This is a genomic window from Actinosynnema sp. NPDC020468 (assembly GCF_040642015.1).
In the GTDB taxonomy this organism is placed as follows: Bacteria; Actinomycetota; Actinomycetes; order Mycobacteriales; family Pseudonocardiaceae; genus Actinosynnema.
The window spans coordinates 1-44,231 of record NZ_JBFAEO010000062.1 but is presented as its reverse complement, the minus strand read 5'-3'; the positions used below and the strand labels follow the sequence as shown (position 1 = coordinate 44,231).

At 71.9% G+C, this 44,231-nt stretch carries 39 protein-coding genes; 21 read left to right on the top strand and 18 right to left on the bottom strand.

The annotated features are described in order from the left end of the window. Nucleotides 1-50: 50 nt before the first annotated feature. The 4 genes from AB0G50_RS31910 to AB0G50_RS31895 form a co-directional block, all read right to left on the bottom strand. A complete protein-coding gene (locus AB0G50_RS31910; RefSeq protein ID WP_360116271.1) occupies nucleotides 51-1,070 on the bottom strand; it encodes an LLM class flavin-dependent oxidoreductase in 1,020 nt (339 codons plus the stop codon). Then, nucleotides 1,067-2,344, bottom strand: coding sequence for an LLM class flavin-dependent oxidoreductase (locus AB0G50_RS31905; protein WP_360116268.1), 1,278 nt, complete (start codon nucleotides 2,342-2,344; stop codon nucleotides 1,067-1,069). Before AB0G50_RS31905 ends, AB0G50_RS31910 begins: the two co-directional genes overlap by 4 nt. 13 nt (nucleotides 2,345-2,357) lie before the next feature. Next, nucleotides 2,358-3,425, bottom strand: a complete 1,068-nt coding sequence (locus AB0G50_RS31900; RefSeq protein WP_360116265.1) for an LLM class flavin-dependent oxidoreductase — start codon at nucleotides 3,423-3,425, stop codon at nucleotides 2,358-2,360. An 88-nt stretch (nucleotides 3,426-3,513) separates the two neighbouring features. Next, entirely contained in the window at nucleotides 3,514-4,584 is a 1,071-nt protein-coding gene (locus AB0G50_RS31895) for an FAD-dependent oxidoreductase (protein ID WP_360116262.1), read from the bottom strand. Nucleotides 4,585-4,671: 87 nt separating this feature from the next. On the opposite strand from AB0G50_RS31895, the gene AB0G50_RS31890 reads away from it, so the two are divergent. The 4 genes from AB0G50_RS31890 (at nucleotide 4,672) to AB0G50_RS31875 (ending at nucleotide 8,164) form a co-directional block, all read left to right on the top strand. Beyond that, complete coding sequence (locus tag AB0G50_RS31890; protein ID WP_360116259.1) at nucleotides 4,672-5,778, top strand: MsnO8 family LLM class oxidoreductase; 1,107 nt, start codon at nucleotides 4,672-4,674, stop codon at nucleotides 5,776-5,778. A 178-nt stretch (nucleotides 5,779-5,956) separates the two neighbouring features. After that, nucleotides 5,957-6,391, top strand: a complete 435-nt coding sequence (locus AB0G50_RS31885) for a DoxX family protein (RefSeq protein WP_360116256.1) — start codon at nucleotides 5,957-5,959, stop codon at nucleotides 6,389-6,391. A gap of 74 nt (nucleotides 6,392-6,465) precedes the next feature. Continuing rightward, nucleotides 6,466-6,888: a YciI family protein gene (locus AB0G50_RS31880; RefSeq protein WP_360116253.1), complete on the top strand. Its 423-nt coding sequence runs from the start codon at nucleotides 6,466-6,468 to the stop codon at nucleotides 6,886-6,888. 46 nt (nucleotides 6,889-6,934) lie between these two features. Beyond that, complete coding sequence (locus tag AB0G50_RS31875; protein ID WP_360116250.1) at nucleotides 6,935-8,164, top strand: RNA polymerase sigma factor; 1,230 nt, start codon at nucleotides 6,935-6,937, stop codon at nucleotides 8,162-8,164. Here the strand turns inward: AB0G50_RS31875 and AB0G50_RS31870 are convergent. From AB0G50_RS31870 to AB0G50_RS31850, 5 genes are read right to left on the bottom strand one after another with little or no spacing between them, the layout of a single operon-like run. Then, a complete protein-coding gene (locus AB0G50_RS31870; RefSeq protein ID WP_360116247.1) occupies nucleotides 8,138-8,605 on the bottom strand; it encodes an SRPBCC family protein in 468 nt (155 codons plus the stop codon). The two genes, AB0G50_RS31875 and AB0G50_RS31870, sit on opposite strands and share 27 nt — an antisense overlap. Beyond that, nucleotides 8,602-8,910 (bottom strand): metalloregulator ArsR/SmtB family transcription factor, encoded by a 309-nt coding sequence (locus AB0G50_RS31865; protein WP_360116244.1) that lies wholly within the window; start codon nucleotides 8,908-8,910, stop codon nucleotides 8,602-8,604. Before AB0G50_RS31865 ends, AB0G50_RS31870 begins: the two co-directional genes overlap by 4 nt. Nucleotides 8,911-8,959: 49 nt before the next feature. Further along, the gene (locus AB0G50_RS31860) at nucleotides 8,960-9,604 is read right to left on the bottom strand and encodes a dihydrofolate reductase family protein (protein ID WP_360116241.1); all 645 of its coding nucleotides are present in this window, start codon (nucleotides 9,602-9,604) and stop codon (nucleotides 8,960-8,962) included. A gap of 17 nt (nucleotides 9,605-9,621) precedes the next feature. Beyond that, nucleotides 9,622-9,987, bottom strand: coding sequence for a CrcB family protein (locus tag AB0G50_RS31855; protein WP_360116238.1), 366 nt, complete (start codon nucleotides 9,985-9,987; stop codon nucleotides 9,622-9,624). Then, entirely contained in the window at nucleotides 9,984-10,418 is a 435-nt protein-coding gene (locus tag AB0G50_RS31850) for a CrcB family protein (RefSeq protein ID WP_360116235.1), read from the bottom strand. The genes AB0G50_RS31855 and AB0G50_RS31850 overlap by 4 nt, the downstream gene beginning before the upstream one ends. A gap of 117 nt (nucleotides 10,419-10,535) precedes the next feature. Between AB0G50_RS31850 and AB0G50_RS31845 the strand changes: the two genes are divergently transcribed. Continuing rightward, nucleotides 10,536-11,480, top strand: coding sequence for a ribose-phosphate pyrophosphokinase (locus tag AB0G50_RS31845; RefSeq protein ID WP_360116232.1), 945 nt, complete (start codon nucleotides 10,536-10,538; stop codon nucleotides 11,478-11,480). A gap of 54 nt (nucleotides 11,481-11,534) precedes the next feature. Continuing rightward, a complete protein-coding gene (locus AB0G50_RS31840) occupies nucleotides 11,535-12,110 on the top strand; it encodes a DinB family protein (RefSeq protein WP_360116229.1) in 576 nt (191 codons plus the stop codon). Here the strand turns inward: AB0G50_RS31840 and AB0G50_RS31835 are convergent. Next, nucleotides 12,107-12,757 (bottom strand): helix-turn-helix transcriptional regulator, encoded by a 651-nt coding sequence (locus tag AB0G50_RS31835; RefSeq protein ID WP_360116226.1) that lies wholly within the window; start codon nucleotides 12,755-12,757, stop codon nucleotides 12,107-12,109. The two genes, AB0G50_RS31840 and AB0G50_RS31835, sit on opposite strands and share 4 nt — an antisense overlap. Before the next feature lie 71 nt (nucleotides 12,758-12,828). Between AB0G50_RS31835 and AB0G50_RS31830 the strand changes: the two genes are divergently transcribed. Continuing rightward, nucleotides 12,829-13,587, top strand: a complete 759-nt coding sequence (locus AB0G50_RS31830) for an NAD(P)H-binding protein (protein WP_360116223.1) — start codon at nucleotides 12,829-12,831, stop codon at nucleotides 13,585-13,587. A 54-nt stretch (nucleotides 13,588-13,641) separates the two neighbouring features. After that, nucleotides 13,642-14,190 carry a DUF6328 family protein gene (locus AB0G50_RS31825; RefSeq protein ID WP_360116220.1) on the top strand — a complete coding sequence of 183 codons (549 nt, stop codon included), beginning with the start codon at nucleotides 13,642-13,644 and terminating at the stop codon, nucleotides 14,188-14,190. On the opposite strand, the gene AB0G50_RS31820 is transcribed toward AB0G50_RS31825, so the two are convergent. Then, nucleotides 14,116-16,737: an AAA family ATPase gene (locus AB0G50_RS31820; RefSeq protein WP_360116217.1), complete on the bottom strand. Its 2,622-nt coding sequence runs from the start codon at nucleotides 16,735-16,737 to the stop codon at nucleotides 14,116-14,118. The two genes, AB0G50_RS31825 and AB0G50_RS31820, sit on opposite strands and share 75 nt — an antisense overlap. 384 nt (nucleotides 16,738-17,121) lie before the next feature. On the opposite strand from AB0G50_RS31820, the gene AB0G50_RS31815 reads away from it, so the two are divergent. Further along, complete coding sequence (locus AB0G50_RS31815; RefSeq protein WP_360116214.1) at nucleotides 17,122-18,180, top strand: MFS transporter; 1,059 nt, start codon at nucleotides 17,122-17,124, stop codon at nucleotides 18,178-18,180. On the opposite strand, the gene AB0G50_RS31810 is transcribed toward AB0G50_RS31815, so the two are convergent. Further along, entirely contained in the window at nucleotides 18,177-19,454 is a 1,278-nt protein-coding gene (locus AB0G50_RS31810) for an isocitrate lyase/phosphoenolpyruvate mutase family protein (RefSeq protein ID WP_360116211.1), read from the bottom strand. The genes AB0G50_RS31815 and AB0G50_RS31810 overlap by 4 nt on opposite strands. Before the next feature lie 66 nt (nucleotides 19,455-19,520). Between AB0G50_RS31810 and AB0G50_RS31805 the strand changes: the two genes are divergently transcribed. Beyond that, on the top strand, nucleotides 19,521-20,195 hold the full coding sequence (locus AB0G50_RS31805) for a helix-turn-helix domain-containing protein (RefSeq protein WP_360116208.1): 675 nt from the start codon (nucleotides 19,521-19,523) through the stop codon (nucleotides 20,193-20,195). A gap of 354 nt (nucleotides 20,196-20,549) precedes the next feature. On the opposite strand, the gene AB0G50_RS31800 is transcribed toward AB0G50_RS31805, so the two are convergent. Together AB0G50_RS31800 and AB0G50_RS31795 are read right to left on the bottom strand one after the other, a co-directional pair. Next, entirely contained in the window at nucleotides 20,550-21,299 is a 750-nt protein-coding gene (locus tag AB0G50_RS31800) for a protein phosphatase 2C domain-containing protein (protein WP_360116205.1), read from the bottom strand. A 55-nt stretch (nucleotides 21,300-21,354) separates the two neighbouring features. After that, a complete protein-coding gene (locus AB0G50_RS31795; protein ID WP_360116202.1) occupies nucleotides 21,355-22,413 on the bottom strand; it encodes an ROK family transcriptional regulator in 1,059 nt (352 codons plus the stop codon). 47 nt (nucleotides 22,414-22,460) lie between these two features. Here AB0G50_RS31795 and AB0G50_RS31790 point away from each other — a divergent pair, with 47 nt between their 5' ends. Beyond that, the gene (locus AB0G50_RS31790) at nucleotides 22,461-23,468 is read left to right on the top strand and encodes a Gfo/Idh/MocA family oxidoreductase (protein WP_360116199.1); all 1,008 of its coding nucleotides are present in this window, start codon (nucleotides 22,461-22,463) and stop codon (nucleotides 23,466-23,468) included. Then, nucleotides 23,465-23,923 (top strand): heme-degrading domain-containing protein, encoded by a 459-nt coding sequence (locus AB0G50_RS31785; RefSeq protein WP_360116196.1) that lies wholly within the window; start codon nucleotides 23,465-23,467, stop codon nucleotides 23,921-23,923. The genes AB0G50_RS31790 and AB0G50_RS31785 overlap by 4 nt, the downstream gene beginning before the upstream one ends. Nucleotides 23,924-24,807: 884 nt before the next feature. On the opposite strand, the gene AB0G50_RS31780 is transcribed toward AB0G50_RS31785, so the two are convergent. Continuing rightward, nucleotides 24,808-25,911 (bottom strand): serine hydrolase domain-containing protein, encoded by a 1,104-nt coding sequence (locus tag AB0G50_RS31780; RefSeq protein ID WP_360116193.1) that lies wholly within the window; start codon nucleotides 25,909-25,911, stop codon nucleotides 24,808-24,810. 256 nt (nucleotides 25,912-26,167) lie between these two features. On the opposite strand from AB0G50_RS31780, the gene AB0G50_RS31775 reads away from it, so the two are divergent. Then, nucleotides 26,168-27,832, top strand: a complete 1,665-nt coding sequence (locus AB0G50_RS31775) for a glycosyl hydrolase family 18 protein (RefSeq protein WP_360116190.1) — start codon at nucleotides 26,168-26,170, stop codon at nucleotides 27,830-27,832. 106 nt (nucleotides 27,833-27,938) lie between these two features. Here AB0G50_RS31775 and AB0G50_RS31770 read toward each other — a convergent pair whose 3' ends face one another. Further along, on the bottom strand, nucleotides 27,939-30,119 hold the full coding sequence (locus AB0G50_RS31770; protein WP_360116187.1) for an ATP-dependent RecD-like DNA helicase: 2,181 nt from the start codon (nucleotides 30,117-30,119) through the stop codon (nucleotides 27,939-27,941). Nucleotides 30,120-30,228: 109 nt separating this feature from the next. Here AB0G50_RS31770 and AB0G50_RS31765 point away from each other — a divergent pair, with 109 nt between their 5' ends. The 3 genes from AB0G50_RS31765 to AB0G50_RS31755 all read left to right on the top strand — a co-directional run bounded on the left by AB0G50_RS31765 (nucleotide 30,229) and on the right by AB0G50_RS31755 (nucleotide 33,288). Continuing rightward, nucleotides 30,229-30,897: a response regulator transcription factor gene (locus AB0G50_RS31765; protein WP_360116184.1), complete on the top strand. Its 669-nt coding sequence runs from the start codon at nucleotides 30,229-30,231 to the stop codon at nucleotides 30,895-30,897. Between the two features lie 56 nt (nucleotides 30,898-30,953). Then, nucleotides 30,954-31,868: an ATP-binding protein gene (locus AB0G50_RS31760; protein ID WP_360116274.1), complete on the top strand. Its 915-nt coding sequence runs from the start codon at nucleotides 30,954-30,956 to the stop codon at nucleotides 31,866-31,868. Between the two features lie 79 nt (nucleotides 31,869-31,947). After that, entirely contained in the window at nucleotides 31,948-33,288 is a 1,341-nt protein-coding gene (locus AB0G50_RS31755) for a DUF4173 domain-containing protein (protein ID WP_360116181.1), read from the top strand. Here AB0G50_RS31755 and AB0G50_RS31750 read toward each other — a convergent pair. Then, the gene (locus tag AB0G50_RS31750) at nucleotides 33,263-34,108 is read right to left on the bottom strand and encodes an alpha/beta fold hydrolase (RefSeq protein WP_360116178.1); all 846 of its coding nucleotides are present in this window, start codon (nucleotides 34,106-34,108) and stop codon (nucleotides 33,263-33,265) included. The two genes, AB0G50_RS31755 and AB0G50_RS31750, sit on opposite strands and share 26 nt — an antisense overlap. Nucleotides 34,109-35,259: 1,151 nt before the next feature. Between AB0G50_RS31750 and AB0G50_RS31745 the strand changes: the two genes are divergently transcribed. The 3 genes from AB0G50_RS31745 (at nucleotide 35,260) to AB0G50_RS31735 (ending at nucleotide 37,655) form a co-directional block, all read left to right on the top strand. Beyond that, nucleotides 35,260-36,390, top strand: coding sequence for a mechanosensitive ion channel domain-containing protein (locus AB0G50_RS31745; RefSeq protein ID WP_360116175.1), 1,131 nt, complete (start codon nucleotides 35,260-35,262; stop codon nucleotides 36,388-36,390). A gap of 80 nt (nucleotides 36,391-36,470) precedes the next feature. Further along, nucleotides 36,471-36,866 (top strand): hypothetical protein, encoded by a 396-nt coding sequence (locus AB0G50_RS31740; RefSeq protein WP_360116172.1) that lies wholly within the window; start codon nucleotides 36,471-36,473, stop codon nucleotides 36,864-36,866. A gap of 48 nt (nucleotides 36,867-36,914) precedes the next feature. Continuing rightward, the gene (locus AB0G50_RS31735; protein WP_360116169.1) at nucleotides 36,915-37,655 is read left to right on the top strand and encodes a putative protein N(5)-glutamine methyltransferase; all 741 of its coding nucleotides are present in this window, start codon (nucleotides 36,915-36,917) and stop codon (nucleotides 37,653-37,655) included. 58 nt (nucleotides 37,656-37,713) lie between these two features. On the opposite strand, the gene AB0G50_RS31730 is transcribed toward AB0G50_RS31735, so the two are convergent. Further along, nucleotides 37,714-40,959, bottom strand: a complete 3,246-nt coding sequence (locus AB0G50_RS31730; RefSeq protein ID WP_360116166.1) for a S8 family serine peptidase — start codon at nucleotides 40,957-40,959, stop codon at nucleotides 37,714-37,716. A gap of 256 nt (nucleotides 40,960-41,215) precedes the next feature. Here AB0G50_RS31730 and AB0G50_RS31725 point away from each other — a divergent pair, with 256 nt between their 5' ends. Further along, nucleotides 41,216-42,037: a hypothetical protein gene (locus AB0G50_RS31725; RefSeq protein ID WP_360116163.1), complete on the top strand. Its 822-nt coding sequence runs from the start codon at nucleotides 41,216-41,218 to the stop codon at nucleotides 42,035-42,037. 399 nt (nucleotides 42,038-42,436) lie between these two features. Then, nucleotides 42,437-44,092 (top strand): FAD-binding dehydrogenase, encoded by a 1,656-nt coding sequence (locus AB0G50_RS31720; RefSeq protein ID WP_360116160.1) that lies wholly within the window; start codon nucleotides 42,437-42,439, stop codon nucleotides 44,090-44,092. Nucleotides 44,093-44,231: the final 139 nt, after the last annotated feature.

The following is a 44,231-nucleotide window of genomic DNA, read 5'->3' as shown; positions in this document are numbered from 1 at the left end:
CGTGAAGAGGTCGCTCGAGGTGGATGTGTGACCACCCGCCGCGCCGGCGGTCACCAGACGGGGTCCGGGATCGTCTTGTCCAGCACGGGCGCGACCTCGGCCCGGAACAGCTCCAGGTTGGCCCGGTGCTGCCCGGGCGTCAGGCCGTCCGCGTCGGCCGCGAGGTGCATGACCGTGTGGCCGAAGCTCGCGTGGTACCGCTCGACCTTCTCGACCACCTGCGCCGGACTGCCGATGAGCGCGGAGCTGCGCTCGACGAAGTCCTCCAGCGTGGTGAACACCGGCTCCAGACCCAGGCTCGACTGGAGCGCCAGGCGCTTGTCGAAGATCGGCCGGAACACCTCCAGCGCCTCCTGCGAGGTCTTCGCGACGTAGAAGCCCGCCGTGCCCGCGCCCACCACCGGATCGCCGGGGTGGCCGTAGTGCGCCCACCGCTCGCGGTAGTGCTCGATCAGCTCCGCGTACGGGTCGATCGGGTTGGTCACGTTGGCCGAGAACAGCGGGTCGCCCCACTTCGCGGCCACCTCGACGGACTCCCGGCTGGTGGCGCTGCCGTGCCACACCCGGATCGGCCGCTGGTAGGGCCGCGGCCAGGTCTCCGCGTCGACCAGCGGCGGCCGGTACTTGCCCGACCAGGTGACCCGGTCCTCCCGCCACAGCCTGCGGAACAGCTCGTAGCCCTCGATGTTGCGGTCCCACTGGTCTTCCGGCGTCACGTGGAACAGCTCGCGCTGCGCGGCGCCGTTGCCCTTGCCGATCATCAGGTCGAGCCGGCCGTTCGACAGGTGGTCGAGCGTCGAGTAGTCCTCGAACGCCCGCACCGGGTCGAGCAGGCTCAGCGTGGTGACGGCGGTGTAGAGCCGGATCCGCTCGGTCCGCGCCGCGATGTGGCTCAGGATCACCGGCGGGGACGAGGAGATGAACGGCCGCTCGTGCCGCTCGCCCACCGCGAACCCGTCGTAGCCCAACTCCTCGGCCAGCACGGCGTTCGCGACCACCTCGTGCAGCCGCGCGTGCGTCGTGTCCGCCGGACCCGTGTGCGTGATCAGGGTCATCAGCAGGTACTTCACGACAGGCCCAGGTGCTCTCGCAGGGTGGTGCCCTCGTACTCGGACCGGAACACGCCGCGGTCCTGGAGGATCGGCACGACGGTGTCGGCGAACTCGTCGAAACCGCCCGGCGTCACGTGCGGCACGAGGATGAACCCGTCGCTCGCGTCGGCCTGCACGAGGTCGTTGATCGACGTGGCGATGGTGGTCGCCGAGCCGATGAACGTCTGCCGCGCGGTCTTCTCGATGATCAGCTCGCGGATCGAGAGCTTCTTGGCCTCGGCCAGCTCGCGGTACTCCCGCGCCACCTCGAGGGGGTCGCGGTGATGGCGGACGCTGGCCCGGCCCTGGGAGATGTGGCCCGAGTCGTCCACCAGCGGGTCGATCTCGGGCAGGGGGCCGTCCGGGTCGTAGGAGGACAGGTCGCGGTTCCACAGCTGTTCCAGGAACTTGATCGCGGTCTGGCCGCTGACCTGCTGCCGACGCACCTCGTGCGCCTTCTCCTGCGCGTCGGAGTCGTTGTCCCCCAGCACGAAGCTCGCCGCGGGCAGCACCTTGAGCTGGTCGCGCTCGCGGCCGTACTTGGGCAGCCGGCGCTTGACGTCCTCGTAGAACGCCTTGCCCGCCTCCAGCGTCGAGTGCCGGCTGAAGATCGCGTCGGCCTTGGACGCGGCGAACTCCCGGCCGCCGTCGGAGTCGCCCGCCTGGAGGATCACCGGACGACCCTGCGGCGAGCGGGGCAGCGCGAAGCGACCCTCGATGTCGAAGTGGTCGTCGCGGTAGGAGAACTCGCCGTTCTCCTGCCACGAGTCGAACAGCACGGTGGCGGCCTCGAGGAAGTGCTCGGCGCGCTCGTAGCGCTGGTCCGCGGGCAGGAAGCCGCCGCGGCGGAAGTTCTCGCCGGTGAAGGCGTCCCACGAGGTCACCACGTTCCACGCGGCGCGGCCCGCGGAGAGGTGGTCCAGGGTGGCGAACTGCCGTGCCACGTCGAAGGGTTCGTTGAACGTGGAGTTGATCGTGCCGGCCAGCCCGAGCCGGTCGGTGACCGCGGCGAGCGCCGCCAGCACGGTGAACGTGTCGGGGCGGCCGACCACGTCCAGGTCGTAGATCCTGCCGCCCTGCTCGCGCAGCCGCAGGCCCTCGGCGAGGAAGAAGAAGTCGAACTTGGCCCGCTCGGCGGTTTTCGCGAAGTGCGCGAACGAGGAGAACTCGATGTGGCTGCCCGCCTGGGGGTCGCTCCACACCGTCGTGTTGTTCACGCCGGGGAAGTGCGCGGCGAGGTGGATCTGCTTCATCTCGGCGGTCCTCTCAGGCCGTGGCGTAGCGGTTGGCGGGACGCGGCAGGCCGAGCAGCCCGCGCAGGGTCGACTCCTCGTAGGAGGTGCGGAACAGGCCGCGGCGCCGGAGTTCGGGCACCAGGCCGTCGACCACGCCGGTCAGGTCCTCGGGCAGCGAGCCGGGACGCAGCCGGAAGCCGCTCACGCCCGCCTCGTGCCACTCGGCCAGCAGGTCGGCGAGGTCGGTCGGCGAGCCGACGAACACGTGCGCGTCGGAGGTGAGCTCGGCCTGCTCGTCCAGGCGCGCCTTGCGGTCCGCGTCGAAGAACACCACCAGGTCGGCGAACCGGTGCACGTCCGGCGCCTTCGCGGCGACGTCGCGGATGTCGTCGACACCGCGCGGGGTGAAGAACAGCACGTCGGCGACGCGGTTCGCGAGGTCGTAGACCGGGTCGGCGTGCCCGAGCACGGTGACCAGCGGCTGCCCCTGCGGCGGGCGCGGCGTGATCGACGGTCCCTTGACGCTGAAGAACCGGCCCTCGAAGTCGATGTAGTGCAGCTTGTCCCGGTCGATGAACCGGCCGGTCGCGGCGTCGCGGATCTCCGCGTCGTCCTCCCAGCTGTCCCACAGCCGGCGCAGCACCTCGGTGTAGTCGCCGGCCTCCTCCAGGAGGTCGACGGCCAACTGGTCGGACGCGGTGATCGGGCCCTCGGGGAAGGTGCGGCGGCCGAAGTGGCGCGCGTCCTCCGGGCGGAAGGACACCCGGACCCGGACGCCCGCGCGGCCCTCGCTCACGTAGTCCAGCGTCGCCAGGGACTTGGACAGGTGGAACGGCTCGGTGTGCGTCGCGATCGCGGTCGGGACCAGTCCGATGCGCGAGGTCAGCGGCGCGACCCTGGCCGCGACCTGGACCGCGTCCAGCCGGCCCTCCGGACCCAGGCTGTCCTCCAGCGTCACGAAGTCGAGCAGACCGCGTTCGGCCTCCTTGACGAGGTCCACCCAGTGACCGGCCGTGAACCGCGCGTCCCCGTCGTGCGGCGCGGCCGGGTGCCAACCCGAACCCTCCAGCGCCACCGCGAGGTGCAGACCAGATCCCATGTCGTCGCGCCCCTTTCGTTGCCCCAACTCACCGGATTCTGCGTCAGGGCAAGGGTGCGTCGGGGTGACGACCACACCGTGGGAAGAATCAGGCCCGTTCGGCGATCCCGGGAATATCCAGCCGGAAGCGCGGATCCGGGCGGGTGCCCGAGGTGACCAGGTCGGCCAGCACCCGGCCGACCGCGGGCACGAACTTGAAGCCGTGCCCGGAGAAACCGGCCGCGACGGTCAGCGGTCCGACCCGGTCCAGCACGAAGTCGCTGTTCGGCGTGGTGGTGTAGGTGCAGCTGATCGGGGTGGCGTCGTCCGGGTCGAGGCCGGGCAGCCACTCGCGGACGTACTCGCGCAGCCGGGCGAACCGGGTGGGCTCGGCCCGGAAGTCCCGTTCGTCCGGGTCGACCTCCGGGCCGTCGCCGTGCGTGCCGACCTTGATCCCCTCGCCCGGGGTGGCCAGGCCGTAGACGCCGTTCGGGCGGTGGTGGATGAACGACGGCCAGTCCTCGCCGCCGTCGCGCGCGCGGAAGTGGGCGGGCTGCTCCTGGGTGATCCGCAGCGGTGGCAACGGGACCAGGCCGTCGAGCAGCTTCCGGCTCCACGCGCCGACCGCGACCACGGCCCGCCGCGCGGTGACCGGACCGTCGTCGGTGTGCGCGGTGACGCCGGCGCCGACCTCGATCCGCCGCACCCGCGCGCCGTGCCGGACGGTGGCGCCGTGGTGGCGGGCCGCTTCCTGGAGTTTCGTCACGGCCGCGTCGGCGTGCACCCGACCCGAGCGCGGGTGGAAGAACACCTCGTGGTCGAACCGCAGGCCGGGCCACCGCTCCGCCGCCTCTTCGAGGGGCAGCAGCCGACCCGGGCTGCCGGCCGCGGCCAGCGCCTCGGCCAGCCCGGTCACGTCGCCGTGGTCGACGCCGCCGGTTTCCGTCAGCACATCGCCCAGCTCGTGCCACAGCCCGAGCGCCTCCTGGGCGAACCGGGTGTAGAGCGGATCCCGGTACACCAGGCGGAAGATCCGCGAGGCGCCGTGGGACGCGCCGAACACGTGGCCGGGCTCGAACCGCTCCAGCAGCAGCACGTCCACCCCGCGCGCGGCGAGCTGCCAGGCCGCGGCGGAGCCCATGGCACCGCCGCCGATCACGACCACGTCGACATCCGTCACCTGCGGCAGGATTGTTGCGCACCTTGGGGTTTGTCCACGGATCCCACATTCCGGACCGACGTGGAACGGTGCCGTACCGTCGGCTCCGTGACTACCCCGCTGTCCGTGCTGGACCTGTCGCCGGTGGTGTCCGGAGGCACCGCGGCGGAATCGCTGCGCAACTCCGTGGACCTCGCGCGACGGACGGAGTCGTTCGGGTACAAGAGGTTCTGGGTCGCCGAGCACCACCTGGTGCCCGGCGTCGCGTCGTCCGCGCCGTCGGTGCTGATCGCGCTGATCGCGGCGGCCACGTCCACCATCAGGGTCGGCTCGGGCGCCGTCCTGCTGGGCTACTACTCACCGCTGTCGGTCGCCGAGCAGTACGGCACGATCGCCGCGCTGCACCCCGACCGCGTCGACCTCGGACTCGGCCGGTCCGGGTTCGTCAAGATCCGCGACCTGATCTCGAAGCTGACCTCCGCGCCCGCCGACACGACGCCCGCGAAGGTCGTGGACGGGCTGCTGATCCCGCCGAAGCCGAAGTTCGCCTTCGGCGGCCCGCACTTCGTCGACCGGTTCGAGGCGCAGCAGGAACTGCTCGGCGCGCGCGAGGGCGTGGACTACGACGCGCAGGTGGTCGAGGTGCTCGACTTCCTGGAGGGCACGAAGGAGGGCTTCGACTCGGTGGTCGCGCACGGCGCGCCGCTGGAGGTGTGGGTCCTCGGGTCCAGTGCCGGCGACAGCGCGGCGGCGGCGGGGCGGCTCGGGTTGCCGTTCACCGCGAACTACCACGTGAGCCCGTCGACGGTGCTGGAGGCGGTCGGCGCGTACCGGGAGGCGTTCGTGCCGTCCGCGCGCCGGGACCGGCCGTGGGTCGCGGTGTCGGCGGACGTGGTGGTCGCGCCGACCACCGAGCAGGCGCGGGAGTTGGCCTCGCCGTACGGGCAGTGGGTGCTGAGCATCCGCAACGGCGGTGGCGCGGCCGAGTTCGGCACGCCCGCCGAGGCCGCCGCGTTCGAGTGGACCGACGAGCAGCGGGAGATCGTCAAGGACCGGGTCGACACCCAGTTCGTCGGCACGCCGGACGAGGTGGTCGAGCGGCTGCACGCGCTGCGCCGGGCCGCCGGTGCGGACGAGTTGATCGTCACCACCATCACGCACGACCACGCGGACCGGGTCCGGTCCTACGAACTGCTGGCCGACGCCTGGCGCTGAGCCCCGGGTCGACCGACCCCTCCACCCTCCGGGGTGGAGGGGTTTTTCGCGTTCACGGCCCGCTGACCAGCGCGTTCACCGCGGCCGGAAAAGATCTGGGAAAAAGTTCGGCACCCGTGTCGATCCGGTGTCGCCCCGTTCGTCGCCCCAGCGAAACCGGAACCGAGGAGGGGACCTCATGACCGAGACCTTGGAGCACGTCGGGATCCGCGCCGTCGAGCGCGGGAACGTCCGGAACGACCTGGTGCTGGCCGGGTTCCGGGTGGTGGTGTCGTTCCTGTTCGGCTGTCACGGGTTGCAGGGGTTCGGGTACCTGGGCGGGATCGACGGTCAGGGCGGCGCGGTGCCGTTCGGGTCGTTCCCCGGCTGGTGGGGGAGCGTGATCCAGCTGGTCGGCGCGGTGCTGGTGGCCGCGGGCGTGGCGACGCGGGTCGCCGCCACGATCATGTCCGGCTCGATGGCGTTCGCGTACTTCGTCGTGCACCAGCCCACCGCGCTGCTGCCGGTGCACAACCTGGGTGAACCCGCCGCGCTCTACTGCTGGGCGTTCCTGCTGATCGCGGTCGTCGGACCGGGGTCGTTCACGCTGCGGCGCGCGCTCCGGCGCGGTTGATTCCACTCGGCACACCTCAGGACATCAGGATGGACCCGGGCGAGTTCGCCCACCGAACCGGAAGAGGGACAGTCATGCGCTTCATGGTCATCGTCAAGGCCAACGAGGAGTCCGAAGCGGGCACGCCGCCGGACGTGGAGATGCTCACCGAGATGGGCAAGTTCAACGAGGAGCTGGTCAACGCGGGCGTGCTGCTGGCCGCCGAGGGGCTGGCCGCCAGCTCCCAGGGCGCGCGGGTGTACTTCTCGGGCGACAAGCGCACCGTCGTGGACGGTCCGTTCACCGAGACCAAGGAGTTGATCGCCGGGTTCTGGCTGCTGGAGCTGCGGTCGTTGGAGGAGGCGGTGGAGTGGGTCAAGCGGGTGCCCAACACGGGCGGCGGCGACTCGCACATCGAGATCCGCCGGGTCGCGTCGCTCGAGGACTTCGGCGACAACCTCACCCCCGAGGTGCGCGAGCAGGAGGAGGAGCTGCGCCGCCGCACGGCCCAGCAGTAGCCCCCCGCTTGCCGGCGCGCGTCGGGAGCTGATTCGATCCCTGGTCGTGTCAGCTCCCGATGCGCGTCGTGCCGTGGAAGCCGTGTGGCGGATCGAGTCCGCCCGGCTGATCGCGGGGTTGGCCCGCACCGTGCGGGACCTCGGTCTCGCCGAGGAACTGGCGCAGGACGCCCTGGTCGCGGCCCTGGAGCAGTGGCCGAGGACGGGCGTTCCGGACAACCCGGGCGCGTGGCTGACGGCCGCCGCCAAGAACCGGTTCGTGGACCAGTACCGACGGCGGCAGAACTACCAGCGCAAGCTGGAGCAGATCGGGCGCGAGCAGGAGGACCTGACCGCGCCCGACGCGTCGACCGGGGTCGGCGACATCAACGACGACCTGCTGCGGCTGGTGTTCACCGCGTGCCACCCCGTGCTGTCGTCCGAGGCGCAGGTGGCGCTGACGCTGCGGATGCTCGGCGGGTTGACCACCGACGAGATCGCCCGGGCGTTCCTGGTGTCCGAGTCGACCGTGGCGCAGCGGATCGTGCGGGCGAAGAAAGCCCTGGCCAAGGCCGGTGTGCCGTTCGAGGTGCCGGCCGAGGACGAGCGGGAGGCCCGGCTCGCGGGCGTGCTGGGCGTGATCTACCTGATCTTCAACGAGGGTTACTCGGCCACCGCGGGCGACGACTGGATGCGACCGGAGCTGTGCTCGGACGCGGTGCGGCTGGCCAGGGTGCTGGCCGGGTTGATGCCCGCCGAACCCGAGGTGCACGGGCTGGTCGCGCTGCTGGAGATCCAGGCGTCCCGGTCGGCGGCCCGGCTGGGTCCCGGCGGCGAGCCCGTGCTGCTGCTCGACCAGGACCGCACGCGCTGGGACCGGCTGCTGATCCGACGCGGGCTGGCCGCGCTGGAGAAGGCCGGGCCCGGTCCGTACGGCATCCAGGCCGCGATCGCCGCGTGCCACGCGCGGGCGGTGCGGCCCGAGGACACCGACTGGACCCGGATCGCCGGGTTGTACGAGGCGTTGGCGCTGGTCGCGCCGTCGCCGGTGGTCGAGCTCAACCACGCGGTGGCGATCGGGATGGCGTTCGGGCCGTCGGTCGGGTTGGAGCTGGTGGACGAGATCGTCGCGGCCGGGGCGCTCGAGGGTTACCACCTGCTGCCGAGCGTGCGGGGTGACCTGCTGGCCAAGCTCGGGCGCGGCGAGGAGGCCCGCGCGGAGTTCGAGCTGGCCGCCTCGCTGACCCGCAACGCCCGGGAGCGCCGGCTGCTACTGGACCGGGCCGCCTGCTGCTAGCACCTTGCCGAGGTTGTCGAGGAGCTCCTTCGTGCCGCCCTCGCGGTACCGGTTCTCGTCCAGCCCGTCGAGGAAGGCGCCCAGCTCGGTGTGCACGAGCCGGGTGCCCTCGCCCTCGGGCAGGAACTCGACCGTGGCGACGGACACCGACAGCCGGCGGTCGTCGGCGTACATCTCGTAGGTGGTGACGATCCGCTCGTTCGGCACGATGTCCTGGTAGCGGGCGTGGTAGCGGTAGACCGTTCCGCCCTCGACCGGGCCGCCGGCCACGCTCTCCTCGCCGCCCACCCGGAAGTCCAGCCGGTGCGGCTGCGCGGTCCACTGGCCGTCGAGGACGAACCAGGCGGCCTTGGCGGGCGCGCTCGACCAGGCGGCGAACACCCGGTCGGGCGCGGCGTCGTAGGTGCGTTCGATCGAGAACGTGCCGTGCGCGGTGGTCATGGGTTCTCCCTGAGGTAGTCGTCCAAGCGGTCGAGCCGGCGTTCCCAACCCGTGCGCCGCTGTGCCAGCCAGGTCTCGGCCTCGCGCAGCGCCGTCCCCTCCAGGTGGCACACCCGCACCCGGCCGATCTTCTCCGTGCGGACCAGGCCGGACGCCTCCAGCACCTGGAGGTGCTGCACGACGGCGGCCAACGACATGTCCAACGGCTTCGCCAGCTCGCTCACCGAGGCCGGGCCGCGGCTCAACCGGTCGACCATCCCGCGCCTGCTCGGATCGGCCAGCGCGTGGAACACTTGGTTAAGCACTTGCTTAAGTATCCGCGCGTGCCGAACGGTGTCAAGGGGGTGGCGTCGGTCAGCGCTCGGCGCGGGCCAGGTGGACGTGGGAGACCGCGGCCGAGCCGACCATCTCGACCACCCGGTAACCGCGCAGGGCGTCGTCCTCGAACAGGTGCTCGCCCGCGCCCGCGATGATCGGCGTGATCACCAGGTGCAGGTCGTCCACCAGGCCGCGGCGGAGGAACTCGCGCACCGTGGCCACGCCGCCGCCCAAGCGGACGTCCTTGCCGTTCGCGGCCTCGAAGGCGCGCGCCAGGACGACCTCCGGGGTGTCGGACACGAAGTGGAACGTCGTGCCGCCGTCGAGGACGAGCGACGGCCGCGGGTGGTGGGTCAGCACGAAGACGTCGTGGTGGAACGGCGGGTCCTCGCCCCACCAGCCGGTCCACGACCCGTCCGGCCACTCTCCGCGCACCGGGCCGAACATGTTGCGGCCCATGATGGTCGCGCCGACGTTCTCCTCTCCCCGGGCCACCTGCTCGTCGTCGACGCCCTCCTCTCCGCCCGGCTCGCCGTGCGCCGCGCGCCAGGAGCGGGTGGCGATCAACCAGTCGTGCAAGCCCTCCACACCGTCGCCGAACGGGGCGTCGGCCCGCTGGTCCGTGCCCGAGCCGTAGCCGTCGAGGGAGATCGTGAAGTTGTGCACGCGGAGCTTGGGCATCGTCGGATCCCTTTCGGTCAGAGCAGCGCCTGCGCGACGGCCGCGCCGAGGAACGCGCCGCCGAGCCCGGCCGTGACGCTGACCGCGACGTTGGCGACGGCGTGGAACCGCTGCCCCGTCTCGACCAGCCGGAACGTCTCGTAGGAGAACGTGGAGTAGGTGCTCAGGGTCGCGCACAGGCCCGGGCCGAGCAGCACCTGGAGCGGCTCGGGGATCGCGGTGGCCGCGCCCGCGAGTCCGCCCAGGACCGCGCACGCGACCAGGTTCACCGTGAACGTGCCCCAGGGGAAGGTGGTCGGGTGTCCGGACTGGACGGCGCGGTCGGTGAGGTAGCGCAGCGGCGCGCCGACCAGCGCGCCGAGGACGACCAGCAGCCAGTTCACGAGGTCCTCGCGCGCAGCGAGCGGGTGGCGGTGACGGCCAGCAGCACGGCCAGCAGGCCCGCGGCCACCGTCGCGGCCAGGTAGCCGAGCGCGGTGGTCGCGCGGTGGTGTTGCAGGAGGCGCTGGAGGTCCACCGCGAAGGTGGAGAACGTGGTGTAGCCGCCGATGACCCCCGTTCCCACGAACGGGCGGATCAGGTGGTGCCGCGGCTCGCCCTCGGTGAGCAGGACCAGCACGACGCCCAGGAGCGCGCAGCCGGTGGTGTTGATCGCCAACGTCGTCCACGGGAATCCGGTGGGCGGGGTCGGCCAGAGCAGGGTGGTGCCGTAGCGGGCGCACGCGCCGACCGCTCCGCCCAGGGCCACCGCGGCCACGACCGGTCCCTGGCGGGTCGGGTACCTCGGGTCCACGTCCGGGTCGATCGGTTCCATGGCGGCTACTCCAGGTGCGGCGGCGTGGTCAGGATAGGCCGAACGGGGTGGGCAACCACACGTCGGGGACGGCGCCGGAAGGCGTTCCGGACGCGGGTGGCTCGATAGGATCCGGGCGTGCGGGACATCGCGGTCTTCAGCGGCAGTGGTCACCCGGAGTTGGCGGCCGAGATCTGCGCCCACCTCGAGGTGCCGCTGCACCCGGCTCGGGTGCAGCGGTTCGCCAACGACTGCCTGGAGGTGCAACTCCAGGCCAACTGCCGGGAGCGGGACGTCTTCCTGATCCAGCCGCTGGTGCGGCCGGTGCAGGAGAACCTGGTCGAACTGCTGCTGATGCTGGACGCGGCACGGGGCGCGTCGGCGGCGCGGACCACTGTGGTCATGCCGCACTACGCCTACGCGCGGTCGGACAAGAAGGACGCGCCGCGGATCTCGATCGGCGGGCGGCTCGTCGCCGACCTGCTGGTGGCGGCGGGCGCGAGCCGGGTGCTGGCGATGACGTTGCACTCGCCGCAGGTGCACGGGTTCTTCAGCGTGCCGGTGGACCACCTGCACGCGTTGCGCGAACTGGCCGGGCACTTCCGCCAGTACGACCTGTCCAACACCACCGTGGTGTCGCCGGACCTGGGCAACGCCAAGGAGGCCGCGCACTTCGCGCGGTTGCTCGGGGTCCCGGTCGCGGCCGGCGCGAAGCAGCGGTTCGCCGACGACCGGGTCACCATCAGCTCGGTGATCGGCGAGGTCGCCGGGCGCGACGTGATCGTGCTGGACGACGAGATCGCCAAGGGCAGCACCGTGCTGGAACTGCTGGAGCGGTTGCGGGAGTTGGGCGCGCGGTCGATCCGGGTCGCCTGCACGCACGGGTTGTTCTCCAGTGGCGCGTTGAAGCGGATCGGCGACCAGTCCGACGTGCTGGAGGTGGTGTGCACCAACACGGTGCCCATCCCGCACGACGAGCGCGGTCCCAAGCTGACCGTGCTGTCGGTGGCGCCGGCACTGGCCGAGGCCATGCGGCGCATCCACAACGGCGAGTCGGTCAGCGCGCTGTTCGACCCTTCCTGAGCGGGCGCACCGGTTTCGGGTGCGACGCGCGCTCGTGGGTGGCAGGGTGTTCCCATGGGTGCCAAGAAGGCGTTGCTGGAGTACTTGCAAACCGGCCGGGACGCGTTGGTGTGGAAGCTCGAGGGTGCTTCCGAGTACGACGTGCGGCGGCCGTTGACGGTGACCGGCACGAACCTGCTGGGCTTGGTCAAGCACGTCGCGGCGGTCGAGGCCGCGTACCTCTGCGACACGTTCGGCCGGCCGTTCCCGGAGGAGTTCGGCTGCTTCGCCGACGGCGCCGAGGTGAACGACGACATGTGGGCGACCGCGGACGAGTCCCGCGAGGACCTGGTGGCGCAGTACCGGCGGGTGTGGGCCCATTCCGACGCGACGGTGGAGCTGCTGGACCTGGACGCGCTCGGCACGGTTCCGCACTGGCCGGCCGAGCGGGGTCCGGTGACGTTGCACGAGATCCTGGTCCGGGTGATCGCCGAGACGCACCGGCACGCCGGTCACGCGGACATCGTGCGGGAACTGGTCGACGGCTCGGCCGGGATGATCCCCGGCAACGAGAACCTGCCCGGCGAGGGTGCGGAGTGGTGGGCGGCCTACCGGGAGCGGTTGCAGCGGGTGGCGGACGGTTTCCGCTAGCAGGTCCGGCTTTCCGGGCGGCGGCCCGCGAAGTAGGCCGACGGCGGCACGCCCATCGCGGCGCGGAACTCCGCGGTGAGGTGGGACTGGTCGTAGTAGCCGAGGTCGGTCGGGGTCGCCGCGCCACCGGTGGCCGGCACCCGGCGCAGCCGGGCGATGCGCGCGTAGGTCTTGGGCGAGAGCCCCACCGCCCTGGTGAACAGGGTCCTGAGGTGGCGTTCGCTCACGTGCAGGGCTCGCGCGGTGTCTGCCACCGAGTGGCGCAGGAGCAGCCGCGCGGCCGTCTCCGTCAGGTTCGACCGGGACCGGTCGGCGGCGGCGGCCCTGGCGAGCAGGGCCTCGTGCAGTTCGGCGGCGGTGTGCACGTGGTGGCCCCACAGCGCGGACAGCGGGACGACCTCCTCGGCCGGCGCGTCCACCGGTGCGCCCAGGAGCGACTGGGCGCGGCCCGGGGTCAGCCGGATCACGGTGCGGGTGCCGGTTCCCCGGTAGTAGCCCGCGCGCGCCCGCGGGCCGGTGACGTGCGGTTCGGCGGCGCCGGCGCAGAACACCACGGCCGTCGCGGTGTCCGGTTCGTGCACCAGGTGGTCGTTCCGGGAGGTTTCGGTGCCGATGGTGCTGACCCAGGGGCGCAGGCGGGTGTCCATTCCCGGGACAACCGCGCGGGTGTGCCGAAACTTCCAAGACGGGAGGGGCGGTCGGGGGCCAGGCTGGTGGCATGTTGCTGATCACGGGAGCGTCCGGCACGGTCGGGCGCGAGGTCACCGGGTTGCTCGCGGCGCGCGGCGTCGAGTTCCGGGCCATGTCGCGGACCCCGGTCGACGGGCAGGTGTACGGGGACTTCGAGGACCGCGCGTCCCTGGAGGAGGTCGTGCGCGGGGTGGCGGCGGTGTTCCTGCTGACCAGCGGGACCGAGGCCATCCGGCGGCACGACCTCGCCCTGCTGGACGTCGCGCGGCGGGCCGGGGTGCGCAAGGTGGTGAAGCTCGGCGCCATCCGGATCGGGGTGGTGCCCGAGTGGCACGGCGCCGGCGAGGAGGCGGCCGAGCGGGACTTCGCGGCGACCCTGTTGCGGCCCAGCGTGTTCGCGTCCAACTCGCTGCACTGGGCCGGGCTGATCCGCGAGGGGTCGCCGATCCCCAACCCCATGGGTGACGGGAAGTTCGGCGTGATCGACCCCCGGGACATCGCGGAGGTCGCGGTGGAGGCGTTGCTCGGCGAGCACACCGGCGCGTTCACGTTGACCGGGCCGGAGTTGTTGAGCGTGCGGGACCAGGCCCGGGTGCTGGCCGAGGTGCTCGGCCGCGAGGTGTCCACTGTGGACATCGGGTTGGAGGGGTTGCCGCCCGCCTACGCGGACGGCGCGCGGCGGACGCTGGACGGCGAGGCGGCCGTGCTGACCGACGACGTCGAGCGCGTGCTGGGGCGGGCGCCCCGCGGGTACGCCGAGTGGGCGCGGGACCGGTTCCCGCGCTGAGTCTCCGTCAGCCGACCGATGTCTCCGCATCCGTGCGGGTACAGGGTTGTGGACATGAACAGCGAAGAGCAGTACGACGCGAGGCGGGGCGAGACACCGGCGCAGCGGATCGACCGGAACTACGGGGAGATCCTCCAGGAGATGCGCGTGGCGCAGACCGGGGTCCAGCTCCTCCTGGCGTTCCTGCTGACGCTGGCGTTCACGCCCAGGTTCGCGACGCTGGACGCGTTCCAGCTCCAGGTGTACGTGGCGAGTCTGGTGCTCGGCGCGGGTGCGACGGCCCTGCTGATCGCACCCGCGCCGTTCCACCGGCTGGTGTTCCGGCGGCGGTTGAAGAGCGAGTTGGTGCGCACGTCGAGCCGGTTGTTGTTGGCGGGACTGGTGTTGCTGAAGCTGGCGCTGGCCGCCGCGCTGCTGCTGATCCTCGACGTGGTGCTGGGGTTGTGGCCGGCGGTGGCCGTGACGAGCGCGATCACGTCGTGGTTCAGCTTCTGGTGGTACGTCGTGCCGTTGCGGTACCGGGCGCGGTCATCCCGTGTGGCGCACGGCTTCCCGGGCGATGTCCGTCCGGGAGCGGACGCCCAGCTTCGCGAGCACGTGTGACACGTGGGTCGCCACCGTGCGGCCGGACAGGTAGAGGCGTTCGCCGATCTGCCGGTTCGACAGGCCCGTCACGACCAGCTCGGTGACCTTCAGCTCCATCGGGGTCAGGCTTTCCCAGCCGTGGGTCGCCCTGCGGTGCCGGGCGTGCGGGCCGCGCCGGACACCGAGTTCGCGCAGGGTGGCGATGAGCACGGTGGCGTCCCACTCGGCGCCGAGTTCGGCGTGCAGGTCCAGGGCGGCGGTCATCGCGGCCCGGGCGGCCGTCCGGTCGCCCTGGGTCGCGAACCGCTCGGCGGCGGCGGCGAAAGCCTTGGCGGACAACACTTTCCGACCCGCCTCGTGGTACTGCGCGGCGGCGTCGAGGAGGCGGAGCGGGTCGCCGCACGCCAGACCCCGGCAGTAGGCGGCGGTGCCGCGGCGGTGCGGGACGTCGAGTTCGGCGGCCAGTTCCTCGGCGCGGCGGACGTCCTCGGCCGGGTCCTCGCCCAGTCGCACGGCCAGGCGCACGGTGTCCGGCAGCAGGTCCTCCAGGTCTCCCCCGCGCAGCACGGCGAGCGCCTCGACCCGGAGTCCGCGCTGCTCCAGGGAGAGCGCGCGGGCCAGCGAGAGCGACGCGACCACGTGACCCTCGAACCCGCCGGCGTCCTCGAGCACGGCGGTGTGGCCGCGGTGCAGGCGGATCAGGGCGGCGATGCCGTGGTCGCAGCGGGACACCATGGGGTGCTTGAGGTCGTCGGCCAGCAGGTCGACCTCGACCAGGGCCTCATCCCAGTGGCCCGCGTCGAAGAGCAGTTGACCCAGCGCGCTCTGCGCCTGCGCCAACCGGACCAGGTTGCCCGCCCGGTCGGCGGCGTGGCGCACCTCCCGCGCGGCCGCGACGGCCTCCGGCAACCGGTCCAGCTCGCCGAGCGTGACGGCCTGGTTCACCTGGAGCAGCAGGCTCAGGTCGGCCGTGGCGGGGTCACCGGTCGCGGCGGCCAGCGCCTGGTCGAACAGCGGCAGCGCGTCGGCCATCCGACCGCGGGCCATCGCGACGATCGTGCGGACGTGCAGCGCCCAGCTGGTGGCGCGGCGGTCGCCGAGCGCGGTCGCCCGGTGGGCGAAGTCCTCCGCCGCCTCCAGGTCGCCCAGGTTCCAGTGCGCGCGGGCCGCCAGCACCAGGAGCAGGGCGCGGTCGACGGTGGAAATGGCGCCCTGCAAGGCTTTGCCGATCTCCTCCAGCGTGCGCGCCGATCTGCCGGTGAGGCTGAAGCACTGGGCGAGCGTCCAGTGCAGGTCCACCGGTCCGCCCTGCGCGAGACCCGCCAGCGCCACCGATTCCGCGCCGTGGTGGTCGCCCAGCCGGAACCGCGCCTCGGCCAGGTGGGCCATCAGGCCGGGCTTGTCCTTTGTGGACGGTTCCTCGACGGCCTTGGCCAGCAGGTTCTCGGCGGCCTCCGGCGCGTGCGCGACGAGCGTCCGGCCGTGCCGGGACAACCAGTCCGGCGCCCAGTCCGGGAGCCGGTCGGCGGCCAGCAACTGGCGGGTGACCCGGTCGACGCTCGCGCCCGTGTCGACCAGCGCGCGGGCCGCCTCGGCGTGCCACGCGCCACGCGCCGCCTCGGGCACCTGGTCGTACAACGCGCTGCGCACCAACGGGTGCCGGAAGGACAGGCCGGCCGGGCCGTCCTCCAGCACACCGCCGACCGTGGCGTCCTGGAGGGTCGGCACCAGGTCCGCGACCCGGACGCCCAGCACCGCGGCCAGGTCCGCGACCGGGAACTCCACGCCCAGCAGCGCGGCGGCGACCAGCGCGCGCCGCGCCTCGGGCGCCAGGAAGCCGACCCGGTCGGCGATCGCGGCGGACAGCGACGCGGGCACCCCGGCGCCGGTGACCCGCGCGGTGCCGGTCGCGTCGACCTCGAGGGCCTTGCCGCGCACCAGGGCCTCGACCAGTTCGACCAGGTAGAGGGGGTTGCCGCCGGCGTCCCGGGCGAGGGCGGTCAGCGCCTCGTCGGGCGTGCCGCCGGCCAGCGCGGCGGTCAACTCGGCGACCGCGTCGGCGGCGAGCTTCGGCACGGTGAGCGTCGTCGGGTCGACGGCGCCCAGGTCGTGGCGCGGCAACGGGCGCAGCACGCCGACCAGCAGCAGGGGCAGTTGCGGCACCAGCCTGGCGAGCCTGCGCCACACCGCGAACGTGTCCGCGTCGGCCCACTGGAGGTCGTCGACGACGAGCACCACGGGACCTTGCGCAACCAGGTCCTCGACCCGGTCCAGCAGCTTCTCGGCGGTGGTGGCGGCGGTGTCCGCCCGGGCGACGGCGAGTGCGTCGAGCAGCGGGAGCAGCGGCAGCGGCCGACCCAGTTCGTCACCCGCGCCGCGGCACACCCGGAAACCGCGGTCGGCCGCGTCCTGGCACAGCGCGCGGACCAGCGCGGTCTTGCCGATGCCCGCCTCGCCCCGCACGACCAGCGCGGTGCCCCGCCCGTGCGCCAGGTCGTCCACCACGGCGCGCAGGCGGGCCAACTCCCGGTCGCGCCCGGTGAGGCGCGCGGTGACGGCACGCATCCCGAGAGAATACAAGGAAAACAGCAGGTTAACAAGCAATTTATGCAATACCAATTGCAATAGTGTTCCCTGCCCTTTTCCTGGCGTTCACCGAATTTCCCGCGCGCTTTTACCCGTGACTGTCACGGTGAGTGGCGGAATGAATTCGCACCGAATCCACATGGAGTCCGCCATGCGATCCGGTTACCTCCTGCTCGCCGCGCTGTTCGTGCTCGCCTTCGTCGTGCCGCTGGGCGGCATGCCCTACGACTAGGCGCAATTGGTTGGCACCCGGCCTCCGGGCCGGGTTAGCCTCCCCGCATGCCCTTCGGTTGACGCGCCACACCGCCCGCGGCCCGTCCGCTCGCCCGACTCGTCGTCGGGTGGTCGGCGCTCGCGCACACCGTGCCGATCTTCCCGCTGTACGCCCTGCTGTTCACCGACGCGGGGATGTCAGCCGGGCAGGTGTCGGCGCTGTTCGCGATCTGGTCCGGGGTCGGCATCCTCGCCGAGGTGCCGCTGGGCGCGCTGGCCGACCGGTTCTCCCGCCGGTGGTCGCTGGTCGCCTCCGGCGTGTGCCAGGCGCTCGGGTACGCGCTGTGGACCGCGCTGCCCGGGTTCACCGCCTTCGCCTTCGGCTTCGTGCTGTGGGGGTTGGGCGGCGCGCTGACCTCCGGCGCGCTGGAGGCGTTGCTGCACGACGCGCTGGTCGACGTCGGCGCGGAGGCGCACTTCGGGGTGCTGCTGGGTCGGGTCACGGCGGTCGAGCTGCTGGGGCAGATCCCGGCGGCGGTGCTGGCGACCGCGCTGTTCTCCCTGGGCGGCTTCGGGGTTGTCGGGTGGGTGAGCGTCGGGGTGTGCCTCGCGTCGTCGGTGGTCGCGGCCCGGTTGCCGGAAACCCCCCGCGGTGAACCCGAGAGCTACCTCGGCACGCTGCGGTCCGGGTTGTCCGACGCGGCCTCGACACCGGGGCTGCGGATGGCGCTCGTGGTGGCCGCGCTGCTGATCGGCGTGGACGCGTTGGAGGAGTACTTCCCCCTGCTGGCCCAGGAGTGGCACGTGCCGACGGCGCTGGTGCCGGTGGCCGTGCTGATCGTGCCGCTGGCCGGCGCGGGCGGCGCGGCGCTGGGCGGGACCCGGTGGCCCGTGGGGGTGCTGCTCGGGGTGGCGGCCGGGTTCCTCGCGGTGGCGGGCGTGCTGCGGTCGCCGGTCGGGCTGGTGTTCGTGGCGGTGTTCTACGGGCTGTACCGGCTCGTGCTGGTGACGGTGCGAACCCTGGTGCAGGAACGGATTTCCGGCTCGGCGCGGGCGACCGTGACGTCGGTGGCCGAGTTGTTCGGCGAGACGGCGTCGTTCGGGGTGTACCTGGCGTGGGTGCTCGGCGGGGTGGTCGCGGTGGCCGCGGCCGTGGCGGTGCTGGCGCTGGTGGTGGGGCGGGCCGGGGTGGTGGCGCGGGCGCGTTAGCCGATCAGGTCGCGGATGTCCTGGTAGCCGGGGATTCCCGTGGGCAGCACGTCGTCCTTCGCGCCCAGGGCGGTGTCGACGGCGGCTCGGAGCGCGACGCGGAAGAGCAGGGAGCCGGTGCTGACCCGGCGCACGCCGAGGTCGGCGAGGGTGCTGAAGTCCAGTTGCGCCAACGTGTTCACCGGCACGTCCACGGCGGCGACGACGGCGGCGATGGCCCGTTCGTCGGTCAGGCCGGGCACGAACACGCCGTCCGCGCCGGCGTCGGCGTAGCGGCGGACGCGGTCGAGGGTTTCGTCCTGGGCGACGTGCAGCCAGTGGGTGTCGGTGCGGGCGTTGACGAACAGGTTGGGCGCGCCCCGCTTGAACCTCGCGACGATCGCGGCCTGGTGCTCCGGGTCGGCCAGGGTGTCGCCGCGGGCGTCCTCGATGTTCACGCCGGCGACGCCCAGTTCGTACAGCTCGGCGGCGAGGTCGTGCGGGTCGACGCCGAAGCCCGCCTCGACGTCGATCGTCACCGGTATCGGGAGCCGGGCGATTTTTCGGGCCAGGGACAGGGTTTCCGGCAGCGCGACACCGGCGGCGTCGGGGAGGCCGTTGGCCGCGGCGACGCCGAGGCTGGTCGTGCCGACGGCCGGGAAGCCCGCCTGGGCCAGGGCGGCGGCGGAGGCGAAGTCCCAGGCGTTGGGCAGCAGGAGCGGGCGATCGCCGTGGTGCAGGGCGCGGAACCTGGTCGCGCCGGCGGCGAGGGCTTGTGCGTGGGCGCGTCCAGGGCAGGCGTGCGGGCCCTCGCCGAAGGGGCGGCCCTCCAGTGGCACGACGACGACCCGGCCGTCGCGGTCCACGCGCCTGGTGGTGGGCACCGGGGTGTCGTGGCCCGCGATGAGGGCGGCGGTGGAGTCGCAGGCCTGGACCAGGAGGCCGATGCGGTTGGCCGTGGCCTCGTCCCAGTCGCCCGCGATGTCGACCAGTCGGGCCACGGCGGCGTCGGCCTCCTCGGTGGTGGGGAGGTGGGGTTGGTAGCAGCGGGCGATCCGCTCGACGTCGTGGACGACGGTGCGGGGCAGGCCCAGTGCCTCGGCGAGGGTGGCGACGTGGTGGCCCGGGCGGTCGAGGGTGTTCGGATCCACTGTGGACAGCATCCGGTGCACGATCTCCCGGCGGCGGGCGTGGTCCTCGCCCTCGCTGAACCGGACGACGTTGGCGCGCAACCAGGCCACGCCGGTGGTGGCGCGGGGCACGGGTGGGACGGTGAACTCCGGGTCGGTCAGCACCCGGCCCACGGTAGTGGCGGCGCGGTTCGGCGCCGGCCGAAACGTCGTGGGCGCACAATGGCCGGCATGGCTGCCGAATCCCTGGCCGGGTTGGCCGCGTTGTTGGCCGACGGGACGCGTGCGCGGTTCTGCCTGGAGTTGATGGACGGGCGGGCGTGGACGGCGGGCGAGTTGGCGGCGGTGGCCGGGGTGGCGGCGTCGACGGCGAGCGAGCACCTGTCCCGGTTGGTGGCGGCGGGGTTGCTGGTCGAGCGTCGGCAGGGTCGGCACCGGTACGTGCGGTTGGCGGGGCAGCGGGAGGCGAAGCTGCTGGAGGACCTGCTGTCGTACCTGGGTCCGACGCCGCCGCCGAGGCGGACGCTGTCGTCGTCCCGGGCGACGGAGGCGTTGGCGCGGGGGCGGACGTGCTACGACCACCTGGCCGGCCGGTTGGGCGTGGCGATCACCGAGGCGATGACGGCCCGCGCCCTCCTCACCCCCGACCTGACACTGACCCCGGAAGGCCGAACCTGGCTCACCACCACCCTGGACGCCACCCTCCCGACCACCCGCCCCCCGACCCGCTCCTGCCTGGACTGGACCGAACGCCGCCTCCACCTGGCAGGCCCCGCCGCCGCCCACCTCTGCGCCCACTTCCAGGAACACGACTGGATCCGCAAAGTCGGCACCACCCGAGCCGTCACCGTCACCCCGAAGGGCAAGAAGGCCCTCCACGACCTCCTGGCCCTCTCCCTCCCTTAGCTCTCCCCGACGCTCCGCGCTGTGTTCCATCACCCTCATGTCGAATCGTTCAACAATCCAACAAACCCACGATCCAACAACTCGACAATCCGACAATTATCCCGCAGCGCGCGCCGATGTGCCACGCACCGAGCGTCGGATTGTCGGCGGCAAGGATTGTTGAACAATCCACACCGAGGAGCCCAGGCAAGTCGTTGAATGAGAGGATTGTTGAACAATCCGACGATTGAACGATGAACCGGCGGCGGAACGTGGCCGAACGCGACCGCAGTCGGCTACCGGCCGGCGTCAGCGGCAGGCGACATCAGCGGCAGGCGGCGTCGGCGGTCGGCGGCGAGTGGGCGGCGTCGGCCGTCAGCGGCGGAGCCAGGCGGGGAGCCAGGAGGGGTTGGCGGCCGGGATGACGTCGATGACCAGGCAGGTGATGTTGTCCGGGCCGCCGGCGGCGTTCGCGGCGTCGATCAGGGCGCGGACCGTGTCGTCGCCGTCGGGTGTCGAGGTCAGGAGGCGGCGGATCTCCTCCGGGGGCACCACGTCCGAGAGGCCGTCCGAGCAGATCAGGTAGCGGTCGCCCTCGTGGGCGTCCTGGTGGAAGAGGTCGGCGTCGTGGTCGCTGCCCGCCTGGAGCGCGCGCATCAGCATCGACCGGCTCGGGTGTTCCGCGGCCTGTTCCGGGGGCATGCGGCCGTCGTCCACCAGCGCCTGCACCATCGTGTGATCGCGCGTCACCTGGGCGAGTTCGCCGTCACGCACCAGGTAGCACCGCGAGTCGCCGATGTGGCACACCGCGAACCGCTCGCCCTCCCACAGCAGCGCGGTCAGGGTGGTGCCCATCCCGCGCATGTCGAAGTTCTCCTCGGCCAGGTCGGTCAGCCGGATGGCGATCTCCCTGGTCGCCGCCGCCAACTCGGTGTGCGGGTCGTCGGCGTCGACGTCGAGGTCGGCCAGCACCGCCACCGCGATGTTGCTGGCGACCTCCCCGAAAGCGTGACCGCCCATGCCGTCGGCCACCGCGAACAGGCGCTCGCTGAAGTACACCGAGTCCTCGTTGGCCTCACGGCGCAGGCCCGGGTCCGTTCCGACGGCGTAGCGGAGCGCATGCATGCCGCACAGTGAATCACCCGCCGGAGTGCCCGCGAGCAGCACTGTCCCCATTTCGTCAGCGCGGACGACCGTAGAACTCGCTCAGGACGAGCATCGCCGCCCCCGCCGCGACCACGTCGTCACCCAACGGGGTCACGCTGACGTCCACCGGGAGCCAGTCGTCGCGCGGCATCTTCGCCCGGACGGCCGAGAGGTAGTCCGCCGGAGCGGCGAGCACGGCGCGGCCCGCGAGCACGATGTGGTCGATGTCCAGCAACTGCACCAGGTCCGCCATGGCGGTGCCGACGATCGAGGTCGCCTCGGCCAGGTCGCCCGCGGCCGCGGCGAGGTTGTGCAGCACCTCGACGCACCCGGTCCGCCCGCACACGCACTTCGGCCCGTCCAGGCTGAGCGTGGTGTGCCCGAACTCGCCGGCGTTCGTCCGCGCGCCCCGGTACACCCGGCCGTCGAGCAGCAGCCCGACGCCGACACCCGTCCCGACCAGCACGAGCACCGCGTCCCGCACCGCGTCGCCGCGCCGCCACGCCTCGGCCAGCACGGCGGTGTTGGTGTCCTTGTCCACCACGACCGGCAGCCCGAGGCTGCGCTCGGCCAGCTCGCGCAGCGGCACGTCGTGCCACCCGACGAGCCCGGTCGCGTCGTGCACCACGCCGGTGCGGTGGTCGACCGGGCCGACGATGCCGATGCCCGCGCCGAGCAGGCGCTCGTCGTCCACCGGGCGGACGAGCGCGATCAGCCTGGCCAGTTCGGCGATGAACGTGGGCGGGTCGTAGTCGCGCGGCAGTGGCGCGTGCACGCGGTCGAGGACGGTGCCGGCGAGGTCGGTCAGGACCACCCGCAGCTCGTCGCGCTCGACCTGCGCGCCCAGCGCGAGCCTGCTGTCCGCGACGAGGCTCAGCAGGGTGCGCGGCTTGCCGACGCCGACGTTGCGGGTTCCCGTCTCCACGAGGAGACCGTCCGCGATGAGCCTGCCCACCACCTTCGACACGGCCTGCGGCGTGAGGCCGCTGCGTTCGGCGAGGTCGACCCTGGTGACGGCGCCGGACCGGGCCAGGCCCAGCACCACCGCGTCGTTGTAGCCGCGGAGGAAGCGCAAGTTCGGCACGGTCGCCATGCTCTCACGACTGGCTTTAAGTAAACGGTGTTGTTTTAATGGGGATCATGGGACTGCGGGTGGGACTGGTCGGGTACGGACTCGCCGGACGGGTGTTCCACGCGCCCCTGATCGCGTCGACACCGGGGTTGACCCTGGCCGCGATCGTGACGTCCTCGGCGCAGCGCCGGGCTTCGGCCTCGGCGGCGCACCCGACCGCCCTGCTGGTGTCCACTGTGGACGAACTGCTCGCGCTGAAGCCGGACCTGGTGGTCGTGGCGACGCCGAACGACACGCACGTGCCCGTCGCGCTCGCGGCGGTGGCGGCCGGCGCGGCCGTGGTGGTGGACAAGCCGTTCGCCGGGACGGTCGCCGAGGCGACGCGGGTGGTCGAGGCGGCGCGGGCGCGGTCGGTGCCGTTGACGGTGTTCCAGAACCGGCGGTGGGACTCGGACTTCCTGACGCTGCGGTCGTTGTTGGACGCGGGCGCGCTGGGGACGGTGGCGCGGTTCGAGTCGCGGTTCGAGCGGTGGTCGCCTGACGTGGTCGAGGGGTGGCGCGAGTCGCCGGGCGGCGGGGTGCTGCACGACCTCGGGTCGCACCTGGTCGACCAGGCGGTGGAGCTGTTCGGGCCGGTGCGGTCGGCGTACGCGGAGGTGGCGGCGCGGCGGGCGTCGGCGGTGGCGGACGACGACGTGTTCGTGTCGTTGACGCACGTGGGCGGGGTGCGGTCGCACCTGTGGGCGTCGGCGTGCGCGGCGCACCACGGGCCGCGGTTCCGGGTGCTGGGGTCGAAGTCGGCGTACGTCAGCTACGGGTTGGACGGGCAGGAGGAGGCCCTGTCCCGGGGTGAGCGGTGTGACGACCTGTCGACGCCCGGGCTGCTCGGGGTGCTGTCGAACGCGGTGCCGGTGTCGGGGGTGCCCGGTGCGTACGGCGAGTTCTACCGGCTGGTGGAAGCGTCGCTCACGTCCGGAGGGCCCCTACCGGTGGACGTCGGGTCGGCGGTCTACACACTGGGCGTGTTGGAGGCGGCGGTGACGTCGGGTGCTACGGGACGGGTGGTGGAGTTGTGAGCCTGCTGGACGAGTTGGCCGAGCAGGAGGTCAGGTTGGTGTTCCCGTCGTTCGACCACGAGACGGCGGTGCGGTTGGGGATGCACCTGCTGTCGGCGGCGCGGGAGCAGGGGTTGCCGGTGGTGGTGTCGGTGCGCAAGGGCGGTCAGCGAGTGTTCCACGCGGCGTTGCCCGGCACGTCGGCGGACAACGACGACTGGATCGACCGGAAGAGCCGGGTGGTCGACCGCTACGCCCGCAGCTCGTTCCACGTCGGCGAGACGTTTCGCGCGAAGGGTCGCGATTTCGACCGCGACTCCCGCCTGGACCCCGCGGTCTACGCGGCACACGGCGGCGTCTTCCCGGTCCTGGTGAAGGGCACCGGCATGGTCGGCACCGTCGGCGTCTCCGGCCTCCCCCAGGCCGACGACCACGCTTTCGTGGTGGCCCAACTGGAATCGTTCCTGGAGAGGTGACGCGTGGGAGCCTCCCTGCCCGGAGGCTCCCACGCCCTCGTTGAACTGCCCCCACGTCCCCTCGTTCCCTTGCCCTCTTGCCCCATTGCCCCATTGCCCCATTGTTGAACAATCTCCTCGACCCATTGTCGAATCGTTCAACAATCCGACAGCAGAACAATCCCCACCTTGAACGATGACCGCACAAAAGTCGGTGACGGCGGCGCGGCGGCGGCAGAGGCTCGGCGGTGGCGGACGCGCGGCGGCGGTGGCGGTGCGGCGGCGGTGGCGGTGGCGGTGCGGCGGCGGTGGCAGCGGTACGGCGGTGGTAGCGGTGGCGGCGGCGATGGCGCGGCGATGGCGGACGCCTGGCGGCGGCGGGGCGGCGGGGTCGGGATTGGGGCGCGTAGAAGATCGCGTGAGCGAGCGAAGGCACCGGGGCCAGGAGACCTGCTGAGAGGCCAAGGTGGATGTCGGTGCGGCTGCCCGTGCTTCTGTGGCGCTTCTGGGGTTTCCGTGGCACTTCTGCGCGCTTCTGGGGCAGTTCTGGGCACTTGTGGGGCAGTTCTGGGCACTTCTGCGCGCTTCTGGGGCGCCTCTGGGCACTTCTGGGCACTTCTGCGACAGCTGGGTCGGTCGGCCTCGTCCCGGAGACCGAACGGCGCGCCGGGTCGGGAGAGGCTTGGCTCGCCTGACTGAGAAGTCGGGATGTTGATCCCAGGCGTCAATCGGTGGCGTCAATCGTGGGGCTTGAAGGGTTGGGGTGTAAGGGAAGGCGGGCAGGACTGGGGGGTCCGGTCCTGCCCGCCTCCTGGGTGCGGGGGTGCGCCCTCACGCCGGTCCCCGCTCCCCGGGCCGAGCACCCGCGGCGGCAGGGGCGCTCGGAGGTCGGGACGGGCCGACTGTCAGCAGAAGACCTCGGTCAGGACCTTCTGGTAGCCGCCCAGGGTGCCCTCGCGCGGGGCCGAGGTCAGGGAGATCTCCAGGCGGGTGGAGGTGTCTCGGGTCGAGAGGGCGGCGGAGAGGTAGCCCGGGATGCCCCCGTCGTGGCCCCACACCGTCACGCCGCAGGACAGGTCGGTGGAGTAGATGCCCAGCCCGTACCCGCGGGTGGACGGCAGGGTGTGGGTCAGTTCCTTCTGCTCTGCGGGCTTCAGCAGCCGGCCGTCCAGCAGCGCGTCGAAGAAGCGGTCCAGGTCGGCGGTCGTGGAGATGATCTCGCCCGCCGCGTACGCGGCCGACGGGTTCAGCCTGGTGATGTCCACCGGCACGCCGGCGACCTCGTAGTAGCCGTGCGCGTGCGGGCCGGGCACGTCGACCCGGTCACCGGGCAGCGAGGTGTCGCGCAACCCCAGCGGCGCGAGCACCCGGCGTCGGACGGCGTCGCCGTACGGTCGCCCGGTCACCTTCTCGACCAGCAGTCCGGCGACGGCGTAGTTGGTGTTGGAGTAGGCCCACGACGTGCCCGGCCGGAAGTCCAGCGGGTGGGCCGCGGACAGCGCGACGAGCTCGCGCGGGTCGCGGTGGTCGTAGCGGATCTTCTCGAACTCGGCCGGATCCTGCGGGATGTCGTTCGTGTAGTTGTAGAGCCCGCTGGTGTGCTGCAACAGGTTGCGGACGGTGATCACGTCGCCGTCGGGCAGCAGGCCGGGCAGGTACCGCGACACGGGCGCGTCCAGCGCCACCCGGCCTTCCCCGACCAGCTGCAACACCACGGTCGAGACGAACGTCTTGGTGATGCTGCCGATCCGGAACCGGCCGTCGGTCGGCACCGGCTGTGACGAGTCGATCCGCGCCGTGCCGCTGCGCGCGGTGAACGACCGGCGGCCGTCGACCACCCGCAGCTGCACCCCCTGCGCGCCCGTGCGGGCCAGTTCGTCGAGGCCCTCCTGGACGACCTTGCGGTCGATCCGGTCCCCCTTGTCCACCGGGTCCGCGAGCGCGGTGCCGGTGGAGATCGTGGCGGCGATCCCTAACGCGACCGCCAGTGCCAGTCCCCTCTTGCCCATCAACGTGGTCCTCCCTGGTCGACGCCGATACCCGAAGTCTGTGGGTACCGCACCCCGCACCACGTCCACCCGGGGTCTGGTCCCGGTACCCACTTTCGGCCCACCCACCCTTAGTGGCCGGTGCCGGGTGGAAACGCTCCCACCCTGAGGAACGCTACTCCATTCGAGTGACAGAAGTGGTCTAGACCTTGCTTCGTGAGTGGTCTGAACCACATGGTGCTCTCAACCCTGCACTCCTTTCCTGACAAGGAGCACGATGTCCAAGAGTCGATGGCATCTCACAGCGCTGTTCGTGGCGGCAGCCACGGCCGTCGCCGGCCTCGTCGTGGCCCCTGCCGCCAGCGGCGCGGGCGGCGTCTCGGCCACGTTCACCAAGGGCTCCGACTGGGGCAGCGGCTACGAGGGCAAGTACACCATCAAGAACGGTGGCACCTCGGCGCTCACCTCGTGGACGGTCGAGTTCGACCTGCCCGCGGGCCACAAGATCAGCTCGGTCTGGGACGGCACGCAGACCACGAGCGGTCAGCACGTCACGGTCAAGAACTCGTGGAACGGCAACATCGGCGCGGGCGCGTCGATCAGCTTCGGCTTCAACGCGACCTACACCGGCGCGTTCGCGGCCCCGCTGAACTGCAAGCTCAACGGCGCGTCGTGTGAGGCGGGTGGCAACCCGACCTCGACCACCAGCCCCACCACGACGACCACGACCACCACGACGACGACCACCACGACGTCGACCACGAGCACCACCCCGTCGACCACCACGACGACCCCCACCACGACCACGACGGGCAACCCGCCCCCCGGTCTGAAGAACCTGGGCTACTTCACCCAGTGGGGCGTCTACGGCCGTCAGTACTTCGTGAAGAACATCGTCACCTCCGGCTCCGCGGCGAAGCTGACGCACCTGAACTACGCGTTCGGCAACGTGCAGAACGGCCAGTGCACCATCGGTGACGCGTACGCCGACTACGACATGGCGTACACCGCCGCCAACTCCGTGGACGGCGTCGCCGACACGTGGGACACCGGCGCCCTGCGCGGCAACTTCGGCCAGCTTCGCAAGCTGAAGAAGGCCTACCCGAACATCAAGATCCTGTTCTCCTTCGGTGGCTGGACCTGGTCCGGCGGCTTCGGCCAGGCGGCGGCCAACCCGGCCGCGTTCGCGGACTCCTGCTACAAGCTGGTCGAGGACCCGCGTTGGGCCGACGTGTTCGACGGCATCGACATCGACTGGGAGTACCCGAACGCCTGTGGTCTCACCTGCGACACCAGCGGTGCGGCCTCGTTCAAGAACCTGCTCTCGGCGGTCCGCACCCGCTTCGGCGCCAACAACCTGGTGACCGCGGCGATCACGGCCGACGGCAGCAGCGGCGGCAAGATCGACCTGGCCGACTACGCCGGCGCCTCGGCCTACGTCGACTGGTACAACGTCATGACCTACGACTTCTTCGGCGCGTGGGCGGACAAGGGCCCGACGGCTCCCCACTCCCCGCTGACGTCGTACGCCGGCATCCCGCAGGACGGCTTCAACACCGACGCCGCGCTCCAGAAGCTCAAGACCAAGGGCGTCCCGTCGTCCAAGCTGCTGCTGGGCATCGGCTTCTACGGTCGCGGCTGGACCGGCGTCACCCAGGCGGCGCCCGGCGGCACCGCCACCGGCGCGGCTCCCGGCACCTACGAGGCGGGCATCGAGGACTACAAGGTCCTCAAGACCAAGTGCCCGTCCAACGGCACCATCGCCGGCACCGCGTACGCGTTCTGCAACGGCCAGTGGTGGAGCTACGACACCCCGGCCACGATCAACAGCAAGATGGCCTACGCGAAGTCGCAGGGCCTGGGCGGCGCCTTCTTCTGGTCGCTCGACGGTGACACCAGCAACGGTGAGCTGATCACCGCCATCGCGGGTGGCCTGAAGTAACACCCCCGGCAAGTCCGAAGGGCCCCTGCGGGCGTCTCCCCCGCAGGGGCCCTTCGCGTTGCCCGGTCCGGGCGTCGTCCACCACCGGGCCGCGGTCGCGGGCCGGTCAGGGCAGGCGTCGGGCCAGGCGGTGGTCGAGGGCGGTGTGCCGGCGGCCGGCGCCGACCGTGCGGACGGCCTGGCCGATGGCCTTGCGCGAACCGACCAGCACCACCAGCTTCCGGGCGCGGGTGACGGCCGTGTAGAGCAGGTTGCGCTGGAGCATCATCCACGCGCTCGTGGTGATGGGGATGACCACGCACGGGTACTCGCTGCCCTGTGAGCGGTGAATCGTCATGGCGTAGGCGTGGGTCAACTCGTCCAGCTCGCCGAACTCGTAGTCCACGTCCTCTTCCTCGTCGGTCCGGATCGTCAGCCTCTGCTCCACGGCGTCGATCCCGGTGACCACCCCCAGCGTGCCGTTGAACACCCCGTTGGCGCCCTTGTCGTAGTTGTTCCGGATCTGCGTCACCTTGTCGCCGACCCGGAACACCCGACCGCCGAAGCGGCGTTCCGGCATGTCCTCTTTGGACGGTGTCAACGCCTCCTGTAGCAACGAGTTCAGCGCGCCGGCGCCCGCCGGACCGCGGTGCATGGGCGCGAGCACCTGCACGTCGGTGCGCGGCTTGAAGCCGAACTTGCGGGGGATCCGGTTCGCGACCACGTCTACGGTCAGCGTCGCGGCGTCCTCGGCCTCGTCCACCGGGAACAGGAAGAAGTCCGGAAGTCCCTGCACCACCGGGTAGTCGCCCGCGTTGATCCGGTGCGCGTTGGTGACCACGCCGGACTGCCGCGCCTGCCGGAACACGTGCGTCAGCCGCACGTTCGGGATCGGACCGCCCTCGGCGAGCACGTCCCGCAGCACCTCGCCGGCGCCGACCGACGGCAGCTGGTCCACGTCGCCGACCAGCAGCACGTGCGCGCCGGGCGCGATCGCCTTGAGGAGCTTGTTGGCCAGCAACAGGTCGAGCATCGACGCCTCGTCCACCACGACGAGGTCGGCGTCCAGCGGCCGGTCGCGGTCGAACGCCGCGTCGCCGCCCGGTCGCAGCTCCAGCAGCCGGTGCACGGTCCGCGCCTCGTGCCCGGTCAGCTCGGCGAGCCGCTTCGCCGCGCGGCCGGTCGGCGCGGCCAGCACCACCTTCGCGCCCTTGGCCGCGGCCAGCCGCACGATCGACCGCACGGTGAAGCTCTTGCCGCAGCCCGGTCCGCCGGTCAGCACCGCGACCTTCTCCGACAGCGCGAGCCGGACCGCCGCGTTCTGCTCGGGCGCGAGTTCCGCGCCCAGCCAGGCGAACGCCCGGTCCCAGTCGACGGTGCGGAACGCGGGCATCCGGTCGACGTCGGCGCGCAGCAACCGGAGCAGTTGGCCGGCGAGCGAGATCTCCGCGCGGTGGAAGGCGTTCAGGTAGATCGCGGGCTCGCCGTCGGGCAGCACCTCGCGCACCACGCCCTCCTCGGCGACCAGTTCGGCCAGGCAGTCGATGACCAAACCGGTGTCCACCTGGAGGATCCTGATCGCGGCGCCGATCAGCTCGTTCTCCGGCAGGAAGCAGTTGCCGTCGCCGGTCGCCTCGGACAGCGTGAACTGCAACCCCGCCTTGACCCGCTGCGGGCTGTCGTGCGGGATGCCGACGGCCTTTGCGATCACGTCCGCGGTCCGGAACCCGATGCCCCACACGTCGGTGGCGAGCCGGTAGGGCTCCTGCCGGACCACCTCGATCGCCTTGTCCTGGTACTGCTTGTAGATCCGCACGGCGAGCGAGGTGGACACGCCGACACCCTGGAGGAAGACCATGACCTCCTTGATCGCCTTCTGCTCCTCCCACGCCGCCGCGATCAGCTTCGTCCGCTTGGGCCCGAGCTTGGGCACCTCGATCAGCCGCTCGGGCGCCGTTTCGATGACCTCCAGCGCGTCGACCCCGAAGTGCGTCACGATCCGGTCCGCCAGCACCGGCCCGATGCCCTTGATCAGCCCGGAACCGAGGTAGCGCCGGATGCCCTGGACGGTCGCGGGCAGCACGGTCGTGTAGTCGTCGACGTGGAACTGCTTGCCGTACTGGGGGTGCGAGCCCCACCGACCGCGCATCCGGATCGATTCACCGGGTTGCGCGCCGAGCAGCGCGCCCACCACGGTGATCAGGTCGCCGCGCCGCCCGGGGTCGACCCGCGCGACGGTGTACCCGGTCTCCTCGTTGGCGAAGGTGATCCGCTCCAGCACCGCCTCGAGGAACGCCTCGCCGCCCACCGGCTCCCCCTTCCCGCCCCGCGGCGCCAACCGTACCCAGTGGCGTCCTCCACAGGACGTTCACATCTCGCACCGGGGCCCACCACACCCGCCACCTACAGTCGGTGCCATGACGCGTCGGGTGCTGGTGGTGGAGGACGACCTCACGATCGCCGGGTCGGTCGCCGCGCGGTTGCGCGCCGAGGGGTTCGAGGTCTCGGTCGCGCACGACGGGCCGGGCGGGGTGGCGGCGGCCCGCGACGGGCGGCCGGACCTCGTGGTGCTGGACGTGATGCTGCCCGGGTTCGACGGGTTGGAGGTGTGCCGGCGGATCCAGGCCGACCGGCCGGTGCCGGTGTTGATGTTGACCGCCCGCGGCGACGAGACGGACCTGCTGGTGGGACTGGCCGTGGGCGCGGACGACTACCTGACCAAGCCGTTCTCGATCCGGGAGTTGGCCGCGCGGGTGCACGCGCTGCTGCGGCGCGTGGAGAAGGCCGAGTCGGCGCGGCGGATCGCGGTGGCGGACCTGGAGATCGACCTGAGTGAGCGGCGGGTGCACCGGGCGGGCGAGGAGGCGCACCTCACGCCGACCGAGTTCGAGCTGCTGGTGCACCTGGCGCGGCGGCCGCGGGCGGTGCAGACGCGGGAGCGGTTGCTCGGCGAGGTGTGGGGTTGGCCGGAGGGCACCGGCACGCGGACCGTGGACAGCCACGTGAAGGCGTTGCGGCGCAAGCTCGGCGGTGATCTCATCCGGACCGTGCACGGCGTCGGCTACGCGCTGGAGGTGCCGCGGTGAGGCTGCCGCGACCGCTGGACCGGGTGCCGTCGATCAAGGTGAAGCTGGGCATCCTGATGGTGGCCTCGGGCGCGGCGGCGTTCGGGTTCTTCCGGTTCCAGGTCGACCTGCTGCCGATGCGGACCGTGTTCACCGCGATGCTGATCGCGGTGGTGACCTCGCAGGTGCTGGCGCACGGGATGACGCGGCCGTTGCGCGAGATGACGACGGCGGCGCGGGCGATGCGGCGGGGCGACTACAGCTCGCGGGTGCGGGCGACCGCGCGGGACGAGGTGGGCGAGTTGGCCGCGGCGTTCAACCGGATGGCGGCCGACCTGGAGGTGGCCGACCAGCGGCGGCGCGAGCTGATCGCGAACGTGTCGCACGAGTTGCGGACGCCGATCACAGCGCTGCAAAACGTATTGGAAAACGTCGTGGACGGCGTCGTGCAACCCGACTCGGAAACCATGCACACCGCGCTCGCGCAAACCGAACGGCTCGGTCGATTGGTGGCCGAACTGCTGGACCTCTCGCGCATCGACGAGGGCGCACACCGGCTGGACAAGGCGCCGTTCGCCGTGGCCCGACTGCTGGACGAGGCGGTCGCGGAGGCCTCGGTGGCCCGGCCCACCCGGTTCGCGGTGTCGGTGACTCCGCCCGACGCGCTAGTGTGCGCCGACCGGGCCCGGCTGCACCAGGTGGTCGCGAACCTGCTGGACAACGCGGTCCGGCACGGCCCGCCGGGCGGTGAGGTGCGGGTGACGGCGTCGGTGGGGGCGGAGTTCGTGCTGGAAGTGTCGGACGACGGTCCGGGCATCGCGCCCGAGGACCGCGACCGCGTCTTCGAGCGCTTCACCCGCGGCGAGCGCACCGACAGCGGTGGCACCGGGCTGGGCCTCGCCATCGCCCGCTGGGTGATCACCCTGCACGGCGGGACCATCGGCGTGGTCGACGCGCCGGGGTGCCGGATCAGGGCCTCGATACCCCTCTGACCCGAGGGGTTTTCCGGATGTGACGGCCGCGCGGTAGGGCCGCGGGTTTGTGCTACCCGGACAAAAGCATTGGCGGGTAATGGCTTCAGGGGAGGAGCGCGTGGTGGGCGGCGGGGTGTGGCGGGTGCTGGGACTCGGTGTCGTCGGGGGTGCGGTCGCGGCGGTGGTGGTGCCGGTGGACCGGGCCGGCGTGGGGTGGTTCGTGGCGGCGGCCGTGGTGCTGGGCCTGGTGCGGCGGGTGCGGGTCGGGTGGGCGGCGCTCGCGCTGGGGCTGTTCGCGATGGGCGGGGTGATCGGCGCGCCGTGGGTCTGGTGGCCGTGCGCGGTGGCGGGGTGCGCGGCCGTGTCGTTGGCGGTGGCGGGTGGGTGGACCGGGTTGGGCGTGCTCCGGGGCGCGGTCGCGGTTCCGCTGGCGGCGGGACGGGCGGTGCCGTGGGTGCGGGACGGGGTTCGGGGCGGGATGGCGCCGGGGGTGGCGCGGTCGGTGCTGGTGACGTTGGTGGTGCTGGGGGTGTTCGTGCCGCTGTTCGCGGGCGCGGACGCGGCGTTCGCCGGGTTGCTGGGCGATCTGCTGCCGGACGGGGCGGGGCTCCTGTCGGTCGCGGTGTTCGTGGTGGTGGGGCTCGGCACCGTCGGCGCGTGCCTGCTGGTGGAGCGGCCGGTGGTGGACGTGGCGAGGCCGGTCGGCACCCGGTTCGCGCGGCGGGACTGGGTGTTGCCGGTGTGGGCGCTGGTGGTGCTGTTCGCGGTGTTCGTGGCCGTGCAGGCGACGACGTCGTTCGGCGGCAACCGGCACGTGCTGGAGACCGCCGGCCTCACCTACGCCGAGTACGCGCGAACCGGGTTCTGGCAGTTGCTGGTCGTCACGGTGCTCACGCTCGGGATCATCGGGGTCGTGGCGCGGCACGCGGAGGACGCGGACCGGCGGATGGCGCACGGGCTGCTCGGCGGGTTGGCCGTGCTGACGCTGGTGATCGTCGCGTCGGCGCTGTCGCGGATGTGGACCTACCAGCAGGTGTACGGGTTCACCGTGCTGCGGGTGCTGGTCATCGCGTGCGAGCTGTGGCTGGGCGTGGTGTACCTGCTGCTGCTCGCGGCGGGCGCGACGGGCGGCGCCCGCTGGGTGCCGCGCGCGGTGGTCGCCACCGGGTTCGGGGTGCTGCTGGGCCTGGCCGTGCTCAACCCGGACCGGTTCATCGCCGACCGCAACATCGACCGGTGGGAGCGGGCCGGGCAGCTCGACGTCTGGTACCTCCACGAGCTGTCCGACGACGCGGTGCCGGCGTTCGACCGGCTGCCCGAGGGGTTGCGCGGGTGCGCGTTGATGGGGCGCGAGCGTGCCGACGACGGCTGGCGGTCGTGGAACCTGGGCCGGGTGCTCGCGCAGCCCCGTCTCAGGCCGATCCCGTGCGAGCCGTGATGTGCTCGGTGACGAGTCGGGCGATTTCCCCGGCGTGCGTGATCGGCGCCCAGTGGCCGGCGTCGAGCACCCGGCGGCGCAGGTCCGGGGCCCAGAGGTGGACGTCGGCCAGGACGCCCTCGGTCACGTAGTTGTCCCGCAGCGGTTGCACGAGTTGGACCGGGATGGTCGTTCGGCGTTCGCGCGGGGCGCGGAGGCGGGGGATGAAGTTGGCCCGGTACAGGGCGATGCCGTTGATGGCGTCGTCCACAATGGACGGTGAGGCGGGCTTCCGCACACCTTCCAGCGCGGCCAGGACGCGGTGCCAGCGCGGGCCGAGGACGCGCCACACCAGGGGTGCGAGGACCGGGACGTGGAAGGCGACGACGTACCAGGAGTGCAGGAGTTGGCGCAGGCGCGCGCGGGTGAGCGGACCTCGCCTCCAGTGGCCGACGTGGTCGAGGCACGGGCCGGAGATGGTGGTGTACGAGGCGATCCGCGCGCCGGGCGTGGTGACGGCCTCCCAGGCCTGGATCGACCCCCAGTCGTGCGCGACGACGTGCACGGGCCGATCCGGGCTGACCGCGTCGACCACCGCGAACAGGTCCCGCGCCAGAACCGGCAACCGGTAGGCCGCCAACCCGCGCGGCGCGTCCGAGGCACCCGCACCCCGCACGTCGTAGGTCACGACGTGGAACTCCTCGGCGAGGACACCCACCACCCCGTCCCAGACCGCGTGCGTGTCGGGATAGCCGTGCACCAGCAGGACGGTCGGCGCGCCACGATCACCGTGCTCGTAGACCGCGAGCCGAACCCCACCGGACTCCACCCGCACACCCACCACCAATCCCTTCCCACCACCGCGCCGGCACAAGCTACTCGACGGTAGCAACCGTGCCGGACAACCACAACGCACCAGAACCGACCACCCAGCCCACCTGATCCACCGGGCCGCAACCACCGCCACACCCACCGGCCCGCTCGCGCCGACCGCACTCCCAGGTGGCACCGACAGGCCGACACCCGCCGACCGCGAAGCCCGCAACCGCCCGCCCCAACGCCCCGCCCTTTGGCGACCCCAACTGATTCGACCGCCCCCGGCCGCCTCAATCAGCCAGCCATCCTTGGCCACCCCCAGCCGCACCCGACCAACCCCCTGGCCGCTCCCGACAACTCCCGGCGGTTCTCCGGCACTCGACCGGCACTCGGCTGGCTTGACGGCGCTTGGCGGTGCTCGGCCAACTCGGCGGGTGCTCGGCCGGCTCGGCAGTGCCCGGCCGGCTTGGCGCTGCTTAGCCAGCTCGGCGGTGCTTCGCGGCTCGGCAGTGCTCGGCCGGTCCGGCAGTGCTCGGCCGGCTCGGCAGTGCTCGGCCACGTTTGGCCGACTCGGCGACGTTCGGCGACGTTTGGCGGGCTTGGCGGGCTTGGCGGGCTTGGCGGGCTTGGCGGGCTTGGCGGGCTTGGCGGGCTTGGCGGTGAGTGAACCATTCAACAGGTGGATCCACCTACCTGGGGATTGTTGAACAATTCGACATTCCAACGAGGGGCAACATCGCTGCGGCGTGGATTGCCCTACGCATGGATTGCTCCACATGGGGATCGCTCTATGTGGGGATTGTTGAACAACTGAACGTGGCTACTGCGGTCCGGCGCCTCGGGTGGCCATCGGGTCTGGGGGCCGAGGTTGAGCAGCGCGGAGGCTGCGCTGTGCGGAGGTCGGGTGGTGCGGAGATCGGGTGGTGCGGGCGAGGTCGTGGGGGAAGCGAGGGGTGGGAAAGCTCGGGGTGGGGAAGATCGCACCGGGGCGTATCAGGGCTGAATGGCGCGGTGGGTGGGTACGCGTCGGGGACGTGCTCGTCGCCGAGCGCTTGGCACGCCCGCGCGGTGGCGGCGTCGGAGGACCGGCTCGGGGATGGGTTTCCGGGGGTCCGCCGCGTGGGGAAGGCGGCGTGGGGAAAGGTCAAAAATCGACACCGAGGAGGTGCCCGGATCGTGTTCGCTGCCGTCACGTTCGTCGGATCGGTGCTGGTCGCGCTGGTGCTGGTGACGCTTGTGCACCGCGTCGTGCGGCGGATCGGCCGTCGGTCGCAGTTGTTCGCGAACCTGGCCCGGCAGGCGCACAAACCGGCGGTCGCGGTGGCGGTTCTCGTTGCCGTGCAGAGTTCCACCGGGCTCGTCGTCGGCGCGGAGTGGCGGCCGGTGGCGCTGCACGCCGTCGGGATCGCGCTCATCCTGGCGGGCGCGTGGTTGTTGGCCGCGTTGCTGGTGGTCCTGGAGGACGCGACTCTCGCCCGGATCCGCGTCGACGTGTCCGACAACCGCCACGCCCGGCGCGTGCACACCCAGATCACCCTCGTCCGGCGGGTCACCGTGGTCGTCGTCTCGGTGCTGGCCGCGGCCGCCGTGCTGATGACGTTCCCGGCCGCCCGCGCTGCCGGCACCAGCCTGCTCGCCTCCGCCGGCGTGATCGGCGCGATCGCCGCCCTGGCCGCGCAGTCCTTGCTGGGCAACGTGTTCGCCGGCGTGCAGATCGCGTTCAGCGACGCCCTCCGGCTGGACGACGTGATCGTGGTCGAGGAGCAGTGGGGTCGGGTCGAGGACATCACCCTCACCTACGTCGTGGTGCACCTGTGGGACGACCGGCGGCTGATCCTGCCGACCTCGCACTTCCTGACCAAGCCGTTCGAGAACTGGACGCGCACCCAGTCGGCGCTGCTCGGCACGGTCGAACTGGACGTGGACTGGACCGTGCCGGTGGAGGACCTGCGCCAGGAACTGCGGCACGCCCTGGAGGGCAACGAGCTGTGGGACGGCCGGGTGTGCGTGGTCCAGGTGACCGGCGCGGTCAACTCGTTCGTGCGGATCAGGGCGCTGGTCAGTGCGGCCGACGCGGGCCGGTTGTGGGACCTGCGCTGCCTGGCCCGCGAGCACCTGGTGAACTGGCTGCGCGACCACCACACCGGCGCGCTGCCCCAGGTCCGCACCCGGGAACTGCCGCGCGCCAACGCCCGCGTGCCGGCCCAGCCGAACGCCGAGGCCAACTCCGACGCGCGGGTGTTCGGCGAGAGCGCCGACGGCCAGGAGCGCGTGCAGGCGTTCAGCGGCCCCGACCAACGCCCCTGATCCCGCCAGGCCCCGAGCCGTGCAACCCGGCACCGCCCGCGTTCCGTCCTCGGTGCGGGGACGGACGTGGAGGGTCGGACATGCGCGTGCTGCTGATTGCCGTCGGACTGCTGGTGCTGGCCGGGTGCGGTGCCGAGGAACAGACCGGGAGTGACCTGTTGATCGCGAGTGCCGAGGTGACGACGACCGTGCCGACCACACCTTCCTTGCCGCCCAACGGGAAGGCCGCACTCGATCAAGCGGCACGCGAAGGGCGTGCGGCGGTGGTGCTGGTGCTGTCCACCGAGCACGACGCCGCGGACCGGGTCGGCAAGGCGATCACCGACCTCGGCGGCACGGTCGAGGCGGCCGACGCGCGGATCGGCTACCTGCGGGTGTCGGTGCCGGTCGGACTGGTCAAGCAGGTGCTGACGGTGCCGGGCGTGCGGCAGGTCGACGTGGACGAGCCGCTGAGCAACGCGGACCCGACGCCGTAGCGCCCGCGACGACCGCGGCGCGCCGGTGGAGCCCGTAGATTCTGCGGGGTGTCGGACCCCGTGATCACCGCGCTGCGGACGGCCGGCTGCGTCTTCGCCGAGGACGAGGCCAGGCTGCTCCGCGAGACCGCGCGCACCCCCGAAGAACTCGACGCCCTGGTGCGCCGCCGCGTCGTCGGCGAACCGCTGGAGCACGTGCTGGGCTGGGCCGAGTTCGCCGGACGCCGGTTCGCCGTCGCGCCGGGCGTGTTCGTGCCGCGGCACCGCACCGAGTTCCTGGTGGACCTGGCCGTGGGACTCCTCGAGCCGGGCGACGTCGTGCTGGACCTGTGCTGCGGCACCGGCGCGCTGGGCGCGGTCGTGGCGGACCGGGTGGACGTCGAGCTGCACTCGTCCGACGTGGACCCGGCGTCGGTGGAGTGCGCGCGCCGCAACGTGCCGACCGCCTACCTCGGCGACCTGTTCGACCCGCTGCCGACCGTCCTCAAAGGACGGTTCGCCGCCGTGCTGGCCAACGTGCCGTACGTGCCGACGGACGCGATCGCCCTGATGCCACCGGAAGCCCGCGACCACGAGGTGCGGGTGGCCCTGGACGGCGGCCCGGACGGCCTCGACGTGCTGCGCCGGGTGGCCGCGGAAGCACCGGACTGGCTCGCGCCGCGCGGCCACCTGCTGTCCGAGATCGGCGAACGCCAGGCGGAAGCCGCCCTGGAGGCGTTCGAGGCGGCCGGCCTGTCCGCCCGCCTCGCGCAAACCGAGGACGCGCTCGTGATCCTCGGCCGGAACTGACGGAACCGCCCCCCTGCTCACCGGAGCAGGAGGGCGGTTCCGTTGTCCTACAAGGGAACTACACCACGTTGTTCACGACGACCGCGCTGCGGCCGACGACGGCGCCCTCGGACGTCTGCACGGTGAGCTCACCGCGCAGCACCCGACCCGCACCGGCCTGGCCGGTGGCGGTGACGGTGCCCGGCACCGTCCACGTCGCACCGGCGGCGTGGTCGGCGTTGGCGTCGGTCACGTCGACCGAGCCGAGGCCCGGCACGGCGAAGACGTCGATGTAGTCGTACTCCGTGGTGGGCGTCGCCACCGCGTAGCCGTCGATCTGGACGCGCCAGAGGCCGGCGGCCGGGTTCGCGACCGTCGCGGACTCCTCCGAGTCGCCGTCCGCCGACTGCGCCGCCGTCACACAGGTGCCGGTGGTGCAGTTGAGCACGAACAGGTCGAGGTCGGCGGTGACGTCACTCGTGTTGCCGATGGTGGCGCGCAACGAGGTGGCACCCGCGGGCACCGTCACGTCGTAGAACTGCGACTGCCCGAGGGCGATGCTCGGCCGGGACGACTTCGCGCTGCCCAGCGCGCCGCCGACGAGGCGGCCGTTGAACGACGCGAGCGTGTTCGCCACGGTGTACGAGCGCGCGATCGGCGTGCCGGCGGTGGCCGAGTCGATCGTGTCGGGGTTCGGGCTGATCGCGGTGCCCAGGACCGACGCGGTGACCGAGTACGGCGCCACGTCGGCGTCGGAGGTGCGACGCGCCTCGACCACGATCTCCCACACACCCGGCGTCGGGTTGGTCACCGTGCGACTGGTCGGCGAACCGAGGCCACAGCCGGCGCCCGCGTCGGGGTTGTAGCAGTTGGTGGAGGTGTTGGAGTCGAACGGGACGCCGTACGGGTCGTAGCGCAGGAAGCGCAGCTGACCCTTGCCCGCGGCACCGCCACCGGTGAAGTCGACCTTCAGCGCCGAGGTGCCGACCGGCACCTTGACCCAGAAGCTCTGCGACTGGTTGCGCGGCAGGTTGCCGGTCTTGGTGACGGCGTACTTGCCGGCCGCGGTGAACTCGTCCGAGGCGAACACCGAGTTGAGGGTGAACACGTCGGTGCCGCGGGTGGCCGGGTTGTCCAGCTTGAGCACGGCCGAGTGCGCGCCCGCCTTGGTCGGGTTGACCTTGACCTCGAACTGGACCGGCGTGTTCAGCGGCAGGCTGACGAGCGACTTCGAGGAGAAGGTGCCGTCGTTGCCCTGCCACTTGACCAGGAACTGCTGGTTGGTCGCCGGACCGTCGGTGCGGGTCAGGGTGTAGGTGCGGGTGTAGGCCTGGCCGACCTTGACGCCCTCGCGGTCGTGGATGCCGACGCCGATGCCCGGGGTCTTGAGCGAGCCGGACAGCACGGTGTTCACCGGCACGGAGGTGGTGACGGCCTGGATGTTCTCGTGCGCGTCCAGGGACTCCCACGCCTTGATGGTGTTGAACAGACCCGCGCCCTGCTCGTAGGCCTGGAGCGAGGAGACCCACCTGGCCGAGGAGTAGATCGCGTTGCGCAGCTGCGCGGCGGTCGGGCGCTCGCCCTTGTGCACGGCCTTGTACGCGCTGATCAGCAGCGCGGCGGCGCCGGTCGCCTGGGGGGCGGCCATCGACGTGCCGTTGAACATGGCGTAGCCGGGCGGCAGCTCGTAGGTGCCGGCCACCGGGCCGGGCGCCTGCCACTGCGGGGTGGTCGAGATCGCCGAGCCGGGCGCGACGATGTTCGGCTTGAAGCCGCCGTCCTCGGCCGGGCCGCGGGAGGAGAAGCCGTGGAGGCCCTCCGCCTGCTTGGTGACCGAGCCGTAGTTGGACAGCCAGGTCTCCTTGGTGATGTAGGAGCCGACGCTGACCGCGTCCGTCGCGACCGACGGGTCGCCGACCGAGTTCGCGCCCGCGCCCGAGTTGCCCGCCGAGATGAACAGCTCGACGTTGTACTCGTTGATCACGCGGTTGTAGAGCTCGGCGCGGGCGTTGTTGCCGTCGTTGAGGGTCGGCAGGCCGCCGATCGAGATGTTGACGACGTCGGCGCCGTTGCGGGCCGCGTAGAGCACACCGTCGACCAGGCCGGAGCTGGTGCAGGAGGCGCTGGAGAGGCAGACCTTGACGGCCATCAGCTTCGCGCCGGGCGCCGCGCCCGCGGCCTTGCCGCCGCCGAACAGGCCGTTGGCCGAGGTGATGCCCGCGACGTGGGTGCCGTGCGCCGCGGCGGCGATGCCGATGTTGACGTACGCGGTGCCCTGGTTGTCGTAGATCGACCGGTCGGTCTGCACGACGAACGCCACGGTGTCGAGGACCGGGGTCGCCGGGTTGTCGACACCGAAGTGGCCGACGTCCTTCTTGACCTTGTAGTCGATCATCGGCTTGTCGTCGGTGAAGTCGCCGTTCTGGTTGACGTCGACCCGCACCTCCTTCGTGGTGATGTCCTGGAGGACACCGAACACGTCGGTGCGGTCGCCGTCGCGGTTGACGTCGCCGCCGGTCTCGCTGCCCGCCTGGCCGAAGTCGCCCGCGGTCTCGGAGAACTTGCCGAAGCTGTACGGACCGCCGGTGGCGGGCGCCTTGTAGGTCGCGCCGCCGGTGGTGAACGGGCCGTTGTAGCGACCCGCGACCTGCACCCAGCTGCCGTCACCGGAGTTGGTGGCGTTGGCGTTGTACCAGTCGACGATCTTGGTCTCGCCGGTCGTCGTGGTCTTCAGCGCCGGGTGGTCGAGGTCGATGCCCGAGTCCAGCACCGCGATCGTCGTCCCGCGACCGTCCCACTTGGGGTTGATCTGCGCGAACTGCGCCGCCTGGGTGTCCTGGGTCGGCATGTACGGGTTCTGGCGCGGGGTGTTCTTGTTCGGCGCCTTCTGCGGCAGCGGGGCCTGCGAGCCGTCGGCGCGCGGGTCGTCCAGCTTGACCAGACCGTCGACGTCGACGGCGTTGACGGACGCGAGCTTCGCGGCCTTCTCGGCCTTGTCGCGCGGCACGGAGACCTTGAGGTAGTCGACCTCGCGCTCCGTCGACTCCACGACGCCGCCCAGCGCCTTGAGGTCGTTCGTGGCGGAGTCCAGCTTGCCCTTCTCGGCGGCGACCAGGAGCGTGACGTTCGCCTGGCCGGCCTTCTCGGCCTCGGCCAGGCGTTCGCGGTCCTGCTTGTCGAGCGTCTTGTCGGCGGGCGCGGGAGCGTTCGGCGCCTCTTGCGCGACGGCCGGAGCGGCGGCGAAGCCGAACCCAGTCGTGCCCAGCACGGCTGCCAGCACGGCCGCACCGGTGCGGTGTCTCCACCGACTTCCTGAGTTGATCACGGCGCAAACCCTTCGTGGGGAAAGATTGGCGCAAGCACATCCCTCCGGGACTGCGCGAACAATCAGTCAAACAGCCCAACAACTCAGTCCACATTGGACTGAAAGGCGTATTGCGCGAGCGCGCGAGAAGTGCCGCACAACAACGAAACGGTTGCGGCCCCTCCAGTCAAGAGCCGACTGACGGGAAAGTCAAAGACTGTCAACGGTGAATCCCGCCACTCGTCCTTTGGACGGTAACAAATCGCACTTCGGCACGATGTCCCGCACACTGGGCGACATCGAGGAACCGCCGTTGATCGACCGCATCGCCGACGAGCTGTACGGGTTGCCGCCGGCCCGGTTCGTCACGGCCCGCGACGCCCACGTCCGGGCGTGCGCGGATCGGGCGCTGGCCAAGGAGATCGCCGCGCTGCGCAAGCCGACGCTGTCCGCGTGGGCGCTGAACCGGTTGGCGCGCCAGGCTCCCGAGGACCTGGCCGCGGCGGCGGCGCTGGGCGAGGAGCTGCGGTCGGCGCAGGAGGAGTTGCGCGGCGGCGCGCTGCGGGAACTCGGGGCGCGGCGGCGCGCGACGCTGGCCGCGCTCGTGCAGCGGACCGGCGAACTGGCCGCCGGTGGTGGTCACCCGCTGGGCCCGGACGCCGTCGCCCAGGTGCGCGCCACGCTGACCTCGGCGTTGGCCGACGCCGTCCTCGCCGCCCGGATCCGGGCGGGTCGGCTGGTCAAGCCCGTCGAGCAGTCCGGTTTCGGCCCGCTGACACCCGGCACCGCGCCCGTGCCGGACGACCTGGCGCCGCGCCGCGAACGCCGCCGGGAGCGCGAGCTCGGCCGGGCCCGCGAGGACATCACCGAGGCGCGCAAGGGTCTGCGGGACGCCGAGGAGGTCGTGACGCGGACCGCGCGGGCCCTGGAGGAGGCCGAGGACCGGACCGCCGAGGTGCGCGCGGAGCTGCGCCGGGCCCAGCAGGCGGAGGCCGCGGCGGGCGTCGAGGCGACCCGTGCGCGCAGGCGGGCGGACACGGCGCGTGACCGCCTGGCGAAGGCCGAACGGCGGATGAGCGACCTCCGCGGTGACGCTTGACACCTCGGGAACACTTCCCATTCACCGTCCGTTCTTGTAGTGGTCGGCACGCGGACGCCGCGCCAGGCGTCGGGTGTCCCCCGGTCGCCTCCCCCCGGAGATCGACGGGACACCCCTCCCCGAGACGCCCCGGCGCGCCCGCGTCGCCGACCGCCGTCGGCCGGACGGTAAATCCCCCCTCACCGAACGGCCGGCGGCCCGCAACTCCCACCCATTAGTGGCCGACAAACCCTTGAAAAGTGTGGAAAAGACGTCCACAAGCAATGCGGCCAGGCTCCTTTCCACCCATTCGACCGCCTCGCCCTCCCCCGAACGCAGCCACTCACCAAACATGAACATCCTTCAGATCGGGTGTCCGGAATCCCTTGCGGACGCCCCTGATCGCCCTAAACTCGGCGGATGGCACTGGACGCGGACGTGATCGTCGTCGGAGGCGGGCTGGCGGGCCTCGTGGCGACCGCCGAACTGGTCGACGCGGGCCGCAGGGTGATCCTGCTGGACCAGGAGCCGGAGGCGTCGCTCGGCGGCCAGGCGTGGTGGTCCTTCGGCGGCCTGTTCCTCGTGGACACACCCGAGCAGCGCCGCCTGCGGGTGAAGGACTCGGCGGAACTGGCCCTCCAGGACTGGCTGGGCTCGGCCGCGTTCGACCGCCCCGAGGACGAGTGGCCGCGCCGCTGGGCCGAGGCCTACGTGCACTTCGCGGCCGGCGAGAAGCGCTCCTGGCTGCACGCGAAGGGCGTCCGCTGGTTCCCCCTCGTGCAGTGGGCCGAACGCGGCGGCTACCTGGCGAGCGGCCACGGCAACTCGGTACCCCGCTTCCACGTCACCTGGGGCACCGGCCCAGGCCTGGTCGCCCCGTTCGAGGCCCGCGTCCGCGAGGCGGTGGCCCAGGGCCGGGTCACCCTGAAGTTCCGCCACCGCGTCACCGCCCTGTCCCGCACGGCGGGCGTCGTCGACGGCGTCGAGGGCGAAGTCCTCGAACCCTCCACCGCCGACCGCGGCGCACCGTCGTCCCGCACCGTCGTGGACACGTTCTCCCTACGAGCCCAGGCGGTGATCGTGACCTCCGGCGGCATCGGCGGAAACCACGACCTGGTCCGCCGCAACTGGCCGACGAGAATGGGCACCCCGCCGAAGCACCTGCTCTCCGGCGTCCCGGACAGCGTCGACGGCCTCCTGCTGGCCGCGGTGCGCGAGGCCGGCGGCAACGTGATCAACGAGGACCGCATGTGGCACTACCCGGAGGGCATCGCGAACTACGCCCCGGTGTGGTCCCACCACGGAATCCGCATCCTGCCGGGCCCGTCGAGCCTGTGGCTCGACGCCGAGGGCAACCGCCTCCCGATCCCCCTGTTCCCGGGCTTCGACGCCCTGGGCGCCCTGGAGCACATCGTGAAGACGGGCCACGACCACTCGTGGTTCGTGCTGAACCAACGCATCATCGGCAAGGAATTCGCTCTCTCCGGCTCCGAGCAGAACCCGGACCTGACGGGCAAGGACGTGAAGTCCGTCCTGAAACGCGCCCTCCCCGGCGCGATGGCCCCGGTGGAGGAGTTCGCGAAGCGCTCCAAGGAGTTCATCTTCGCCACCAACGTCCAAGACCTGGCCGCAGGCATGAACGCCCTCACCGGAACCAACGCGATCAACCCCACCACCTTGGAATCCTTGATCCGCGACCGGGACCGCCAGGTGGAATCGGGCCTGGGCAAGGACATGCAGCTCAACGCGATGCGCGAAGCCCGCAGGTTCCTGACGGACAAACTGATCCGAGTGGTCGAACCCCACCGCCTCCTGGACCCGAAGGCGGGCCCCCTGATCGCAGTCCGCCTGTCCATCCTGACCAGAAAAACGCTGGGAGGCCTGCACACCAACCTGGACGCCCAGGTCCTGCAAGAGGACGGAACCCCCCTCCCAGGCGTCTACGCCGCAGGCGAATCAGCAGGCTTCGGCGGAGGCGGAATCCACGGCTACCGAGCCCTGGAGGGAACCTTCCTAGGCGGTTGCCTCTTCTCCGGCCGCAAAGCGGGCCAAGCAGCAGCCCAGGCAACGGCCTAACGCACACCCACCCACGCGCCGCAGGGCGCGCAGCCCAAGCCAGTGGCCTCGTGTTCTCCCCGTATGGCCTGGGCGAAGCCCAACCGCATGTGTCAAGGGGGCACCGAACCGCCCAACCGCCGCCCAAACTCGACAACGG

Bases quoted from the DNA above. Each gene is read 5' to 3' on its own strand.
- AB0G50_RS31905 (WP_360116268.1), bottom strand. From the start codon at position 2,344: ATGAAGCAGATCCACCTCGCCGCGCACTTCCCCGGCGTGAACAACACG.
- AB0G50_RS31900 (WP_360116265.1), bottom strand. From the start codon at position 3,425: ATGGGATCTGGTCTGCACCTCGCGGTGGCGCTGGAGGGTTCGGGTTGG.
- AB0G50_RS31885 (WP_360116256.1), top strand. From the start codon at position 5,957: ATGACCGAGACCTTGGAGCACGTCGGGATCCGCGCCGTCGAGCGCGGG.
- AB0G50_RS31880 (WP_360116253.1), top strand. From the start codon at position 6,466: ATGCGCTTCATGGTCATCGTCAAGGCCAACGAGGAGTCCGAAGCGGGC.
- AB0G50_RS31870 (WP_360116247.1), bottom strand. From the start codon at position 8,605: ATGACCACCGCGCACGGCACGTTCTCGATCGAACGCACCTACGACGCC.
- AB0G50_RS31860 (WP_360116241.1), bottom strand. From the start codon at position 9,604: ATGCCCAAGCTCCGCGTGCACAACTTCACGATCTCCCTCGACGGCTAC.
- AB0G50_RS31850 (WP_360116235.1), bottom strand. From the start codon at position 10,418: ATGGAACCGATCGACCCGGACGTGGACCCGAGGTACCCGACCCGCCAG.
- AB0G50_RS31840 (WP_360116229.1), top strand. From the start codon at position 11,535: ATGGGTGCCAAGAAGGCGTTGCTGGAGTACTTGCAAACCGGCCGGGAC.
- AB0G50_RS31835 (WP_360116226.1), bottom strand. From the start codon at position 12,757: ATGGACACCCGCCTGCGCCCCTGGGTCAGCACCATCGGCACCGAAACC.
- AB0G50_RS31830 (WP_360116223.1), top strand. From the start codon at position 12,829: ATGTTGCTGATCACGGGAGCGTCCGGCACGGTCGGGCGCGAGGTCACC.
- AB0G50_RS31825 (WP_360116220.1), top strand. From the start codon at position 13,642: ATGAACAGCGAAGAGCAGTACGACGCGAGGCGGGGCGAGACACCGGCG.
- AB0G50_RS31820 (WP_360116217.1), bottom strand. From the start codon at position 16,737: ATGCGTGCCGTCACCGCGCGCCTCACCGGGCGCGACCGGGAGTTGGCC.
- AB0G50_RS31805 (WP_360116208.1), top strand. From the start codon at position 19,521: ATGGCTGCCGAATCCCTGGCCGGGTTGGCCGCGTTGTTGGCCGACGGG.
- AB0G50_RS31800 (WP_360116205.1), bottom strand. From the start codon at position 21,299: ATGCATGCGCTCCGCTACGCCGTCGGAACGGACCCGGGCCTGCGCCGT.
- AB0G50_RS31795 (WP_360116202.1), bottom strand. From the start codon at position 22,413: ATGGCGACCGTGCCGAACTTGCGCTTCCTCCGCGGCTACAACGACGCG.
- AB0G50_RS31790 (WP_360116199.1), top strand. From the start codon at position 22,461: ATGGGACTGCGGGTGGGACTGGTCGGGTACGGACTCGCCGGACGGGTG.
- AB0G50_RS31780 (WP_360116193.1), bottom strand. From the start codon at position 25,911: ATGGGCAAGAGGGGACTGGCACTGGCGGTCGCGTTAGGGATCGCCGCC.
- AB0G50_RS31775 (WP_360116190.1), top strand. From the start codon at position 26,168: ATGTCCAAGAGTCGATGGCATCTCACAGCGCTGTTCGTGGCGGCAGCC.
- AB0G50_RS31765 (WP_360116184.1), top strand. From the start codon at position 30,229: ATGACGCGTCGGGTGCTGGTGGTGGAGGACGACCTCACGATCGCCGGG.
- AB0G50_RS31760 (WP_360116274.1), top strand. From the start codon at position 30,954: ATGGTGGCCTCGGGCGCGGCGGCGTTCGGGTTCTTCCGGTTCCAGGTC.
- AB0G50_RS31755 (WP_360116181.1), top strand. From the start codon at position 31,948: ATGGCTTCAGGGGAGGAGCGCGTGGTGGGCGGCGGGGTGTGGCGGGTG.
- AB0G50_RS31740 (WP_360116172.1), top strand. From the start codon at position 36,471: ATGCGCGTGCTGCTGATTGCCGTCGGACTGCTGGTGCTGGCCGGGTGC.
- AB0G50_RS31725 (WP_360116163.1), top strand. From the start codon at position 41,216: ATGTCCCGCACACTGGGCGACATCGAGGAACCGCCGTTGATCGACCGC.
- AB0G50_RS31720 (WP_360116160.1), top strand. From the start codon at position 42,437: ATGGCACTGGACGCGGACGTGATCGTCGTCGGAGGCGGGCTGGCGGGC.